At 61.4% G+C, this 56233-nt stretch carries 56 protein-coding genes and 3 pseudogenes (1 of these 59 cut by a window edge); 24 read left to right on the forward strand and 35 right to left on the reverse strand.

Going from position 1 to position 56233, the window contains the following annotated elements:
* The first annotated feature begins 10 nt into the window (after window positions 1-10).
* The 3 genes from FJ543_RS23930 to FJ543_RS23940 all read left to right on the forward strand — a co-directional run bounded on the left by FJ543_RS23930 (window position 11) and on the right by FJ543_RS23940 (window position 5783).
* On the forward strand, window positions 11-2668 hold the full coding sequence (locus FJ543_RS23930) for a VCBS domain-containing protein (protein WP_246678878.1): 2658 nt from the start codon (window positions 11-13) through the stop codon (window positions 2666-2668).
* 63 nt (window positions 2669-2731) lie between these two features.
* On the forward strand, window positions 2732-4426 hold the full coding sequence (locus tag FJ543_RS23935; RefSeq protein ID WP_015319211.1) for a type I secretion system permease/ATPase: 1695 nt from the start codon (window positions 2732-2734) through the stop codon (window positions 4424-4426).
* Between the two features lie 19 nt (window positions 4427-4445).
* Window positions 4446-5783 (forward strand): HlyD family type I secretion periplasmic adaptor subunit, encoded by a 1338-nt coding sequence (locus FJ543_RS23940; RefSeq protein WP_015319210.1) that lies wholly within the window; start codon window positions 4446-4448, stop codon window positions 5781-5783.
* A gap of 151 nt (window positions 5784-5934) precedes the next feature.
* On the opposite strand, the gene FJ543_RS23945 is transcribed toward FJ543_RS23940, so the two are convergent.
* The 7 genes and pseudogenes from FJ543_RS23945 to FJ543_RS23975 form a co-directional block, all read right to left on the reverse strand.
* Window positions 5935-6402: a metallophosphoesterase family protein gene (locus FJ543_RS23945; RefSeq protein ID WP_140877759.1), complete on the reverse strand. Its 468-nt coding sequence runs from the start codon at window positions 6400-6402 to the stop codon at window positions 5935-5937.
* A 10-nt stretch (window positions 6403-6412) separates the two neighbouring features.
* A complete protein-coding gene (locus FJ543_RS23950; protein WP_140877761.1) occupies window positions 6413-7321 on the reverse strand; it encodes a ribonuclease Z in 909 nt (302 codons plus the stop codon).
* Window positions 7322-7630: 309 nt separating this feature from the next.
* A complete protein-coding gene (locus FJ543_RS23955; protein ID WP_140877763.1) occupies window positions 7631-8263 on the reverse strand; it encodes a class I SAM-dependent methyltransferase in 633 nt (210 codons plus the stop codon).
* Window positions 8264-8367: 104 nt separating this feature from the next.
* Window positions 8368-8553, reverse strand: a pseudogene (locus tag FJ543_RS23960) (nuclear transport factor 2 family protein); the annotation flags it as partial.
* Between the two features lie 93 nt (window positions 8554-8646).
* Window positions 8647-9244, reverse strand: a pseudogene (locus FJ543_RS23965) (NADPH-dependent F420 reductase).
* Between the two features lie 31 nt (window positions 9245-9275).
* A pseudogene (locus FJ543_RS23970) lies at window positions 9276-9596 on the reverse strand (SDR family oxidoreductase); the annotation flags it as partial.
* 82 nt (window positions 9597-9678) lie between these two features.
* Window positions 9679-10413: an SDR family oxidoreductase gene (locus FJ543_RS23975; protein ID WP_140823524.1), complete on the reverse strand. Its 735-nt coding sequence runs from the start codon at window positions 10411-10413 to the stop codon at window positions 9679-9681.
* Window positions 10414-10641: 228 nt separating this feature from the next.
* Between FJ543_RS23975 and FJ543_RS23980 the strand changes: the two genes are divergently transcribed.
* Entirely contained in the window at window positions 10642-11538 is an 897-nt protein-coding gene (locus FJ543_RS23980) for a LysR family transcriptional regulator (protein WP_140617578.1), read from the forward strand.
* Window positions 11539-11601: 63 nt separating this feature from the next.
* Here FJ543_RS23980 and FJ543_RS23985 read toward each other — a convergent pair whose 3' ends face one another.
* The 6 genes from FJ543_RS23985 to FJ543_RS24010 all read right to left on the reverse strand — a co-directional run bounded on the left by FJ543_RS23985 (window position 11602) and on the right by FJ543_RS24010 (window position 18069).
* Window positions 11602-12342 carry a ribonuclease activity regulator RraA gene (locus tag FJ543_RS23985; RefSeq protein ID WP_140665598.1) on the reverse strand — a complete coding sequence of 247 codons (741 nt, stop codon included), beginning with the start codon at window positions 12340-12342 and terminating at the stop codon, window positions 11602-11604.
* 23 nt (window positions 12343-12365) lie between these two features.
* Entirely contained in the window at window positions 12366-13529 is a 1164-nt protein-coding gene (locus tag FJ543_RS23990) for a mandelate racemase/muconate lactonizing enzyme family protein (RefSeq protein ID WP_140790622.1), read from the reverse strand.
* 33 nt (window positions 13530-13562) lie between these two features.
* The gene (locus FJ543_RS23995) at window positions 13563-14660 is read right to left on the reverse strand and encodes an ABC transporter ATP-binding protein (RefSeq protein ID WP_140823523.1); all 1098 of its coding nucleotides are present in this window, start codon (window positions 14658-14660) and stop codon (window positions 13563-13565) included.
* A 10-nt stretch (window positions 14661-14670) separates the two neighbouring features.
* Complete coding sequence (locus FJ543_RS24000; protein WP_015319199.1) at window positions 14671-15561, reverse strand: carbohydrate ABC transporter permease; 891 nt, start codon at window positions 15559-15561, stop codon at window positions 14671-14673.
* A complete protein-coding gene (locus tag FJ543_RS24005; protein WP_140665607.1) occupies window positions 15558-16517 on the reverse strand; it encodes a sugar ABC transporter permease in 960 nt (319 codons plus the stop codon). The genes FJ543_RS24000 and FJ543_RS24005 overlap by 4 nt, the downstream gene beginning before the upstream one ends.
* Window positions 16518-16590: 73 nt before the next feature.
* Window positions 16591-18069, reverse strand: a complete 1479-nt coding sequence (locus tag FJ543_RS24010; RefSeq protein WP_015319197.1) for a sugar ABC transporter substrate-binding protein — start codon at window positions 18067-18069, stop codon at window positions 16591-16593.
* 184 nt (window positions 18070-18253) lie between these two features.
* Here FJ543_RS24010 and FJ543_RS24015 point away from each other — a divergent pair, with 184 nt between their 5' ends.
* The 5 genes from FJ543_RS24015 (at window position 18254) to FJ543_RS24035 (ending at window position 23242) form a co-directional block, all read left to right on the forward strand.
* A complete protein-coding gene (locus FJ543_RS24015; RefSeq protein ID WP_140665610.1) occupies window positions 18254-18964 on the forward strand; it encodes a GntR family transcriptional regulator in 711 nt (236 codons plus the stop codon).
* 56 nt (window positions 18965-19020) lie between these two features.
* On the forward strand, window positions 19021-20187 hold the full coding sequence (locus FJ543_RS24020) for a mandelate racemase/muconate lactonizing enzyme family protein (RefSeq protein ID WP_140877765.1): 1167 nt from the start codon (window positions 19021-19023) through the stop codon (window positions 20185-20187).
* Window positions 20188-20242: 55 nt separating this feature from the next.
* The gene (locus FJ543_RS24025) at window positions 20243-21601 is read left to right on the forward strand and encodes a mandelate racemase/muconate lactonizing enzyme family protein (RefSeq protein WP_140877767.1); all 1359 of its coding nucleotides are present in this window, start codon (window positions 20243-20245) and stop codon (window positions 21599-21601) included.
* 105 nt (window positions 21602-21706) lie between these two features.
* Complete coding sequence (locus tag FJ543_RS24030; protein WP_015319193.1) at window positions 21707-22033, forward strand: NIPSNAP family protein; 327 nt, start codon at window positions 21707-21709, stop codon at window positions 22031-22033.
* Window positions 22034-22042: 9 nt separating this feature from the next.
* A complete protein-coding gene (locus FJ543_RS24035; protein WP_140790632.1) occupies window positions 22043-23242 on the forward strand; it encodes a mandelate racemase/muconate lactonizing enzyme family protein in 1200 nt (399 codons plus the stop codon).
* Between the two features lie 112 nt (window positions 23243-23354).
* Here FJ543_RS24035 and FJ543_RS24040 read toward each other — a convergent pair whose 3' ends face one another.
* The 5 genes from FJ543_RS24040 to FJ543_RS24060 all read right to left on the reverse strand — a co-directional run bounded on the left by FJ543_RS24040 (window position 23355) and on the right by FJ543_RS24060 (window position 28314).
* The gene (locus tag FJ543_RS24040; protein WP_015319191.1) at window positions 23355-23948 is read right to left on the reverse strand and encodes a DJ-1/PfpI family protein; all 594 of its coding nucleotides are present in this window, start codon (window positions 23946-23948) and stop codon (window positions 23355-23357) included.
* 67 nt (window positions 23949-24015) lie between these two features.
* On the reverse strand, window positions 24016-24966 hold the full coding sequence (locus FJ543_RS24045; protein ID WP_140877769.1) for a substrate-binding domain-containing protein: 951 nt from the start codon (window positions 24964-24966) through the stop codon (window positions 24016-24018).
* A gap of 56 nt (window positions 24967-25022) precedes the next feature.
* Window positions 25023-26012 (reverse strand): ABC transporter permease, encoded by a 990-nt coding sequence (locus FJ543_RS24050; RefSeq protein ID WP_085986609.1) that lies wholly within the window; start codon window positions 26010-26012, stop codon window positions 25023-25025.
* Window positions 26009-27601, reverse strand: coding sequence for a sugar ABC transporter ATP-binding protein (locus FJ543_RS24055; RefSeq protein WP_140877771.1), 1593 nt, complete (start codon window positions 27599-27601; stop codon window positions 26009-26011). Before FJ543_RS24055 ends, FJ543_RS24050 begins: the two co-directional genes overlap by 4 nt.
* An 11-nt stretch (window positions 27602-27612) precedes the next feature.
* On the reverse strand, window positions 27613-28314 hold the full coding sequence (locus tag FJ543_RS24060; protein ID WP_140877774.1) for a GntR family transcriptional regulator: 702 nt from the start codon (window positions 28312-28314) through the stop codon (window positions 27613-27615).
* A gap of 154 nt (window positions 28315-28468) precedes the next feature.
* Between FJ543_RS24060 and FJ543_RS24065 the strand changes: the two genes are divergently transcribed.
* The 4 genes from FJ543_RS24065 (at window position 28469) to FJ543_RS24080 (ending at window position 32646) form a co-directional block, all read left to right on the forward strand.
* Window positions 28469-29695 carry an iron-containing alcohol dehydrogenase gene (locus FJ543_RS24065; RefSeq protein ID WP_140877776.1) on the forward strand — a complete coding sequence of 409 codons (1227 nt, stop codon included), beginning with the start codon at window positions 28469-28471 and terminating at the stop codon, window positions 29693-29695.
* 17 nt (window positions 29696-29712) lie between these two features.
* Entirely contained in the window at window positions 29713-31200 is a 1488-nt protein-coding gene (locus FJ543_RS24070; RefSeq protein ID WP_140877778.1) for an NAD-dependent succinate-semialdehyde dehydrogenase, read from the forward strand.
* 9 nt (window positions 31201-31209) lie between these two features.
* Window positions 31210-32025: an alpha/beta hydrolase gene (locus tag FJ543_RS24075; protein ID WP_140877780.1), complete on the forward strand. Its 816-nt coding sequence runs from the start codon at window positions 31210-31212 to the stop codon at window positions 32023-32025.
* A gap of 84 nt (window positions 32026-32109) precedes the next feature.
* Complete coding sequence (locus tag FJ543_RS24080) at window positions 32110-32646, forward strand: hypothetical protein (RefSeq protein ID WP_140877782.1); 537 nt, start codon at window positions 32110-32112, stop codon at window positions 32644-32646.
* A gap of 37 nt (window positions 32647-32683) precedes the next feature.
* On the opposite strand, the gene FJ543_RS24085 is transcribed toward FJ543_RS24080, so the two are convergent.
* From FJ543_RS24085 to FJ543_RS24135, 11 genes are all read right to left on the reverse strand, one after another.
* Window positions 32684-33247 (reverse strand): hypothetical protein, encoded by a 564-nt coding sequence (locus tag FJ543_RS24085; protein WP_140823513.1) that lies wholly within the window; start codon window positions 33245-33247, stop codon window positions 32684-32686.
* Complete coding sequence (locus tag FJ543_RS24090; protein ID WP_140877784.1) at window positions 33244-33816, reverse strand: L,D-transpeptidase; 573 nt, start codon at window positions 33814-33816, stop codon at window positions 33244-33246. Before FJ543_RS24090 ends, FJ543_RS24085 begins: the two co-directional genes overlap by 4 nt.
* Window positions 33803-34966 (reverse strand): AAA family ATPase, encoded by a 1164-nt coding sequence (locus FJ543_RS24095; RefSeq protein ID WP_015319180.1) that lies wholly within the window; start codon window positions 34964-34966, stop codon window positions 33803-33805. The genes FJ543_RS24090 and FJ543_RS24095 overlap by 14 nt, the downstream gene beginning before the upstream one ends.
* Window positions 34963-35598: a TadE/TadG family type IV pilus assembly protein gene (locus FJ543_RS24100; protein WP_140877786.1), complete on the reverse strand. Its 636-nt coding sequence runs from the start codon at window positions 35596-35598 to the stop codon at window positions 34963-34965. The genes FJ543_RS24095 and FJ543_RS24100 overlap by 4 nt, the downstream gene beginning before the upstream one ends.
* The gene (locus FJ543_RS24105; RefSeq protein WP_140877788.1) at window positions 35592-36089 is read right to left on the reverse strand and encodes a TadE/TadG family type IV pilus assembly protein; all 498 of its coding nucleotides are present in this window, start codon (window positions 36087-36089) and stop codon (window positions 35592-35594) included. Before FJ543_RS24105 ends, FJ543_RS24100 begins: the two co-directional genes overlap by 7 nt.
* An 82-nt stretch (window positions 36090-36171) precedes the next feature.
* Entirely contained in the window at window positions 36172-37674 is a 1503-nt protein-coding gene (locus tag FJ543_RS24110) for a TadE/TadG family type IV pilus assembly protein (protein WP_140877790.1), read from the reverse strand.
* Window positions 37675-37746: 72 nt separating this feature from the next.
* On the reverse strand, window positions 37747-38022 hold the full coding sequence (locus FJ543_RS24115) for a hypothetical protein (protein WP_224622764.1): 276 nt from the start codon (window positions 38020-38022) through the stop codon (window positions 37747-37749).
* Window positions 38023-38026: 4 nt separating this feature from the next.
* On the reverse strand, window positions 38027-39460 hold the full coding sequence (locus FJ543_RS24120; protein ID WP_140877794.1) for a type II and III secretion system protein family protein: 1434 nt from the start codon (window positions 39458-39460) through the stop codon (window positions 38027-38029).
* A 52-nt stretch (window positions 39461-39512) separates the two neighbouring features.
* A complete protein-coding gene (gene cpaB, locus FJ543_RS24125) occupies window positions 39513-40553 on the reverse strand; it encodes a Flp pilus assembly protein CpaB (RefSeq protein ID WP_140877796.1) in 1041 nt (346 codons plus the stop codon).
* Window positions 40554-40647: 94 nt separating this feature from the next.
* A complete protein-coding gene (locus FJ543_RS24130; RefSeq protein WP_140877798.1) occupies window positions 40648-40863 on the reverse strand; it encodes a Flp family type IVb pilin in 216 nt (71 codons plus the stop codon).
* A 43-nt stretch (window positions 40864-40906) separates the two neighbouring features.
* A complete protein-coding gene (locus FJ543_RS24135; protein WP_140877800.1) occupies window positions 40907-41134 on the reverse strand; it encodes a Flp family type IVb pilin in 228 nt (75 codons plus the stop codon).
* Window positions 41135-41676: 542 nt separating this feature from the next.
* Between FJ543_RS24135 and FJ543_RS24140 the strand changes: the two genes are divergently transcribed.
* The 10 genes from FJ543_RS24140 to FJ543_RS24180 all read left to right on the forward strand — a co-directional run bounded on the left by FJ543_RS24140 (window position 41677) and on the right by FJ543_RS24180 (window position 49540).
* On the forward strand, window positions 41677-43065 hold the full coding sequence (locus tag FJ543_RS24140; protein WP_140877802.1) for a CpaF family protein: 1389 nt from the start codon (window positions 41677-41679) through the stop codon (window positions 43063-43065).
* Window positions 43065-44036: a type II secretion system F family protein gene (locus tag FJ543_RS24145; protein WP_140877804.1), complete on the forward strand. Its 972-nt coding sequence runs from the start codon at window positions 43065-43067 to the stop codon at window positions 44034-44036. The genes FJ543_RS24140 and FJ543_RS24145 overlap by 1 nt, the downstream gene beginning before the upstream one ends.
* 18 nt (window positions 44037-44054) lie before the next feature.
* Window positions 44055-45005 (forward strand): type II secretion system F family protein, encoded by a 951-nt coding sequence (locus tag FJ543_RS24150; protein ID WP_140877806.1) that lies wholly within the window; start codon window positions 44055-44057, stop codon window positions 45003-45005.
* A 53-nt stretch (window positions 45006-45058) separates the two neighbouring features.
* Window positions 45059-45619 carry a tetratricopeptide repeat protein gene (locus tag FJ543_RS24155; RefSeq protein ID WP_181174074.1) on the forward strand — a complete coding sequence of 187 codons (561 nt, stop codon included), beginning with the start codon at window positions 45059-45061 and terminating at the stop codon, window positions 45617-45619.
* 1 nt (window position 45620) lies between these two features.
* Window positions 45621-46160, forward strand: a complete 540-nt coding sequence (locus FJ543_RS24160) for a prepilin peptidase (RefSeq protein ID WP_140877810.1) — start codon at window positions 45621-45623, stop codon at window positions 46158-46160.
* Between the two features lie 300 nt (window positions 46161-46460).
* Window positions 46461-47129: an isoprenylcysteine carboxylmethyltransferase family protein gene (locus FJ543_RS24165; protein WP_140878161.1), complete on the forward strand. Its 669-nt coding sequence runs from the start codon at window positions 46461-46463 to the stop codon at window positions 47127-47129.
* A gap of 13 nt (window positions 47130-47142) precedes the next feature.
* On the forward strand, window positions 47143-48171 hold the full coding sequence (locus tag FJ543_RS24170) for an acyltransferase (RefSeq protein WP_140877812.1): 1029 nt from the start codon (window positions 47143-47145) through the stop codon (window positions 48169-48171).
* Between the two features lie 201 nt (window positions 48172-48372).
* A complete protein-coding gene (locus FJ543_RS24175) occupies window positions 48373-48681 on the forward strand; it encodes a hypothetical protein (RefSeq protein WP_140617552.1) in 309 nt (102 codons plus the stop codon).
* A 175-nt stretch (window positions 48682-48856) separates the two neighbouring features.
* A complete protein-coding gene (locus FJ543_RS31570; protein ID WP_157163672.1) occupies window positions 48857-49030 on the forward strand; it encodes a hypothetical protein in 174 nt (57 codons plus the stop codon).
* Window positions 49031-49045: 15 nt separating this feature from the next.
* A complete protein-coding gene (locus FJ543_RS24180; RefSeq protein WP_140877814.1) occupies window positions 49046-49540 on the forward strand; it encodes a hypothetical protein in 495 nt (164 codons plus the stop codon).
* A gap of 68 nt (window positions 49541-49608) precedes the next feature.
* On the opposite strand, the gene FJ543_RS24185 is transcribed toward FJ543_RS24180, so the two are convergent.
* Window positions 49609-51720, reverse strand: coding sequence for a catalase (locus FJ543_RS24185; RefSeq protein ID WP_140877816.1), 2112 nt, complete (start codon window positions 51718-51720; stop codon window positions 49609-49611).
* 291 nt (window positions 51721-52011) lie between these two features.
* On the opposite strand from FJ543_RS24185, the gene FJ543_RS24190 reads away from it, so the two are divergent.
* Window positions 52012-52575 carry a sigma-70 family RNA polymerase sigma factor gene (locus tag FJ543_RS24190; RefSeq protein ID WP_015319164.1) on the forward strand — a complete coding sequence of 188 codons (564 nt, stop codon included), beginning with the start codon at window positions 52012-52014 and terminating at the stop codon, window positions 52573-52575.
* On the opposite strand, the gene FJ543_RS24195 is transcribed toward FJ543_RS24190, so the two are convergent.
* The 5 genes from FJ543_RS24195 to FJ543_RS24215 form a co-directional block, all read right to left on the reverse strand.
* Window positions 52576-52752, reverse strand: coding sequence for a hypothetical protein (locus FJ543_RS24195; protein WP_015319163.1), 177 nt, complete (start codon window positions 52750-52752; stop codon window positions 52576-52578). It lies immediately after the preceding gene.
* A 161-nt stretch (window positions 52753-52913) separates the two neighbouring features.
* On the reverse strand, window positions 52914-53969 hold the full coding sequence (locus FJ543_RS24200) for a class I SAM-dependent methyltransferase (RefSeq protein WP_224622759.1): 1056 nt from the start codon (window positions 53967-53969) through the stop codon (window positions 52914-52916).
* Between the two features lie 71 nt (window positions 53970-54040).
* A complete protein-coding gene (locus FJ543_RS24205; RefSeq protein ID WP_181174091.1) occupies window positions 54041-55021 on the reverse strand; it encodes a GNAT family N-acetyltransferase in 981 nt (326 codons plus the stop codon).
* 8 nt (window positions 55022-55029) lie between these two features.
* Window positions 55030-56094: a glycosyltransferase family 4 protein gene (locus FJ543_RS24210; RefSeq protein ID WP_140617547.1), complete on the reverse strand. Its 1065-nt coding sequence runs from the start codon at window positions 56092-56094 to the stop codon at window positions 55030-55032.
* Window positions 56095-56223: 129 nt separating this feature from the next.
* Window positions 56224-56233 carry the end of a beta-xylosidase gene (locus FJ543_RS24215; protein ID WP_140665703.1) on the reverse strand. Its footprint extends 923 nt past the window's final position, so the window shows 10 of its 933 coding nt (coding positions 924-933); its start codon lies off the right edge, out of view — the gene reads right to left on this strand; the stop codon is at window positions 56224-56226.

Here is a 56233-nt window from a genome sequence, read left to right on the forward strand (position 1 = left end):
CGCCCAGGTGGTGACGATCACCATCCACGGCACCAACGACGCGGCCGTCATCACCGGCACGGCGAACGGCGCAGTGATCGAGGCCAATGCGGCGCAGTCGACCGGCGGCACCCTGGTTGCCACTGATCCCGACAGCTCGAACGCCTTTGTCGTGCAGACCAACGTGGCCGGCAGCAACGGCTACGGCACGTTCTCGATCGACGCTACGGGTCACTGGACCTACGCCATGGGCAGCGCCCATAACGAGTTCGTGGGCGGCACCGACTACACCGACAGCATCACGGTGGCGACGGCTGACGGCACCTCGCAGGTCATCACCGTCACCATACACGGCACCAACGATGCACCTGTAGTAGATCTGAACGGCGCTTCAGCTGGATTCTCGACGACCTTGAACTATACAGCTGGATCTGCCGCCGCTGCCATCGCTCCTGCGGGAACAGTAACGGACATCGACTCCATCAACTTCGGCGGCGGCTCGCTCACTGTCGGGTTCACGGCAAACGGCGCGCTCACGGACCAGTTGACCATCCAGAATCAAGCCCCCGGCGCTGGCCAGATCACCGTCAGCGGCAACAGTGTGAGCTATGGTGGCACACTCATTGGTACCTTCACCGGCGGCACGAACGGGTCGAATCTGGTCGTGACCTTCAACGCCGCTGCTACGCAGGCGGCAGCGCAGGCCCTCGCCGATCATATCCTCTATGCCAACGCGACCAGCGCCACCATCGCCAAGACGGTGACCTACACGTTGGTGGATGGAGACGGTACGGCCAATGGAGGCGCGGATACCAGTAGCGTTACTGCGACGATCAGCGTTACGGGTAGCGACCTTACACCGCCGAACGTCTCGATAAGCCACCAGCTTTCGTCGAGCCAACAGGAGTCGACCTTCACTGTTCATGCGACGGATGCCAGCGGTATTCAGAGCGTTCAATTGTATGACAACGCTAGCGGTGCGCCCGTTCTCATCTATACGATGACCGCTGCGGAACTGGCTGCTGGGTCAGTGAGTGGAGACTACGTCCATACATTTATCGACGGCGCGCCTCCGTTCCCAGTCAGCAACTCTGTTCATCAAATAAGCGCGGTCGTCACCGACAACAGCTCGGCACACAATTCCAGTACGGCTGTGGACAGCGTGACATTCAAGACCAATGCTGGCGGTGGGAGCAGCTCCAAGTTCACGGCCCCCGCCGGCACCTCCGGCGAGCCTATCAACCTTGCTCTCACCGACCCATCACATGAGGGCGCGCTCATCACCGTCACGGTGAAGGATGTGCCTTCGGGCTGGACCATCGACGGCGCGACCCATAATGCCGACGGAAGCTGGACGACACAGACCAACGACCTGCACGGGCTGACCGTCACCACGCCGGTTAACTTTACCGGCGCCGCCGTTCTCGATGTCCAGATGACCTGGATCAATGCCGACGGCACCACGGGCACCGCATCGATCGCCGATAATGTCGAGGCCTACGCACCGGGTTCGCCGATCTTTGCCTGGTCCGGCGACGACGTGCTGACCGGCTCGCACGGCAACGATCTCTTCGTCTTCTCGCAACCGATCGGCGCCGACACGGTGCACAATTTCGATGCCGCGGCCGACCAGATCGATCTCATCGGCTATAACGGATTGGCGGACTTCGCCGACCTCCAGACGCATATCGCCGACGATGCCAACGGCAATGCGGTGATCGCACTCGGCGACGGACAGTCGATCACGCTGGACGGCGTGCATTCGGGCGCACTCACAGCCAGTAATTTCGTGTTCGACCAAACGCCTGTGGTCAACAATTCAGGCACCATGACGATCGGCGACGGTGCGTTGCTGCCGCTCAGCGGCATTGTCAACAACAGCGGCCTCATCTCGCTCGACTCGACCGGCAGCGATACGCTGCTGCAGGTCATCCAGCACGGCGTGACCTTGCAGGGGGGCGGGCAGATCCTGCTGTCCGACAGCGCCGCCAACATGATTTCCGGCACAGGGCCGGACGTCACTCTGGTCAACGTCGACAACACGATCTCGGGCGCCGGCCAGCTGGGCGGCGGCATGCTCAGCCTCGACAACCAGGGCACCATCATCGCCACCGGCTCGCACGCGCTGATCATCGATACCGGTGGCAGCGTCGTCACCAACTCCGGAACGCTCGAGGCAACGGGTTCGGGCGGCTTGACGGTCGCCGGCGGCCTGGCGAATTCAGGCATGCTCTGGGCCAATGGCGGCGACATCGTGATCCACGGCCAGGTTACCGGCGACGGCGATGCCACCATCGGCAATTTGTCGAAGCTGGAGTTCGGCGGCGCCTCGTCGACGGACGTCACCTTCGGACACGACGCTGCCGGCACGCTGCAACTCGACGATTCCTTCGACTACAGCGGACGGATCGGGGGCATCACCAATGATGACAGGCTGGACCTCGGCGATATCCTGTTCGGTGCGGGAACGACGGCCGTCTATCAGGCAAACCAGGATGGCAGCGGCGGAACGCTGACCGTTTCGGACGGCACCCACGGCGCCGCGCTGCATCTGGTCGGCAATTATGATGCGAACGCCTTCAAGCTTGCCGATGACGGCCAGGGTCATACCGTCGTTTCGTACAATCCGGCGGAATTCACGCTGACCGGCATCGGCAATGGAGCGATTTCAAGCGACTTCGTGGTGTGAGCGAAAAGGGCCGCCGGCTATGGCGGCTCCCTGACCTGACGTGTATCGAGTGGGGTTCTGGAAGTGGATAGCAAGTCTCGAATTGTGAAGGATGCGCTTCGGGCATGCCGCCGCTATTTCCTGGTTGCGGCGGCATTCAGCCTGGCGATCAACCTGCTCTACCTCGCTTCCCCCCTCTACATGCTGCAGATCTATGACCGGGTTGTCACCAGCGGCAGCGAAACCACGCTGGTGATGCTGACCCTGGTGTTGCTGGCAGCCTTCCTTTCGCTGGCGGGTCTCGACCTGGTCCGCGCCTGGATCCTGACGCGTGCCAGCGCCCGGCTCGACCGTCTGCTTTCGGCAAAAATCCTCGCCGCGTCCGTCGAGGCCCCATCGCCCGGTTCCTCGCCGAGCCAGCCGATCCGCGACTTCGATACGTTCAGGCAGGTCATCACCGGCAGCGGCATCCACGCTTTGTTCGATCTGCCATGGTCGCCCATCTACATCGGCATCATCTTCCTGCTGCATCCGTGGCTCGGCTTCTTCGCACTGGGCTGCTCGCTGCTCCTGATCGGCATGGCCGTGCTCAACGAGTATCTCGTGCGCTCGCCGCTGAAGCAGGCCAACGAGCTGGCGACGAACAACTATAACTTCACCGAGATGAGCCTCAGGAACTCCGAAGTCGTTCGCGCCATGGGGATGATCGACGGTCTCATCCGCCGCTGGGGGCGCGACCGCAACCTCGCGCTGCGGCGCCAGGCGGAGGCAAGCGACCGTGCCGCCTTGATGTCGGGCCTCATCCGGTTCCTGCGGCTCACCATGCAATCGCTGATCCTCGGCCTCGGCGCCTATCTGGTCATCGAACGGCAGATTACCGGCGGCACCATGTTCGCGGCGAGCCTCCTGCTGGGCAGGGGGTTGCAGCCTGTCGAGCAGATCGTTGGCCTCTGGCGCAGCCTGATCCTGGCGCGGGCAGCGTTGGCAAGGGTCGAGAGGCTGGTCGACGGGGGCGCGCGCAACGAAAGAGCGTTCAACCTGCCGAAGCCCAGCGGCATGATTTCCGTCGAGCAGGTAAGCTTTGCAATTCAAAGCCAGCAGAAAGTGCTTCTGCGCGACGTGTCGTTTCGGTTGGAAGCAGGCGAGGCGCTCGGAATCGTTGGCCCTTCCGGTGCCGGCAAGTCGACCCTGGCGCGCCACCTTGCCGGCGTCATGCAACCCAGTCGCGGCACAGTCAGGCTGGATGGCGCCGACCTGTCGCAATGGGGGCACGACGCATTAGGTGATCACATCGGCTACCTGCCGCAAGATATCGAACTCTTCTCCGATACCGTCGCCGCCAACATTGGGCGCTTCAAGACCAATGTCGACCAGGAGGTGATCGAGGCCGCGCGGCTCGCCGGCGTACACGAGATGATTATCCGACTGCCGCAGGGCTACGAGACGCAGATCGGGGAGGGCGGCGCCGTGCTGTCGGGAGGATATCGGCAACGGATTGCTCTTGCCCGGGCGGTGTTTGGAACGCCGAAACTGATCATTCTCGACGAGCCGAGTTCCAATCTCGACGCCGATGGCGATCGTGCGCTGAGCGACTGCGCGATCGAGCTCAAGCGCCGCGGCAGCACTGTTATCATTGTCTCGCACCGGCCCTCGACCTTGGCGAATGTCGACAAGATCCTGCTGTTGCGCGATGGCGCCGTCGAGGCGTTCGGCATGAGAAACGAGATCGTGGCGCTGCTCAACCAGCGCGCGGCTCCAATGGCGGTGGCGACCCAATGAGCTGTGGTCGGAGAGATCGATGAGCGACAGTGCCCTCACTTACCATAGCCTGCCTGGCGAGTCCGGCATCCTGGCTCCGGATTCCATCCGGGTGCCGGCCTATATTGGCCTGCTGATCATAATGGCCTTTTTCGGCATTTTCGGCGGCTGGGCGGCCTTTGCCCCTCTGAACGGTGCCGTGCTCGCCGATGCCATCGTCAAGGTGGAAGGCAATCGCAAGAGCGTCCAGCACTTCGACGGCGGTACGGTGAAGGAGATCCGCGTTAAGGATGGCGACGTCGTCAGGAAGGGCGACATAATGCTGAAGCTGGACGACACCAGGATTCGGTCCGAGTTCAATCTCTATGCCCAGCAATATGCACTGTTGCGCGCCACCGATGCCAGGATCCGCGCCGAATTGGACGGCAGCCAGGCGGTTGCCTTTCCCAAGGACATCCTCAAGGAGCACCAGGACTACCTCAAGGACGCAATGGCAAACCAGATCGCCGACCTGGAAAGCCAACGCGCCTCGATGGCCGGCGCAAGGCAGATCCTCGAACGGCGCATTGCCGAGCTCGAGGAGCAGATACGGGGCAAGCAGTCTCGGGTCGAATCCTACCGGGCCCAGCTCAAATCGACGATCGGCGAGAAGGCCAGCCTGTCGAAGCTGCTCAAGGCCGGTTTGACGACCCGCCCACGCGTCCTGGAACTGGAAAGGTCGGCCTCGGATTTGCAGGGCTTGATCGATGATAATCTCGGCGCCATCGGCGGCACCCAACAGAGCAAAGCTGAGCTCGAGAGCCAGATCGCACAATTGACCAATGAGCGCCGGACCAAATTGTCGGCCATGCTGATCGATACGCAATCGAACCTGTCCGACCTCATACCCAAGATGTTCGCCGCCCAGGCCGCCATGGACCGGGCCGAAGTGCGTGCACCCTATGATGGCCAAGTGATGGATCTCAGCGTTTTCTCGATCGGTGCGATCGTGGCGCCGGGCCAGACCATCCTTGACATCGTGCCGACCGAGAATTCACTGATCGTCCAGGCACAGGTTCGCGTCGAGGATATATCGAACCTGCGTCCCGACATGGCCGCCGAAGTTCGTTTCACATCATACAAGCAGCGTTCGATACCCATAATTCATGGACGCGTCGCCCGCATTTCGGCGGATCGCATTACCGACACCAAGACAGGCTTTCCCTATTATCTCGCGGACGTAGCGGTCGATCCCGTGGAATTGGCCGCAGCCCCACAGATCGCGCTTTATCCGGGCATGCCGGCGTCAGTCATGATCGTTACCGAGCAACGCACGGCGCTCGACTACATTCTAGGCCCGCTGGTTGTGTCGTTCCACTCAGCGTTTCGCCAGAAATGACGGATCAGTCCATCACCGCACGCGGCGAGAACTCCCGTTAAACAAGTCGCGAAGAATGCGTGTCTCCGCGTTACGGCGCGCCTGCCATCTTGTGAAAAATCGAGGAGACACTCGGATATAGGTGCGGGCGTGATGTGCGCGCTGAATTGGTTCAGCCGCTTGCGAAGCCCAATATAGAAGGCTCTATGCTGTCTCGAGTGATGTCGACCGTCGCAAGGGTGACAGGCAGCTTAAACCGTCGTGGGCCAGCGCTGCCCGGATTCAAATAAAGCACGCCATCCACTGTCTCCATCCCCGGCACATGCGAGTGACCGGACACGATCAAGTCGATGCCCTGGGCAACCGGGTCGATCTGCAGCGTCTTGAGATCATGAAGCACGTAGATTGCTCGCCCGGCAAGACGTACGAGCTCGGTTTCCGCGTATGGCAGCGCCCAGCCACCGGTGTCCACGTTTCCTCTGATCGCGGTAACCGGCGCGATAAAGCGAAGCGCCGTGATGATCTCAGGGCGACCGATGTCTCCTCCATGAATGATGTGGTCGACCCCGGCCAGGCAACGCGCCGCCTCCGGCCTCAGCAAGCCGTGCGTGTCCGAGATGACGCCAATTCTGAATGCCATGGCTCTGCCCCTAGACGGTGAAGGTGGTGAAATCCGTTGCGATAAGGCTGTTCGCAAACGCCTGAACGGCTTCCGCGAGAATTTCTTCGTCGGAGTACCGGCCGGAGATGTGCGTAAGAACGAGCTGCTTTACATCGCTGGTCGCTGCCAGCGACGCTGCCTCCGCGGCTGTCAGATGTCCGTAGTCGCGCGCCATCGCTGCATCTCGTTGCAGGAATGTGGCTTCGATGACAAGCAGGTCGGCGCCGCTCACCTTGTCGGCCAATCCATCAGTGGTTTCGGTGTCGCCTACAATGACCAGCTTCTTGCCAGCCTCGGGTGGTCCGAGGACTGCTTCGGGAGCAATCGTTCGGCCGTCGGGAAGAGAAATTGAGCGGCCTTCGGCCAAATCTTTCCGGATCGGACCGTCTGGCACACCGAGAGCTACCAAGCGGTCCGAACGGAGGTGACGACGCGCCGGCGTCTCGAAGACGAAGCCATAGCTGTCGGTGTCGCGATGGCGAACTTGAAAGCAATCGACGGTGAACTCATCCACCTCGAACACGCGTCCGGGGGCAAGCGGCACGAGTTGCAGCGGGATCGGCGCGCGTCCCTTACCCCAAAGGCCAGCGAGCATGCGGGCGACGACGTCAAGAGTGTCTGCGCTGCCATGAATGGTCACATGGTTCTTGCTCTGGCGGAGCCGAAGCGTCGAGAACAAGCCTGGAATCCCGAGCACGTGGTCGAAATGCGCGTGCGTGAGGAGCAGGCGATCAAGTCGCCTGAATCCGGCGCCGCTGCGCAGAAGCTGACGCTGGGTGCCTTCCCCGCAATCGACCAGCACCCGTTGACTGCCGGCTTCAACGAGCAGCGCCGGGTGATTGCGCCCGGCCGAGGGCACGCTGGCCGAGGTCCCGAGGAAGATAAGCCTGAAGGTCATGCGAGCAGTCTACCTCGCGGGCAACGAGACCTCAAAGCGGGCGAAAGAGCGGTCCTTGATAGACGTTCGCGTAGCCGGCTTGGAGCGACAAAAGAGTGAGCGTGAGCGCATTCGGCATCGCGTGTCGCGTATCGCGCCAGATTATAGGCAGTGAGATAGCTCACAATCTTCTCCGATCCCTCTTCAGTAGGGCTGCGTTACACCAGCACCTTTGCTCAAGAGAACGGACAGCCAAGGCCCCTCCGTGTGGAAACGGCAACGCTTTCACGCTTGCGGGAGCTGAGCCACTGTGCGGCGGATGACTCACTGTCAGGGCCTCAGGAACCGAAAGGCGAGACGATCGGTCTTGCCCTTGATCGAAGGATCGAACACCTTGCTCGAGTGCGGATCGTCCTTGTTCGCCAGCATGGTGCTTTCCGCGTCCAGGACGAAACCGGCCGCCTCCACCTCCTCGCGAACGGATGCAGGCTCGATCCGATGCAGCGACTGTGCCTCGCTCGTGCCGGCCCCGACGGCGGCGGCGTGGTCCACGATAACGTAGGAACCACCGGGCTTCAGCCGCTCGTAGACGGCTCGATTGAAGTCGGCTGCCGTCGCGCCCCTGGCCTGAATCAGAGCGGTGTGGAGATCGTGGTAGAACAGATGCAGCCATATAACATCCGCTGGCTGCGTGACCTCCGGCATCGCCACAAGGTCCGCCGAGACGGCTTCGATGTTCTCTCGGCCCGGCTCCTTCGCGAGCGTCCGCATGCGGCCGACCGGATCGTCCTTGAAGTGGGCGACTTCGGCCGGCACGAAGCTGTAGACACGTCCTTGGGGTCCCACGATGTCTGAGAAGACGCGGGTCCAGTCACCGTTGCCCGGGTAGACGTCGATGACGGTGAAGCCCGCATCTGCGCGTGCGAACCGGATCAACTCGGATAGCTTGGATTGGTCGTACATCGAGATCTCCTTTCGATTGAGCATTCGACGAGCGCCAGCGTGCGACGGGGCGATCCACGGCTGATCCGCCGTCTACCCCATTCGATGGCCGCAGACGGCAAGCGCTACGCCGATCCGGACGCGTCCATCTGCGAGGCGCGTGCCAGTGCTTGTGTGTCGACGTATTCCCGGATGTTGGTCAATCTGCCGTCCCGGACCGTGATGGCGAAGGTCCAGTCGTCCTCGAACGTCTTGTTCGTGGCCTTGATCCTTCCCCTCGCGGAGCCCCTCACGGTCTGGATGGTCTTCTCGATAGTCATGGGAATTTCCCTATTTCGCGCGGACCGGATCACGCTCGGTCCGGTCCGTGCATCGTGACCCTGCCGGTGGGCAGGTCGTGTTCATCAGTCGAACTTGACCAGGTCCTTGAAGATCAGATGACCCCAGCTATTTCCGCGTGCCTGAACGAGCAGCCCACCTTCCGAAAGCCCGCCAAGTTTGACGGCGAGAAGCCGAGATTTTCCGCGAGCGTACCAATCTCCGCTGCGGCAGTGTCATCGTCGCTCGCCAGGAACACGACTCTCCTGCCACCATGCACTGCTGGATCTTGGTCAAGGGTGGCAGCGCCCAAATGGTTGAATCCCTTGACCAGTCGTCCACCGGGGAAAGCCTGCGCGATGAACTTGGAAGAAGGCTGTCCTCCCAGCTTCTCAGGGGGCACGCCGTAGGCATTGGTCACATCGACGATGGTCTTCCCTTCCAGGTGGACAGCGCCTTCGCGACATCCGGATGCGACTCGAAACGGACTGCCAAAAAGATGATCTCCGCCTTGACCGCGTCCGCCAGCTTTTTGGGGATGATCGTAGGCCCGATCGCGGCCGCGCCCGCGGCAAAGCTTTCCGGGTCGCGCGTGGTTGCGACGGATACCTCGATGCCCTTGCGAGCAAATGCCTTGGCGAGGGCTCGGCCGATATTGCCGAAGCCGATAATTGCGTAGCTCATGATGTTTCTCCGATCTTGTGTGATGCCGAGGTCAGACCTGGGCCATGCCTCCATCGACGGCGAAATCTACGCCGGTGATGTAAGAGCTTTCGTCAGAAGCAAGGAACGTGACGGCAGCCGCGATTTCCTCTGGCTTGCCCCTGCGACCCATTGGGATCTGTGAAGCAAACTGGGCGGCCGCTTGCTCGGCTTGCTCGGGGGTAAGGCCCGTCGTTGTCGCCAATGCCGGGGTCTCGATTGGTCCGGGACTCATTGAATTCACGCGAATTTTGCGATCTTTCAGCTCCAGTGTCCAAGCGCGCGCGAAGTTTCGCACCGCCGCTTTACAAGCCGATCCCGCTGCTTCCGCCGGTGATGACGGCGACCTTATTTTCTAACTTTTTCATGATCTTCTATCCTTCGTTGTGTGAGCCAGGCGCGGGAACGCGCCAGCGTCAGAGTTGCGCCAGGCCGCCATCAACGGCGACCTCGCTGGCAGTCATGAAGCTGCTGTCCGACGACGCGAGAAAGGCAGCCACCGCCCCAATTTCCGCCGGATCGGCCATGCGCTGGAGCGGAGTCATCGAGGCGAAGACCTTCTGTCCTTCCTCGCCCAGCGCTTCCTTCGCGAGTTCGGTCGCCGTCGCCCCGGGCGACAGCACGTTTACGCGGATGCCGGTCCCCTTCAGGTCCTCCGCCCAGGTCCGCGCGAGGTTGCGCACTGCCGCCTTGCTCGCGCTGTAGGCAGTGAACCCCGGGGCGCCAGTGGTGCCGGCGCTCGATCCGGTCACGATGATCGAACCGCCCGGGCCCATCAGCGGCAGCGCCTTCTGGACCGTGAAGATCGTACCCTTCACATTGGTGTCGAAGGCTTCGTCAATGTGCTCGGCGGTGATCTGGCCGAGCGGAAGCGGGCCTCCAGCCCCGGCATTGGCGAAGACGATGTCGAGGCTTCCGCGTTCGGCCTTCACCGCTGCGTAGAGCCGGTCGAGGTCGGCCTCATCCGAGACCGAGCCTTTCACCGCGCGGGCATTGGGCCCGAGGTCCGCCACAGCGGCGTCGAGCGCTTGCTGCCGGCGGCCGAAGATGAAGACGAAGGCGCCTTCCTCGATGAAGCGCTTTGCAGCGGCGCGGCCGATGCCGGTAGCGCCGCCGGTGATCACGGCGGTCTTTCCATTCAGTCTGTTCATGTCGTGCGTCCTTCGTTTCGCCATCTCGGGTCTTTGGCTGTACGGTGGGTCAACCCGAGAGCCTGAACATGGGATCGCCGAAGTCGGGCGGTGAGTGCGGAATCGTGCACATCGGTGGTGCGAAAACGATCCAGTCAGACGATTGAACGCCGCAACAGTCGCGCACATTACAGCTCGGCGTGCTAGAATGGGTTTCGGAAGGCGCAGCTGGCGGCGCGGGAATGCACCATGATTGACTGGGATGACGTTCGCTACTTTCTTGCCGCCGCGCGCGGCGGCTCGGTGCGGGCTGCCGCCGAGCGCCTCGGCGTGTATCACTCGACCGTGCTGCGACGCATCGCTCAACTTGAGGAACGCCTCGGGGCGCAGATGTTCGAAAAGCTGCCTTCGGGCTACCGCCTGACGGCTGCGGGCGAGGAGGTCCTCGAGCTCGCGAACCAGATGGAAGCGTCGTCGCACCAGCTGGAGACGCGTGTCTTCGGTCGCGACCAGAGCGCGCGCGGGCTTTTGCGGGTGACAGTTCCACCGTTCCTCGCCACACACCTGCTCATGCCGGATCTCGCCGACTTCGCGCGTATGCATCCGGACATCGAGATGGAAATCTTGACCACTGGCGAGGTGGCGAATCTGACTAACCGAGAGGCCGACGTCGCGATCCGCATTGTCGCCGACCGCAAGACCCTGCCGCTCAATCTTCACGGCCTGAAGGGACCGGAGGTGTTCAGCGGCGTCTACATGTCTCGCGATCGACTACCCGCGTTGCGTGCGGGCACGCCTGATCCCCTCCGGTGGATCGCAATAGACAATCATGGAATTCCGGACTGGGCGCGCGAGGGAGAAGTTCACATCACGGGAGCTCCGTTCAGGACTCCGGATGCCGAGACGCAGATCATCGCGGCGCAGCAAGGGATCGGGATGACGAAACTGCCGTGCTTTGTCGGAGATGCCGACCCCCTGCTCGTGAGGGTGCCGGGCACCAACCCGCCCATGCATGGGACACTCTGGATTCTCACGCAGGGGGAGACACGCAAGACGAAGCGCGTTCGGCTTTTCACGGAGTTCGTATCCCGCAGGCTCGCCGCGTACGCTCCGCTTATCGCGGGACTGTCCGTAACGCGTGACTAACGCCCGTCTGGGACTTGGCGGTCGCCTGCCCTTCATGAGACATTTCGGGATCTCGATCGTCCATCAAAATTTTGGGTTGGTTGCCCGCCAAGCCTCGTACTCTTCGGTCGCACTTGGGTGCAGCGGATAATAGCGTTGCAACGACCCGCCCTCCATGAGCTTCATGCGTGAGAACTCCTCCCAGTCGTGATGTTTCTGGGATTCTTCGATCACCTTCGCGGCCATCGCAAGGGGTAGCACCACCACCCCATCATCGTCGGCGACGATGATGTCGCCGGGGATCACGGTGACACCGCCGCAGGCAATCGGAACGTTGACGGCATTGGGATAAATGCTGGTTTGCACATGGTAGTTGGGCGTCCAGCCGCGCAGCCATAGGGCCAGATCGAGCTTTTCGACATTGGGCCGGTCGCGCATGCAGCCGTCGATGACGATGCCCGCGCCGCCTCTGCCCTTGAAATACGTCGACATCATATCGCCGAAGACGCCCGAACTCATGTCGCCGCGCGCATCGACCACGACCACATCCCCTTCCTGTGCGTGGTACAGCACATGCCGGTGCAGCTGTGTTTCCGGATCGGCATATTCTCCCTCGTTGAAAAGATCGGGCCGCTGCGGCAGGAACTGCAGCGTCAGCGCCGGCCCGACGATCGATCTCCCGTGGTTCTGCGCCACCGGGCCGACCATATGCGGATTGCGGAAGCCCATATGGCCAAGCGTGCCGGCAACCGTCGCGGCGCCGATCTCCTTTAGCGCGTCGATCAGATCCTTCGGCGGCCGCGTGATGTCGGAAGTATGCGTCATTGTGGACTCCGATTGAAAGGGAACTACCAGTTCGTGACAGAACCATCGCGGCGCTTGAGGTGGGGCGCTTCCCAGAAACGGAAGCTCTGCGCCTGGACGGCCTCTTCGTTGACCTCGACGCCGAGCCCCGGCAGATCGCCCACCGGGTAGTCGGGGCCGTCGAGCCGTGGTTGCACCGGGAAAAATTCGGAATTGTCGAAGCCGAGCCTTGCTTCGGGGGCCCTGGTTTCGAGCCACGCGAAGTTGGGGACCGCGGCGGCCAGATGCACGGTCGCGGCCGTGCACACTGGACCAAGCGGATTGTGCGGCATCAGGTCCACATAGTGTGCCTCGCTCCAGCCAGCGATTTTCATTGCCTCGGTGAACCCGCCGGCATTGCAGATATCGAGCCGGTTGAACTGGTGGATGCCGCGCTCGATATAGGGCAGGAACTGCCACTTGCTGGCAAATTCCTCGCCAATGGCGAAGGGGATGTCGGTCATCGTGCGGAGGGATTCGTACGCTTCTGGCGTCTCGTCGCGTATCGGCTCCTCGAGAAAATCGAGCACGCCGCGGTCGAGCTTGTTGCAGAAGCTCGCCGCCTCCGCCACCGACAGCCGATGATGATAGTCGATGCCGAGGACGACATCGTTACCCAGCGCCCGGCGCGCCTTGTTCAGCATGGTCGCGGTAGCGCCGATCGACTCGCGTGGCTCGAAAACATCCCTGCTGTTTTGCCCGACGGGAAAGAAGCGGATCGCCTGCCAGCCTTGTGCGCGCAGTTCGCGGGCCCGCTCGATGGCAACATCGCCCTCGGCCTCGTCTCCGGTCGAGGCGAAGGTGGGGATCCGGTCGCGCTGCTTGCCGCCCAGCAATTCGTAGACCGGCACCCCCAGCGCCTTGCCCTTGATATCGTGGAGGGCGATATCGATGGCCGAAATAGCTGCCTGCAGAACCCGACCGCCTTCGAAATACTGGCTGCGATAAACCTCCTGCCAGATCCGCCCGATCTGCATGGGATCGCGGCCGATGAGAAACTCGCGATAGTGCTCGACCGCGCCGGCCACGGCCTTCTCGCGGCCGCTCAGGCCGCTCTCGCCCCAACCGAAAATGCCCTGGTCGGTCTCGACCTTGACCAGCATCTGATTGCGCGTTCCCACCCATGCCGGATAGGGTTTGATCGCCGTGATCTTAAGTTTCGTAGTCATCCACGCCCATGTCCCACACGCATCCGCCCTGTCTCAGTTGGCCTCGAGAGCCATCTCGGTTTCACCGTCGAACAGATGCATCCGCTCCTGGTCGAACTCGAGCCAGATCCGCTCGTCGGGCGCGACGGCAATGTTGGGCGGCACGCTGACGTTGACGATGGCACCGGACAGGAACGCCTGCACGAAGGTGACGTCTCCGGTTGGTTCCACCGTGTAGACCTTGGCCGGGATGCCGCCTTGCACGGCGCTCTTGTGCAGCTTGATCGTCGAGTGGCGTGCGCCGAGCACGATTTTCCTGGTCGTTGCCCCCGTGACCTTCTGGACGTTGCGCGGCGAGAGCCCGAGGCTCCAGCCCTCCGCGCTGGTCAGCACGGTGTTGCCGTTTGCCGTCGATGTCTCCAGAGGAATGAGGCTCATTGCCGGGCTGCCGATGAAGCTGGCGACGAACATGTTCACCGGATGGGCAAAGACCTGCGCCGGTGAATCGTATTGCTGCAGGAAGCCGCCATTCATCACCGCCATCTTGTCGGCCATGGTGACGGCTTCGAGCTGGTCGTGCGTCACATAGATGATCGTCGCCTTGAGGTCCTGGTGGAAGCGCTTGATCTCCGACCGCATCTGTACGCGCAGTTTCGCGTCGAGGTTGGAGAGCGGCTCGTCCATGAGAAACACCGCGGGATCGCGCACGAGCGCACGGCCCAGCGCCACACGCTGCTGCTGCCCGCCCGAAAGTTCGCGCGGCTTGCGCTCGAGCAGGTGCGTCATGTCGAGCACGCGCGCCGCTTCCTTAACCTTCTTGTCGATCTCGTCACTGGGCAGTTTGCGCATCTGTAGCGGGAACGCGAGGTTCATGTAGACCGACTTTTGCGGATAGAGCGCGTAGTTCTGGAACACCATTGCGATGTCCCGGTCCTTGGGGTCGAGATCGTTGACCACCTGGTCGCCAATGAGGATGTCGCCCGATGTGATCGGGGTCAGCCCGGCAACGAGATTGAGCGTGGTCGTCTTTCCGCAGCCTGAAGGGCCGACAAGCGCAACGAACTCGCCGTCGTTGACCGTCAGTGAAACGTCGTTGACGGCCTTGAAGCCGCCATAGGTCTTGACGAGATCTTTGAGGACCACATGGGCCATCGGCAACTCCCTAATGCTTGACCGCGCCTTCTGTCAGGGCGCGTACGAAGTATCGCTGCAGGACGAGGAACAGCACCACGACAGGCACGCTCATCATGAAGCTCGCCGCCATCAGTCCCGGAAAGTCCGTCGTGTTTTCCGAGAAGAAGCGCTGGATGCCGACCGGCAGGGTCAACTGTTCATTTTTGGAGAGGAACGTGTAGGCGTAGATGTACTCGTTCCACGCGCCGATGAAGGAATAGATCGCGGTGGCGATGATCCCCGGCGTCGAGAGCGGCATCACGATCATGATGAAGGCCTGGAACCGTGTTGCCCCATCGATACGCGCCGCCTGCTCGAGCTGCACCGGGATGTTGTCGTAAAAACCCTTAAGCAGCCAGATCGCCAGGGGCAGGCCGAAGGTGAGATAGGTCAGGATCAGCGAGCCATGCGTGTTCACCAGCCCGATCGCACGCATCAGGATGAAGAGCGGCACGAGAAAGATCACCGCCGGGAACATGTTGCGCAGCAGCACGGCGAAGAACAGGAAGTTCCGGCCGGGGAAGGTGAAGCGCGAAAACGCGTAGGCCGCGGGGACGGCAACGATCACCGAAAGGATTGTCGTGACGGTCGACACGAACAGGCTGTTCCAGAAGAAGCGCAGGAAGTCCTGGCCGACGCTGTTCTGCGGATCGAGCAGCTTCTTGTAGCTGGCAAGCGTAGGCTCGTTTGGCCACCATTGCGGCGGGAATTGCGTCGCCGCGAAGCCGGACTTGATCGAGGTGATCAGCATCCAGATCATCGGCACCGCGGTGTAAATCAGCATGAACAAGAGGAAGATGCGCCCGGCCCAGCGCCATCCGTCGACGCGCATGCGGCGATGGGGCCGGCCTCGGGAGGCTGTCTCTGCAAGCGTGCTCATGTGCTCCCCTCTTTCCGCTCGTTGCCGCTCAGCGCCCGGACGTAGAAATAGCCCAGCGTCATCAGGATGAGGAACAGGAGCACCGAATAAGCCGATGCCACGCCCCAGCGCTGGCGGCCGAAGGCGAGCTCATAGATGTGGGTTATCCAGATATGCGATGCGTTCGACGGCCCGCCTGCGGTCATGATCCAGGGGATGATGAAGGAATTGAAGTTGGCCACCGCGAGCAGCAGGATCGTCACCACCGAGACGTTGCGCAAGTGCGGGAAAGTGACGTGCCAGAAGCGCTGCCATGCATTGGCCCCGTCGACCTTGGCGGCCCGCAACAATTGCTCGGGGACTGTCTGCAGGCCGGCCATCATCATGATCATGGCAAACGGAAACTCGCGCCAGATATTGACGACGATCAGGGAGGGCAGCACCGTGCTGACGTTGTCGATGAAATTGGGTGGCCGGTCAGTCAATCCGAGGCCGACCAGCACCGCGCCGATGATGCCGAAATCCGAATGGTAGATCCACTTCCAGATATAGGAGGCGGCAACGGCGCTGATCACCCAGGGAATGATCAGGATGGCGCGCAGGACGCCGCGGCCGACAAAGTCTCGGTGCAGCGCCAGCGCCGTGGCAAACCCCAGGACAAAGGAGATGAAAGTGGATCCGAATGTCCAGATCAGGGTGTTCCAGGTTACTTTCCAGAACACATCGCTGGTGAGGATGGTGGTGTAATTGTCGAAGCCGATGAAGGTCTTGTCGCGGAGCTGCAGACCGGGCGGCGTCTTATAGAACGACAGCTCGATCGTGTAGTAGATCGGATAGGCGATGACGACGAGCATCACGGCGATCGCCGGGAGCACGTATGCGTAGTCGGCGCGATGGGCCCAGACGTTCCGCAATGCGCCTGACCCGCCGGGTTGCGATTTTCGGCGAGCCTCGGCCTTGCCGGTCACGATCGTCACTGTGGCGTGCCCTTGTTTTTCGAAAAGAACCGGCTGCGCTCTTGGCGCAGCCGGTTCGCAGGTCAGGTTGGGACTAGAGCCCGCCCATTAGGTCTTTCACCTTCTTGGCCGCATCGTCCGCTGCCTGGTCGACGGTCATCGCGCCGGTCAGCGCATTCTGCAGCATGTCCGGGACGATGATATTCATGATCTCGGGGGATTCCGGCAGCGCCGGGAAGGGGATGCCATAGGGCAGCATCGAAGTCGTGACATCGAGGAACTTGATATGGTCCAGACGTTCCTTCATCCATTTGGTCTTGAAGCCGTTAAGATTGCCCGGGTTCGAGCCGGCATAGGCCATCTTCAGCGACCATTCGGGGCTCGCCCACATGCAGATCATCGCCTTCGCGGCCGGCTCGTCCACCTTGCCACCCTCTACATACTCGGGCTTCAGGATGTGAATGTTCGAGCCGCCGAACACGACGGCGCGCTTGCCGTCAGGACCGGTCGGGATCAGGCCGTAGCGCATATTGTCGATGACGGTCTGCGCCTTGTCCTTGTCGGTCCCGGTCGCCTTGGCCTGCAGGTCGAGCATGACGTTGTAGTCGGACGGGTGGGAAACCATCATGCCCAACTGGCCGGCGACGAACAGAGGCTGGTTGTCGGCCTGCTGGTTGGTAAGTGCCGAAACCGGAACCGACTTGTCGCGGACATACATGTCGTATGAGGCTTGCAGCGCCGCCTTGCTCTGCGGGCTGTCGAGTTCCACCTCCTTGTAAGTCGGGTTCGCGGTGGCTTCGTCGAAGACGCCGCCGCCATAGGCCCACAGCTGTGGCATGAAGCGATAGGGCGTATTGCCGGCATTCTTGCGAGCCACGAGGCCGTAACCGGCAATGCCGAGCTTGTCGTGGATCTGCTTGGAATATTTGACGACGTCGTCCCAGGTTGCGGGAGCCTTGTCCGGATCGAGACCCGCACGCTTGAAGATGTCGGCATTCCAGATGAACGCCATCGTCTCGTTGTTCGTTGGAACGCCGTATGTGACCCCATCCCAGGTCACGGCCTTCATGGCGCCGGGCCAGAAATCCTCGGTCGAATAGCCCACATCCTCCGGTTTGAGCGGCTGTAGATAGCCTTTCGAGGCGAATTCGGTACCGCCCAGGATTTGCAGGCGCACCGCCATCGGCGCGGCATTGCCCAGGAGCGCGGTGCGGAACTTGTCGAGAAGGTCGTTATAGGTGAGGGCCTGTTCCTCGAGCTTGATGTTCGGATAGGTCTTGCGGAAAGTCTCGAAGAAATCCTTGTAGTACTGGCGCAGCAGGTCGGGATCGCCCTCGAACACGCCCTGATACCAGAAAGTCAGTCGCCCCTTGTAATCCAGCGGCGTGACCTTGGCGCAATCGCCGGCCGTGTCGAAATCCTGTGTTCCCGCGATGGAGCGCACATATTCGGGCGACCATTTGCTGAGGTCGACCGGTGGCGCACCCAACGCCGATGTGGACATAAGTGATGCCGTCAAAATACCGACGACAGTGCCGCGCAGGACCGCACTGCCGAGCATGATCCTCGTCATAGGTATCCTCCCTGGTTCTCCGCCCTGCGATCGCGAGGATGGTTATTGCAGTACGGTGTATCCTCTCGACCACTTGGTACGTTTTCAGAACATGGATTGCCTGTCAACGCACGAGATCGTACATTGTTTATGGGAACCGTGCGTGATATCGGACAGACTGTGTATTAATTTGGGGAGCCGGCCCTTGGCCGAAACAGACGATTTCAAAGCCAAGCCACCCCCGGGGATCGACGCCACCGGAGCCTCCAGCGAGGGTGCCTCGCTTTACGAACTGATCAGGGAAGACATCATCGAGGGACGGCTCGCCGCCAACGAACGGCTTGTTGTGACCGATCTCGCCCGCCGCCACGGCACGTCGACCAATCCCGTGCGCGAGGCCCTGCAACTGTTGCGGGGCGAGGGGTTCGTCATCTTTTCTCCCAACCGCGGGGCGCGTGTAAGGCCCATCGATCAGGATTTCGTCCGCGATATCTACGAGATCGGAGTTCTGATCGAGCCAGCCCTGACGCGATGGTTTGTAGGTATGGCCACCGGCGAGGACATCGCCGAACTCGAACGCATCCAAGGCCTGATCGAAGAGAACAATTTCGCCGACACGTTCAGGCACAGTGAACTGGATACCGCATTTCACACGGTGATGTACCAGCGGCACTATAACCGCCATGCCGCCGAGCTCTGGTGGAAGCATCGCGAAGTGCTGCGAGCGGTGAGCCGGCGTTTCAATTTCACGCTCGCGCGGCGTGCCGCGATCATTCGTGAGCATCGCGAACTCATTGCGCTCATCAAGGCCGGGGAGGCCGACAAGGCGGCCGAACTCATCTCCCGCCACGTCGAGGGTTCCGGCCGGCATGTTCTCGAACAGATGCGTGCACGCAACGCCGCTCGGGCCGGATAGGACGAGGGGTCAGGTCTGGAACAGCGTGGTTGACCACTAGTGAAAAGGCAGTTGAAATGAAAATCACGAGCGTTCGGCCGTGGCTGATCAAGTCTGGTGCTTCCTATTGGGGGGAATTCCTGTTCGTCGAGGTAACGACAGACGAGGGAGTGAGCGGCTGGGGAGAGATCACCACCACCACGAAGCTCGCCAACCGCGCCCTCTGCACGATCCTTCGACAGATCGGAGCCGCCGTGACAGGCGAAGATCCGGCGCGTATCGAATGCCTCTGGCACAAGATCTTCCGCGGCTTCACCTATATGGGTAGCCGTGGCGCCGCGGTCGAATGCGTGAGCGCGATCGACATAGCCCTCTGGGACATCAGGGGCAAAGTCCTCGGCAAGCCGATCTACGAGCTGTTGGGCGGGCCGGTCCGCGATGAGATCGCGCTCTACACCCATCCCAACCAGGCCAAATTCACCAGCAAGGACGCTGTGGTGCGCGAAATCCTGGACATCGTCGAGTCCGGACATACTGCTCTAAAGTTCGACCCCTTCCCCCACCAGGGTCGCGATGCCGACGGTGTGTCGCGCGAACAGCGGGACGGCTATCTCGACGGCGGCATGACCCGCAAGGACGAGCGCGAGGCTGCCGAACTCACGGCTCTGATCCGAGAAACGGCAGGCCCCGACATCGACATCCTCATCGATGCGCACGGCCGCTTCGATGTTCCGACCGCCATTCGCCTCTGTCGCAGCCTCGAGGAAGCCGGCCAGATCGACTGGTTCGAGGAGCCATGCCCGCCCGAGAGCCTTAACGCCCTCAAGCAGGTTCGCGAGAAGGTCAGTGCCGCTATCTCTTGGGGCGAGCGTGGCCACACAAAGTGGGATTTCGTGCCGGTTCTCGAGAACAAGCTCGCCGACTACATCATGCCTGACGTCACCTGGACCGGCGGAATTACCGAACTCAAGAAGATTTCCGCCCTGTGCGAAGCCTACTACATCCCAGTCTCGCCGCATGACGCCGCGGGACCGATCAACGTGGTTGCGGGAGCGCAGGTGATGATGACCGTTCCGAACTTCTACAAGCTCGAAACGTCGGAGTGGAATTTGGGCAAGTACGATCATCTTATCGACGAGCCGCTCGATGTTTCGAACGGTAGCCTCAAGCTCTCGTTGAGGCCGGGTCTCGGCATCGAGATGAACCGCGATTACCTGCAAGCCCATGAGATCGAACTGGGCTAGCAACGCAATCGGCAGCATGCGGGCGACAACCCGCAAATCAGAACGGGGATAAGTCATGCCAAAGACGGATGGAGCCGACGAGGCCCTCAACCGGGTCAACACCAACTCGAAGCCGTCCGAGCTTCGCATCACCGACATGCGGGTGGCCGAGATCGTCGGTGCACCGTTCACCTCGGCGCTGCTCAAGATCTATACCAATCAAGGCATCGTCGGGCTTGGCGAGGTGCGCGACGGCGCCAGCGCCACCTACGCACTGATGCTGAAGAGCCGGCTGCTTGGCGAGAACCCCTGCGACATCGATCGCCTGTTTCGCCGCATCAAGCAATTCGGCGGGCACGGTCGGCAGGGCGGCGGCGTCTCGGCGGTCGAGATCGCGCTCTGGGATCTCGCCGGCAAGGCCTATGGCGTTCCCATCTACCAGATGCTCGGCGGCAAGTTCCGCGATCAGGTGCGCGTCTATTGCGATACCGATGCCGAGAAACCAAGCGGCACCGAAACCGGAAAGCGCCTCAAGCAGCGCATGGACCGTGGTTTCACCTTCCTCAAGATGGACCTGGGCTTGATGCAGATCGCCCATGTCCCGGGCGCCGTATCCGCGCCCGCCGGCGCGCTCGAAGGGTTTCATGCCAATCCGCGCGGCCGTGGCGGCACGCTTGAGGAGCGCAAGGCCCGCAATCTTGCCTACGACGCGCAGAACGTGCAGCACCCGTTCACCGGCCTGCATTTCACCGAGAAGGGGATCGACCTGCTCGAGCAGTACATCCACGAGGTTCGCGAGGTGATCGGATACGAGATCCCGCTCGCCATCGACCATGTCGGCCACATCTCGCTGCAGGACGGCATACGCCTGTCGCGTCGCATCGAGAAATACGCCCCGGCCTGGCTGGAGGATGTGATCCCCTGGCAACACACCGAGCAGTACCGACAATTGCAGGGGGCCACCACGGTGCCGATGTGCACCGGCGAAGACATCTACCTCAAGGAAGGCTTCGAGCCGCTGCTCAAGAGCGGCGGCCTCTCCGTCATCCACCCGGACCTGCTCACCAGTGGGGGTATTCTCGAGACCAAGAAGATCGGCGACATGGCGCAGGATCACGGTGTCGCCATGGCCATCCATATGGCCGAAAGCCCGATCGCCGCGATGGCCGCCGCGCATGTCGCGACCGCTACCGAAAATTTCATGGCGCTCGAATACCACTCTGCCGATGTCGACTGGTGGGACGATATCGTCACAGGCCTTCCCAAGCCTCTGGTGAAGGACGGCTTCATCACCGTGCCCGACAAGCCGGGGCTGGGCATAGACGATGTGATCGACGAGGTGATCAGCCAGCATCTGCAGCCCGGTGTCACCGGGATATGGCAATCCACCGAGCATTGGGACAATGAATATAGCTGGGACCGGACCTGGAGTTAGCCCAGACTCCTGCCCTCACTCTCCCCTGGCTCATAGGGCCGACGACTGACTATTCGTGTCGACCTCTCTCCCAAGGGAGAGGCGAAGAAAGAAACGGACGAAACCATGATCTACGAACTGCGTATCTATGACTGCCTGCCGGGCAGGCTGCCGGCGTTGCTCAAGCGCTTTTCCGAGCAGACGCTGGCCATCTGGGAGAGGCATGGCATCCGCCAGGCCGGGTTTTTCACTACGGTGATCGGCGAAAACAGCAATCGCCTCACCTATTTCCTAGCCTGGGAATCACTGGCCGAGCGTGAGGCGAAATGGACGGCTTTCGTCACCGATCCGGCATGGCACAGGGCCCGGGACGAGTCCGAGCGCGACGGGCAGATCGTTGCCAATATCAGCAGCCAGCTGCTCACGCCGACAGCTTTCTCGTCCGTGAGATAGGACTGCGGCATGAAAATCACCGATCTCCGCTGTGCCGTCATCGGGCGGCATCCCATCGTTCGCGTCGTCACTGACGAGGGCCTCTACGGTCTGAGCGAAGTCGAGTTCACCAAGACCTATCTCAAGCCCTTTGTGCTGCACTTCCGCGAGGCGCTGATCGGCGAGGATCCGACCGATGTCGAGCGGGTCATGTTGAAGATTCGCCAACGCGGTTCTTTCAAACCTTATGGCGCGGCGGTCAGCGCTATCGAACATGCGCTTTGGGACATTGCCGGCAAGGCCGCGGGCGTGCCGGCCTACAAGCTGCTCGGCGGCAAGGTGCGCGACAAGGTACGCGTCTATAACGGCTCGATACGCCAGAAGCGCACAGGCGACCGGCCGGAGGACTACGCCGCAGACGTCAAATGGATGATGGAGCAGCCGCAGAATTTCTTCATGGTCAAGCAAGGAATCTCGTTCCATTCCAACATGAAGGACACCATCGAGGACTTCCATTACGGCGTGACGCAGAAGAAGGCCGGCTATCACGGTGCCATGGATCAGGGCGTGATCAGCGAACGCGGTTTCAACCACATGCTCGACTGCGTGATCGCGATGAAGGAAGTGCTGGGCGATAAGGTCAGCCTGGCACTCGACTGCGGCCCGGGCTGGATGCTGCCCGATGCGATCAAGTTCGCCCGCGCGGTCGAGAAGTACAATCTGATGTGGCTGGAGGACATGCTGACCGGCGACTATGTGCCGTGGGTCAATCCGCAGGCCTACCGGGAACTGACCACCTCCACTTCGACGCCGATCCATACCGGCGAGCAGATTTACCTCAGGCACAATTTCAAGGAGCTGATCGAGACGCAGGCGGTGCGCGTCATCGGCCCCGATCCTGCCGACATCGGCGGCATTGCCGAGCTCAAATGGGTCGCCGAGCACGCTTATATGCACTCGATCCTGATGGCGCCGCATGGCACGGCGAATGGCCTGCTGGGCCTCGGGGCGCTGATCAACGTCTGCGCCACCTTGCCCGCCAATTACGTGGCGTTCGAATATCCCAGTGCCTCGGACCCCTGGTGGAACGACATCGTCATTGGCCTGCCCAAGCAGATCGTGAAGGACAGCATGGTGGATCTGCTGGAAGCACCAGGGCTAGGCCTCGATATCGACGCCGAAGGCGCCAGGAAGTATTTGCTGGCGGAGGATGCCGGCTTCTTCGATTGACCGGCGACGGTGGCCCTCGATCTCATCGACCGAGGGCCCGCTTCAAAGACTCGTGGATGCACATCCCATCACAAACAGAAGCCGGCGCATTGTTGACGCGCGCCGACCTTGTTTAATTATGGCGAATCTCGGTCCCGAGCACCTTCAGGCATTCGCGGATGAAGGCAGCGAGGGCTGTCCATCCCTTGGCCGACACCATGGTTCCGTCGACATACGCCTCCGTCGGCGACAGGTCGATGTAGGTGCCGCCGGCCAGCGTCACTTCCGGTTCGCAAGCGGCGAGCGCGCCGACCTTCTTGCCGCGCACGACACCGTCCACGGCAATCAGAATCTGGACCCCATGGCAGATCGTGAAGATCGGCTTCTGGGTATCGTGGAAGTGGCGCACCATGGCTTGCACCCGTTTGTCGGTGCGGATGTATTCCGGGCCGCGGCCGCCGGCGCAATATACGGCATGGTATTGATCGAGCTGCTTTTCCGCTTCGGCAAACGTTTTGTTGATCACCTGAAAATGGCCGAGCTTTTCGGTGTAGGTCTGGTCGCCCTCGAAGTCGTGCAGGGAGGTCTTGATGAGGTCTCCGGCCTTCTTGTCCGGGCAGACCACGTGGACGGTGTGACCGACGGCTTCCATTGCTTGCTGGTAGACGAAGATCTCGTACTCCTCGGTGAACTCGCCGGTGAGCATCAATATTTTCTTGCCTGACATGATCATGTCCTCTGTCGTGTGAAAGGGGCGGGGCGAGTCATGCTGCGCCCCGCATTGATTGCGTTCTTCAGAACGGAGAGTCGGGGAAGAAGTATTCCTTGGCGTTGTCCTTGGTGATCAGCGGCGCGTCCAGCTTGACGGCGCCGCGAACCGGGGCCTGGCCAACCAAATTGGCCATGGTCATGTATATGGCCGTCTTGATCATGGACGGCGGGTAGGGAGTCTCGACGGGGGTCATGGTGTCGCCGTCGATGACCTTCTTGACGATGTCCTTCATGCCGTTGCCGCCAAGCGCCAGCTTGATATCGGTGCGGCCCGACTGCTTGACCGCCTCGAGCACCCCCAGCAGCATGTCGTCATCGTTCGCCCACACCGCGTCGATATGCGGATATTTGGCGAGGTAGTCCTGCATCAGCTTGAAGGCTTCGTCGCTGTTCCAATGAGCGTACTGAATGTCGAGAACCTTGAGGCCGGTCCCGGCGATGGCGTCCTGAAAGCCCTTGATGCGCTCGTCGTCGATCACCGTTGGGATGCCGCGCAGGACAACCAGGTCGCCCCTGCCGCCAAGCTTGTCGATCATGTATTTCGCGGTGTTGCGCCCGACGGCGATGTTGTCGCCGGCGACGTAGAGGCCCTGGACGGTCGGGTCGGTCAGGCCACGGTCGACGACGGTGATGAAGGTGCCCTTCTCCTTGATGGCCTTGACCGGTTCGGTCAATTCTTCCGAGGAGTAAGGCAGGATCACCAGCGCATCGATCTTGCGTGAGGCGGAGAGATCCTCGATCGCCGACACCTGATCGGCCGCCGACGGCGACGTCTTTACGATGACCTCGACGCCGGGGAAAGCCGCGTTGATTTCCTTGGCGGCCGTCTGCGCGTGATAGACGACGCCGGCGGTCCAGCCGTGGTCGGCGGCCGGTATCGAAACGGCGATGACTTTCTTGTCCTCGGCCATGGCATGGCCAGTCAGCAGCAGCGTGCCGAGCGCGGCCGCAGCCATCCATTTTTTACTGAACATTTTCTTCTCCCAGATTGGACCTGCAAAGACCGCACCCGTGTGGTCCGGACACGGGGCTATTTCGAATTCGAGAGCCTCTGAATGAGCATCGCGATGATGATGATGACGCCCTGAACCGCGGCAACCAGGTACTCGGAGACGAAGTCCGACAGCACCATGAGATTGGCGATCAGCTCCAGAATGACGGCGCCGGCGACGGTTCCCCAGACATGACCCTTGCCGCCACGCAGCGCCGTGCCGCCGATCACCACGGCGGTGATCACCTGCAGTTCCCAGAGCTGCCCGGTGGTCGGCGTTGCGGCACCTAGTCGCGGTACGTAGCAGATCGCGGCGATGGCTACGCAGACGCCTTGGACGATGTAAGCAATGGTGCGCGTCTTGATGACGGAGATGCCGGAATAGCGCGCGACGTCCTCGTTTGCGCCCACCGCCGCACATTTGCGCCCATACTTCATCTTGTAGAGGACGAACGATGCGACCGCGGCGACGGCGACGGATATCAGGATCGGGATCGGGACACCGCCGACGGTGCCGAAATAGACCGGCCGATACGCTTCGCGCAGCGACCGGTCTATCGGTATCGTGCCGCCGTCGGTCAGATAGGTGATCAACGCGCGGAAAATGCCCATTGTGCCGAGCGTCGCAATGAACGGTTCGATCCGGCCTATGGTGACGATCAGGCCGTTGGCGAGGCCACACATAAGACCGACCAGGGTCGCCACGAGCATTCCAGCCGGTATCGCCCACAGGCCGGCGTGCGGCGCCACCGCGTTCATGAACATGATGGTGATGCCGGTGACGAAGGCGGCCATCGAGCCGACGGAAAGATCGAGCCCTCCCGACGAGATAACGAACGTCGCGCCGACAGCGATGATGGCGATGAAGGCGCTGCGGGTGATGACGTTGGCAAGGTTGGTCGCGGAGAGGAAGTCTGGATTGATGAGGAAGCCGACCACCAGCAGGGCGGCCAATGCCAGGAAGGGACCCACGTCGGTCCAGGTGATGTTCAAATCACCGACGCGATGTGTGGATGGGGATCCGGTCATGACAGCCATTCTGTTCCTCCCTCGGCCTTCGGCCTCGGTTTCGGGCCGCTTGTCGCCAGCAGCGCCACATTGCTTTCGGTCATCTCGGCGCCTTGGACCTCGCCCGTCAGGCGGCCTTCCCGCATGACGAGGATGCGGTCGCAGATGCCGATCAGCTCCTGCATTTCCGACGAGATGACGATGCAGGCTTTGCCGCTGCCGACGATGGCGTGGATGAAGGCGTAGATCTGAGCCTTGTTGGCGATGTCGATGCCACGGGTCGGTTCATCGATGACGACCACAGAGGGGTTGGTGAGCAGCACCTTGGCGAGCAGCAGCTTCTGCTGATTGCCGCCGGAAAGCTGTCCCGCCTTCACGCCAGGGCTCTTGAGCCGGATATCGTAGCTCCGGACGGCCTCTGTCAGCGCGGCCGACTCGCGGCGTCTGCTCAGAGCCAATGCGGGATGGAACCGTTCAAGTGCGGAAAGCGTGAGGTTGGGCGCCAGCCGTTCCTCGAGGAGCAGGCCCTTGCTCTTTCGGTCCTCGGTCAGGTAACCGATGCCTGCGTCGATCGCTTCGCGTTGCGAGCGGATCCGGACGGGCCGTCCCTCGAGTTCGATCACGGCGTGGGCCGGACGCAGGCCCACCAGCCCTTCGAACAATTCCGTGCGGCCCGCGCCGATCATGCCGGCAAAGCCAAGAATTTCGCCCCTGTGAACGGTGAAAGAGACGTCTTCGGCGTAGCCCGGGACGGTGGCGCTTTTCACGCTCAGCATCGGCTCATCGGACGGTGCACTCTTCTGCGGGTAGAGCGTTGCAAGCTCGCGGCCGACCATCAGGCGTGCCATGTCCATCTGCGTCAGGGCCGTGCCCGGATAGGTGCCGATCATCCTGCCGTCGCGCAGCACGGTCACCTTGTCGGCAAGCTGCCGCACCTCATCCAGCCGATGGCTGATATAGAGGACGGCCGTGCCGTGGGCCTTTAGCTGCCGGACGATTTCGAGGAGCCGATCCACTTCCTCGCCGGTCAGCACGGCGGTCGGCTCGTCGAAGATCACGACCTTGTAGTCGTCGAGCAGCGCGCGGGCGATCTGGACCAACTGGCGGTCGGCCAGCGAGATGTCGCGCACCAGCGCGGTCGGCGAGACCGAGCAGCCGATCCGTGCCAGCTTTTCGGCTGCCAGGCGCCGCATGGCGCGGTCGTCCATCACATGGCGGCGCGAAAGCTCGCGGCCGAGAAATAGATTGTCCGTCACCGTAAGCGCTTCGGCGAGCAGGATCTCCTGGTGGACGAGGGCGATACCGGCTTTCTGGGCCTGGTCGGGCTTGGCGAACGTCACCGGCCGACCGGCCATGGACAAGGTGCCGCGGGTTGGCTCGGCATAGCCGGACAGCAGCCGCATCAAAGTGGATTTTCCGGCACCGTTCTCGCCGATGATGGCGTGGATTTCGCCCGGCAGGATGTCGAGCGTGACGTCGGAGAGCACGGTCACCGGCCCATATTGCTTCGAGAGACCCTGAGAGCGCAGCACCGGCTCCACGGCCCCAGGCGCATTGCCGCCGGGCAGCGCACTTCCTCCCTCTCCGGCAATATTGGCGGTAACGGACATTCGTTCAGGCCTCAATCGAAGGCCGGCAGCAGGCGATCGCGCGAGTGCTCGATGTGGGCGCGCATTGCTTTCGCGGCGGCATCCGGATCGGCAGAGCCGAACGCGGCGAGGATCGCCTCATGCTCGTCCAGCGCCTCCTCGGTCACGCGGGAATGGTACATCAGGCGGAAAATGTGGAAGTGGGTGTGTTGAAAACCCAGCGTCTCGCGGATGAGCTCGTTTTCGGCGTATTCCATGATCTTGTCGTGGAAGATCGCGTCCTGCCTGGCGAAGTTCGAATAGCGCAGGCGCTCGTCCTTGCCCTCGCGGCGCGACATCACGCCTGCGGCCTTCAGCAGCGTGCCGAGTTTGGCCTCGTCCATCGTGGCAGCGGCTTTCGCCGCGCCGTGCGGTTCGAGCAGGAGACGCATTTCGTACAATTCGTCGAAACGACGCCGCGTGATCTGCGGCGCGGCGCGATATCCGATCAGGTGCGTCTTCAGAACCAGTCCTTCGCCTTCGAGACGCCCCAGCGCCTCGCGGATCGGCGTATGGGAAACGTCGAACTCCTTGACCAGATTGTCGACGGTGATGCGCGAACCGGGCGCGATCTTCAGCGACATCAGCTGGGCGAAGATGGCCTCGTAGACGTCCTCGGCCAGGCTGCCGGCCCGCTGAATGCGGCCCGCTCCCGTGGGCGTTTCACCATTATTGCTCAAACTGACAGGTTGCATTTTTCGCCTCTCGACAGGACAGACTGCTAACACGAGGGTTTGACCGATGCAATACTATATCCTATACGATTTGTTGGCGCCGCTCAGTTGAGGATTTTTCGGTGCGGATTTTTGCAATGCGTTTCTCCGAAACTCGCCAAGGATGCAGCCTGTCATGAGCCTTCTCACAGCCCTCCGGCTCCCACGCGAAATTCTGTTCGGGAAGGGACAGCGTCATGCGCTGCCGACCGTGGCCGGCCGCCACGGCCGCCGCGCCCTGGTCTGCACCGACGAACGTTTCGCCGGCACCGGCGTGTTCGCCGAAATGATGGAATCCCTGTGGTCGGCGTCGATCGACGTGCTGGTTCACGACGGTGTCCTTCCGGACGTGCCGCGCGATTCGGTGGCGGTCTGCGTCGAGGAAGCGAGGGGCTTCCGGCCAGATATGGTGATCGGCATCGGCGGCGGCAGCTGTCTCGATTTCGCCAAATGTGCCGCCTTGCTGATCAGCCATGGCGGCGAGCTGCGGGACTACTACGGCGAGTTCAAGGTCCCGGGGCCGATGCTGCCGCTGATCGCCGTGCCGACCACGGCTGGCACAGGATCGGAGGTGACGCCCGTTGCAGTGATATCGGATCCGGACCGGACGCTCAAAGTCGGCATATCGAGCCCCTATCTCATTGCTGCCGTTGCCGTCTGCGACCCCGAACTGACAATGACTTGTCCGCCGGGCCTGACCGCGGTTGCCGGTGCCGACGCGCTCACGCATGCGATCGAGGCCTTTACGGCCATGCGCCGGGACGGGGACTTCAGCCTGCCGCAGCGCCACGTGTTCATCGGCAAGACGCCGCTGACCGACCATTTCGCGCTGCTGGCCGTCAAACTTCTCGGCCGCAGCCTGGAGAAGGCGTGCATTGACGGCGGCGACGCCGAGGCGCGCTCCGACGTGATGATGGGAGCGCTGGCTGCGGGTTGCGCGTTCGGCACCGCCGGCACGGCGGCAGCGCACGCGGTGCAATACCCGGCCGGCGCGCTCACACATACGCCGCATGGGCTGGGAGTGGCGACAATGATGCCTTACGTCATGAGCTACAACAGCCGCGTGGCCGCGGCTGAGATCGCCGAGATAGGGATTGCTCTTGGCCTCGAGCCGAACGGTCGTGGCGTCGACGAAATGGCGGACGCGACCATCGAGGAGATCAGGCGCTTGTTTGCGGCGATCGGCATCACCCCGACGCTGGCCGGTCTGGGGCTCCCGGCCGACAAGCTCGACTGGACCGCCGAGCAGGCGCTCGGCATCGATCGCCTGATCAAGAACAACCCGCGCCCATTCGACCTCGCCGCCATGCGCCGCCTTGTCCAGGCGGCCTATGACGGCGATCTCACCGCCTGCGCCATGTGAACGTCAGGAACAAGACGATGAACCTTCCCTACAATGCCTTCCCTCTCGATCAGGACCCGTACGACGTTCGGGGCTTTCCGCACCGGCTCTATATTGGCGGACAATGGCTGCCGTCGTCCGACGGCGGGCTCATCGAGGTCACCGATCCATCCTCCGGCGCGGTGATCGCGGCGGTCCCCGATGCGACCCTGGAGGATGCCGCCGCCGCGGTCGAGGCAGCGGCCAAGGCCGCCAAGGGGTGGCGCGAGACAGCGCCGCGCAAGCGCTCGGAGATTCTCAGGCGCTGTTTCGAGCTGATGGTCGAGCGGTCGGAGACGCTTGCCATGCTGATCTCGCTGGAGAACGGCAAGGCCCTGCGCGACGCGCGCGGCGAGGTCGCCTATGCAGCTGAATTCTTCCGCTGGAACGCCGAGGAAGCGGTTCGTATCACCGGCGAGTTCGGCACCGCTCCATCCGGGACCAACCGCATCGTCGTCGACTACCAGCCGATCGGCATCTGCGTCCTCATCACGCCGTGGAATTTCCCCGCCGCGATGGCGACGCGCAAGATCGCACCGGCACTGGCGGCAGGCTGCACGGTCATTCTGAAACCGGCCAGCGAGACGCCGCTGACCGCCTATGCGCTGGCCGCGCTCTACAGCGAAGCCGGCGTACCGGACGGTGTCGTGAACGTGCTGACGACGTCGACACCCGGCCCCCTGACGTCGGCCATGCTGGCCGATCCGCGCGTCAGGAAGCTCTCCTTCACCGGTTCGACCGGGATCGGCCGGGCCTTGCTCGCCGAGGCCGCCAAGCATGTGATTTCCTGTTCCATGGAGCTTGGCGGCAATGCACCCTTCATCGTCTTCGACGATGCCGATCTCGACGCGGCCCTCGACGGCGCCATGATCGCCAAAATGCGCAATGCCGGCGAAGCCTGTACGGCTGCCAATCGCATCTACGTCCAGTCCGGCATCCACGATGCGTTCGCCGACGGTCTTGCGCGGCGCATGGCTGCGCTCAAGATCGGCGCCGGCACCAAGGCGGACACCGAATGTGGACCCATGATCACCAAGAAGGCGGTCGACAAGATCGACCGGCTGGTCAAGGACGCGGTCAGCCGGGGGGCCAAGGTACTGTGCGGCGGCTCGGTGCCTGAAGGGGATGGCTTTTTCTATCCGCCGACCGTCTTGTCCGAAGTCTCGCCGGACGCCGACATGGCGCATGAGGAGATCTTCGGCCCGGTAGCGCCCATCACCCGCTTCGAGAGCGAGGCGCAGGCCATCCTCCACGCCAACAACACCGAATACGGCCTCGCCGCCTATCTCTACACCCGCGATGTGGCACGCGGCATGCGGGTGGCCGCCGAGATCGAGGCCGGCATGATCGGCCTCAACCGCGGCCTGATGTCGGATCCCGCCGCGCCCTTCGGCGGAGTCAAGCAGAGCGGCCTCGGGCGGGAAGGGGGCCAGCATCACGGCATCGCCGAGTTCATGGAGGCCAAATACATCGCTGTAACCTTCTGAGCGGACACCATGTCGAAGGACCCTTTTCGCACCCGCGACCACGTTGCCGATTTCGATGACATCGTGGCCGACATCGTCGCCCGCAGCACCGCGACGCGGGCTTCGCTGCCGATGCTTGCGGACATCGCCTATGGTCCGCACGAGGCCGAACGCCTCGACCTGTTCTTTCCGGAGGGACCGCGCAGGGACCTCCCGGTGCACATCTTCATCCATGGCGGTTATTGGCGCATGTTCGCCAAGAGCGACTATTCCTACATTGCCGAAACGGCGACGAGCGCAGGGGCAATCGCGGTCGTGATCGACTACGCGCTGATGCCCGCCGTCAGGATGGCGGCAATCGTCGACCAGGTCCGGCGCGCGAGGCAATGGGTGCTGGATAATATTGCCAGCCATGGCGGCGATGCCGGTCGGCTAAGCGTCAGCGGTCATTCCGCCGGGGCGCATCTGGCGACTTTTTTGTTCGACGAGGGGTCGGCACATCCGCCGTCGGCGGCACTCCTGCTCGGCGGGCTCTACGATTTGAAGCCCCTCCAGCAATCCTTCCTTGAGCCCTTGATAGGCCTGACCGACACGGAAGTCGGGGCGTATTCGCCGATGAGCAAATCCCACTCGTCGCGGACAAAGGTCACGCTGCTGGTCGGCGAGCGGGAAACCGAACCGTTTCACCTGCAGGCCAAATTGTTTGCCGATCGCCTGACGGAGCAGCGCCTGACGGCCTCGATCGGCATCGTCGAGGGGCGCAATCACATGGACAGCGTCCGGGATTTGGGTGTCAGACATACAAAAGCGGGCACTTGGCTGTACGACCTGATCCGAGCCGCTTGATCGATCCTGTCTCAGCCGAACCTTTCCCCGTTAAGCCTTGCGCAACCTACGGCGCGTAATCTGCCTGCCAGATTGCGAGGCACCATGAAGCGCCAACCACTATTGCTTTTCGCCTTTCCTGCCTGTGTCCTGCTGATCCTGGCGGCGGAGCGAATGGCCACGCTCCTGCTCGGAACCTACCCCGCAAGCCCCGACATGTGGAAGATCTGGCTCGCCTTGCATCCCTCGTCGGGCATGGTCTGGCAGCAGGTCGATGTCTATCTGGGAGGGTCGATGGTCCTGGATTTCGCTCTGCTGGGCGCGGCGCTGGGGATCTGCTGGATGGCAAGCCGGGCCAGAAGGTCGGCCGCATTCTTTCTTGCCAACCACGGCATCTTGATCCTCGCGGCGTCGATGATCTTCATCGGTGGCCGTTCGCAGACCGCCAGCACCATCGCCGCGTTCACGGCGCCGAGCGGCTTTCGGTTCTCGCTGATGATGGACTTCACCTGGCTGAACTGCCTGCTGGCGGTCATCGGGGTCACCGCCTGCGCCTATTGCCACCTTGCCTATATCCGTGAACTCGGCATGCGCGTTGAATCGCGGCGCGTCCGGATCATGGCACTGCAGCGGGATTTCTAGACCAGCGCAGCGCTACGGGCCGCGCGCAGGTCCCGTCCTAGTTTATCTTGTGATAGGTGACCTTGCCTTCCGGCGATACGCTCCGCTGGTAGTTGGAGCTCGGCGCGGGAGGCGCTGCCGGTGCCGACCGCCTTCGCGTTACCCGCGGCATATCCCCGATGGCAGGCTCCGCGTCGGCGGCGCTGGCGACCGCCGCCATGTCTTCGGCGGGCGAGGGGAGTTCGACCACGCGCGGCTCCTCGCCACCGTGATTTCCCGACATCTCCGGTGGCTGCCGGGCGATGTTGGCGTTGACCTCGCCGAAGCTCGCCCGCAGCCGGTCGTCCAGCGCCTCGAACCGGCTTTGAAATCCATTGTTGACGGTGTCGAGCCGCGCGCTCATGCGCTGCTCGAACTGGCCGAGGTCCTCCAGTCGCGCCTCGATCGCGCGCAGATCGTTAATGCCGCGGTAGAGATAGACGGCCGCGGTGGCGTTCAGCAGGGCAAACAGCGCCAGGCCGACAGAGACGGCAAAAGCGAGCCTGGACCGGCTCTTCTCCCTGTCGAGCAATAGCGGTTCGACCGCTATCACAAGGTCGTCGGGATCGCTGATCGTCGTCATTGGACCACCACCTTGGTGCCGACAGGCACGCGCCTGAAAAGATCGATGACATCGGTATTGGTCAGGCGAAAACAGCCCGACGTGCCGTCGAAACCCACGCCCGAAGGGTCGTTGGTGCCATGGATGCGATAGAGCGTGTCGCGGCCGTCCCGAAGCAGATAGAGCGCCCTTGCGCCGAGCGGATTGTACGGCCCCGAGGGCACCATGTCAGGCAGTTCCGGCTGGCGGGCGCGCATTTCCCTGGGCGGCCGCCACGCCGGCCACTCGGTCTTGGCTCCCACCTGGACCGTACCCGTCCAGCCAAATCCATCGCGTCCGACACTGATCCGGTAGCGCAGGGCCTCGCCCTTGCCGGTCACCAGATAGAGCGCTTTTTCCTGCTTGCGGATGATGATGGTCCCGGTCTTCTCCCGGGTGGAAAACGCCACCGTCTTGCGCAGGCTGGGACCCATGGCCGGCAGAGGCGGGCGGCTGTCCGCCAACGCGGTCTGCCCGGCCGCGGGCGCCAGCGCCAGGCCAAGCAGGCAGGCGGCTGTCAGCCGCAAGCGATGGCCGCTAGCGGGCCGCATCGTCGAGCCGCTCGCGGAACATCTTCTTCAGGTCCTTGTTGAAGCGCGCCCGCCCATCCACTTCGGACGGCAGCATGGCGCGGTTCAGCGCGTCGGCCAGCAGGGCGTTGTCGAGGCCGACCGACTTGATGTGCGGCGCCTTGAAGATCTTCTCCAGCTCGCTGCGCGAGAAGTGGTTGCCGAACCATTTGCGCTTGTGCTTGTTGGCGACCAGCGTGATTGAGACGGCATTGCCGCGCAGCTCGCGGATCTTCTTGTAGAGCCGTTTGCCTTGCCGCAGCGAGGCGACATTGAGCTCGAAGACGATGAAGATCTCGTCGCTCGTCGACAGCACGGAATTGTGCCAGGGCGTCTCGATGTTCGGCAGGTCGATGACGATGTCGTCGAAACGGTAGGCGACGAGGTCGAGCAGCCGGAAGACGAAGTCGGCGCCCTGCGGCTCGAACGGCAGCTGCGGCCGCTCGAAGGCGTAGAGCGTCAGGCCGGAAGGCCGCGACAGCTTGATGACATCCATCAGTTCGACATCGAGCCGTTCCGGCTGGCCGATAATGCCGGCAAGGTCGAACTGGTTGAACAGGTTGAGATAGGCGCCGCAATTGGCGCTCTGGAAGTCGAGGTCGACCAGGCAGGTCGAGGCCGCGCGCTCGGTCGATTTCGAAGCCAGGAACTCGGCCGCCGACAGCGCCAGCGTCGTGGCGCCGGCGCCGCCGCTGGCGCTGATGAAGGTGATGATGCGGCTCTTGGCGCCCTGGTTGCCGCTGTCGTGGAAGGTGACGGCATTGAGCAGTTCCTTGCCGTCGAGCGGCTTGTGCAGCCAGTCCGAGGCATTCATGCGCACCAGGACGCGTGTCTGCTCCGACGTCAGCTCGTCGGAAACCGCGATCAGCGGCACACCAGCCCACAGCGCGCGCGCCTCGACGATGCCTGGATTGCCGAGCAATTCGCCATTGCCGAGATCGAGGATGACGATGCCCGGGCGCGTGTCGGCCGGCGGCCCCTTGAGAAAATCACCCGTCTCGGCTACCCGCACATCATAGATCGCCAGCGCATCGAGCCGCGTCGCCACATCGCGCTTGAAATTCGGATCCGAGGAAAACAGAGCCACCTGCTTGCGCTTGGTCGGGGTAACTTTGGTGCTGATGGCGTTCATGGGTAGGTGCTCTTCATGTCTTCGCCCGTGACCGTGCTCAGCATGGAGGGCATGGTGATGGTTCCGAATCCAAGAAACCCCGCCAGAAAGAAGAACTGGAAGGGATGTTTGACAATGCTAACGGTAATCGTCGGCACCGGGCCGCTTGGGCGTGTCCAGTAGCCGAGGCCTGAAGCCTGATATTGGATCTGGACCTCGGATTTCAGAAGGGTTGGCAGGAATGTCAGCATTCCCGGCCGGGTGCTGCTGCCGCTAAAAATAAAGTCGAAAGCGGCTTGGCTCACATTGAGGTTCTGGCATGTGGCGCCTGTTCCACATGTGCAAGATACAGCTCCGGCGGCACTGGCCGTACAGATGTAGCTGTAAGTGTTGGCTGGAACTGCCTTTCCCACATCCAGCGAGTTGCTGGGTATATTTGCCTCGAGCAGAAGTCCACTGGCGATCGGAGCGGAAATCTGCGCCAGCCTGGCCCCGGCCTGCACCGCTTTGTTGCCGGCGTTCCATTGATAGAAGGCGTAGCCGAAGTCGACGAACCCGAGCAGCAGAGTGAGCAGCATGGGCATTGCGATGGCCATCTCGACCATTGTCGCGCCGGAGTGATCTCTCCAGAACGTGCTGTGCGAAATCACCATCCGAAGACACGCTCCTGATGGAGCACGGAGAGCGTAAGGTTGCCAAAACCAAGATAAGACCAGAGGCCCAGAGTAGGGTACGGATATGCGGTGCTGACTTCCACGACAATGACCGTACCGGTGCTGCTGAGATAGAGCTGGGTACCGGTCGTAGCATCGATCGCCTGGATCGTTTGTGCCTTGCGGATGTCGACTTGACCCGTGGTCCACCCGGTAATCCTCGCGCTACCATTCGTGATGGCCCCGTTCACGGCAAGATTTTTTGCCAATCCCGAACAAGTGTCCCAGTCACTGCTGCAGCGGGCCATGTAGCGAGAGGCGTCCTCGACACCGGCTTCGAGAAGCAGACGCGTGTTGAAGATGTTGGAGAACTCGTAAACACCGGCCGACAGCAGCAACACGAATGGCGTGACGATCGCCACCTCGACCAGGGCTGCGCCTTGTTCGTCTTTGTGGAACCTCCGGAGGAACTGCTTCAGTGTGATGAGCATGGCGCTACCGATACAATTGCGCTTCGTTGCGCTGCAACTTTTTCAGCGTTTTCCGGCCGCATGACGAAGAGGACGGCGAGTTTCATCGGTAAAGCTGGGCCTCGTTTCGGAATGCTTTGTCGACAAGGGTGTTGTTGGCGAACCCACCATCGACATCGACGATCTCTAGGCTGATCGGCTTCTCTCCGGCTGAGGTGTCTTCGGGATCCTTGGTGTTGTCCTGCTTTTGGACCGGGGTGTTGACGAACACGCTTACATAGCCGTCAGGCTTGAGCGCTACGTGACCGTTCAGTTTGTCATCGTTGGCGATGCAGTTGACCATGGCCATGTTCAGCAACCGGCGTTCTGGGTCTACGGTTGGCGCGTCGCCCTTGTAACAGGACGGGTCGCCCGTTTCCTTGGTCGGTGCCAATGACTTGTCACCGACGAGACCGTGAGAAATCTCATATTTGTAGACGTCATATCGGGATGCTGGCGCGGTCGTGGTGCCGGTCGGGTTGGTAGCGCTGGGGACATTCGGATATGCCGTCCCGTGGTTGATCGTCCAGTAACTGCTCCAAAAACCCTGAGACGCGATCGGGTCGGACATTCCCTTGGCGTCAACGTAGTTAGCGCCTGGAGGCAAGGGCAGCGCGGTGTTGTCAGCCACCGGATCGTATTTGCTGCAGCCGGTCTTCTGGCCTTTGCGAACATTGGTGGCCGGCCTGTAGTTAAAGTCCTTGTTGTTCTTGTTCAGGGAGCCGCTATAGAGATCGAACCGGACATTGAGGCCTGTATTGACCTGGCCGAGGGTGACGCCGGTCTTGGTGGTCAGGGAATCTCGGCTATAGCAGGTGCCGGAAGTGCCGATCGCAATGGCGTCGCGCAAAGAGCTCAGGTTGTTATCGATCAGTCCGAAATTGCCCGGCCCCGGGTTGGAATCGACCTTGAGGACGCGAAACTCCCGGCCGTAGGTATCCCCCGAAGCGAAAGCCTGCTGGATCGTCTTGCTGGTCGACGGGTCTGTCGTTTCGAACGGGTTGCACATGAACAGAGGGACCGTTTCGCAGATAGATTGAACGAAGCCGGCAACCGCTTGTGGTTGAATGTCCATCGTATCCTTGCTGCCGACGAGACTTGCGGGGAAGATCGTCGCGAAGGAACCTGCGCCGGCTGCGTTGACAGTGACTTCAGCAAAGGACACTGCTTTGGGATCAATGCTTGCCCAGCTAACGCCATTGGCATCGACGCCTGCCGCACTGAGAGCCGTGTCGTCGCTGGCTGGTATCCCGGTCAGATAGGTCACGGTCACATCGGCCAAGACGATCGCATGAGAGCCAGACGTCGAAAACAAAGTACCATTCGAGACAAGGCTGGCAACGGCGTTATTGGCTCTGGTGATGCTGTCTGTTCTGCCGTCCAGTTCGCCGGCGGCCGCCAGCGCTAGGCCATCAATACCTTTCTGAAGGTCATTGTGGAGGCTGTTGACCCGGCTCACGTCTATCGCCAGCACCGAGAAGCCGATAAGCACCGGGATCATGATGGCGACGAGGATCATCGCTATGCCGCGTTGATCGTTCCAGAAGGCACGAATGGTCCCCAACATGACCTTACTCTCTGCTTTCTCGCGTCAGGGCCCCTCGCACGCCCGGCGCCCTCCGCATCCCTTCCGTTCAGTTCACGGCGTCGTCACACCCGACCCGCCGACATTGACCGTGATGGCCGGCGGTGGCGGAGGTGGCGGCGGAAATCTGTAGTTATGCGCAACAAGTGCGGCGCGCGTGCCGTCCCCTTCGATATGCGTATTCCTCGAAGCCGGATTGAGCGGGTCGACCGTCTGCAGCAGCGAATTGTATTTTTGCGTGTCGCCGGCGGCCAACGTCACCGTGTCGTAGTGGTTCAGATAGTCCGCGGCACAGCCCGAAAGCGACCCGGCACACAGAATGAGGATCAAGGCGCTATTTCTTGACATAGAGCATCTTGTCCTTCGATTTGAAGTCCAGCATGTGGCCATAGGGGCCGGTGACGCCGTCGCCTGTTTCATATTTGCGGATCATGTCCTTGTTCACTTCGAGCTGCCCCAGCACGAAGAATTCCGGATCGTTCGCCGGCCGCGTCTTGTCGAACGGCGTCGCCAGCTGCTCGCCGGGCTTCACCGGGCGCACAATGTGCGGCGTGACGATGACGACCAGCTCGGTCTCTTCCTTCTGGTTGCTTGAATTCCGGAACAGCGTACCGATGACAGGCACCTGGCCGAGCCAGGGCACCTGGTTCTGAAGCTTGGTGGTCTTGCTCGACAGCAGCCCGCCGACGGCGAAGCTCTGGCCGTCGCGCAATTCGACGACGGTATCCAATTTGCGATTGGTGAAGATCGGGTCGCCGGCTGAGGTGAAGCCGGTCAGGTCGCTGACCTCCGGCGCAAGCTTCATATGGATCTTGTCGTCGGCGAGCACCACCGGGGTGAACTGCAGATTCACGCCGAACTGCTTGTATTCGATCTGGACCTGGCCATTGGCGTCGACGCTGCGGATCGGGACCTGGCCACCGGCATTGAAGCTGGCCGGTTCTCCGGAAAGGGTGGTGAGGTTTGGCTCGGCAAGCGTGCGCACCACGCCCTTGGCCTCCAGCGCCTCGATGATCAAATCGACCTTGATGTTATTGTCGATGACACGGGTGATCAGCGCTGCGAATGGATTGCTGTTTGACAGCAGCCCGCTGACAAGGTCGCCCGCACCGAGCTCCGCCCCGTCCTTGTCCACGGTGGCAACGCCAGTTCCGACCCGAGTCGTGCCGCGGCTGTTCGTGCTCTTGATCGACACGCCGAGATCGCGGCCGGCATTGCGCTTGGCCTCCAGCACGCGCACTTCGAGATTGACCTGCTGGCTATCGTCGACCGTGACGGAATTGATGATGGCGTCGGGTCCATATTGCTGCGCCACTTCCATGATGGCCGCCAGCGTCGCGCCGTCCTTGACATGGCCGCCAAGCCTAACCCTGCCATTCACCGAGCCGACTTCGATGCGCGCCCTTGGCGCCACCTGCCGGATTGCCGCCGCCATGTCGCTGACATCGACGCCGACCTCGATCTGGATGACGCCGAGCGAGCGTTTGTCGGGTGAGAACAGGTTGACCGTGGTTGTGCCTGCGCCCTTCCCGATGACATAGAGCGTGCGGTCGGTCATTGGCTGCGCATCGGCGATTTTCTCGTCACCGACGACGATATCGCCGAGATTGGCATTCACCTGGAGTGTCACCGATTGCGACATCGGCAGGAAAACACGATGGACGCTGGGGTTCGACACGTCGATGAAGCGGTCGGCGGCATCGGCCGCAACGCTCGACAGCAACGCCGCCAACGCGGCCGTCGCCATTCTCAACCAAAACCCCTGCATCCCCGTCTCCCCAATTGCCGCCTGTGGCGGCCAGTCATTCGCCGCGACGGTGTTATGGTTGTCGCGGCACGTCATACGTCTCGAGCTTCACGCCCCGAAACACGCCTACCGACACATTTTTCGGCGGCTCGGGCTGCACATACTTGACCACTTCCTTGACGACTTCCCGCACTTCAGGCGCCGATACCACCGCCGGAGCGGGCTTGGCTTTGCCCAACTCGTCAAGCCGGCTTCCGACGCGCTCCACGGCCTGGGCCAGCCCTGCGATCTTGTCCTCGGCACGTTTGCGCTCGGCTTCCGCCAATGCGTCCGCGGCCGCTTTCTTGTCGAGTTCGGCCTGTCGCTTAGCGACGTCTTCGGGCGTTTCGCCAGTCAGGTCCGAAAGCGTTACACGCTCCGTCGTTTCGCCCTTGCTGGCCGCGGCCTGGCGCAGCGCCAGCGACAACTGCCCGGCGCCGGCCGCCAGAGTGAGCTTTTGTGCATCTTTCGTGCTGGCTTCCAGCGTCACCGATTTGACGACGGTCGGGCTATCCTTGCTCACATCGGCAACCTGATCGACTGCGAGCACCTTCATGCTTTGCAGCAGCACGTCGACAAAACTCTTGTCGGCCCCGTCGTCGCCACGAGTCGTGCGCGTCAGCAGCACGTCGACGCGGTCGCCGGGGAAAACAAATCCAGCCACCCCAAGCACATCGTTGACCCTGATGGAAACGGCTTTCATGCCTTCGCCAAGCACCGCCGAGAGCGTGGCGCGCTGGCCGGGGCCGGTGATCTTGGTGGCGAGAACAGGCTCATTGGTACCGATCGCCTGCAGCGCCTGCTTTACGCCTTCGCCAGCCAGCATTTCTTTCGTCGTCTTGAAAGCGCCGGTCGGAACCGCGCCCGCCGGCCAGGCGATTTCGCGCAACTTGTCCTCGGTCAGCGTGTCACCGAATTTCAAAGGTACCGCCGCCACAACCACAGTATCGCGCGGGACGTCATCCGTTCGCGCCATGGCATTGCGCTGGCTGGCCAGCCAGATATTGGCGAGCACCACCGCCAGCACGCCGAACACGCCGGCGAGGACAATCATGATAAGCGTATTGGCGCGCATCTTCCCACCCCACCATCGCCCGCCGGGCGAATGTCAACCCCTTCAAAGTGCAGGATCCTGGGCCGAAATCGAGCGATTCCGGCCCAGGACGTTTTCAGCAAGTGCCACCGGCACCGCCGGTGGTGGATACACCTTTGTTATTCAGGTTCGCGCAAAGGCCGGTGAATTGACTGCCGACCCATCCGCCGATGGCAATAATCGCAACGATCGATGCCGCGGCAACGATGCCGATGAGGATCGAGTATTCCACCATGGCAGCGCCGTTCTCGTCGGAGTGGAACTGCCTGGCTATCTCGATAAGCCGCTTCATGCCTATCACTCCTTTTTGGCCGATCCGGCCAGAGCGTTTCTGATCAAGCGGCCGGGACGCAAGCGCCAGTGCCGGTGCCAGCAGCGTTGAGACCCTTCCCGTCCAGCTTCGCGCAAAGGCCTGTGAACTGGCTGCCGACCCATCCGCCGATAGCGATGACCGCAACGATGGTTGCCGCGGCGATGATGCCGATCAGGATAGAGTATTCGACCATGGCAGCGCCGTTTTCGTCGTCGCGGAACTGCCGGGTCATCGTCATGAGCTTCTTCATGTCAATTTCTCCCTTTGGAGGTTTGAACCCGACGAGACAGAGCCAAGGATGAACTCCATACCCAAGCATCCCCCGTCATCTCGATCCTAGGTCCCGAGAAATTGCGGAGTCAAACGGGATTAACGGTTCCTTAACTTCCCAATACATGAACTTTGGAGTTGAGCGCGGCTTTAAATTTCAGCAAGAGCTTGATTCGTCTAATTTTTCAAGCGTCCTTAACCATTCGTTCACAATTATGCATATGTCCTAATGAAGCGATAAGTAGTTTAGCAACATGGCATAATCCTTTATATCTAAGGGGTTATAGCCAGATATGGAGTGGATTGCGCTGTTGGAGCACCCAAGCACCAAAGGGCGCTCTGGACCGCTTATTCACTCAGTCATGGTTGGCAGCGCGGGGCCCATAATAAAAACGATATTTTTTCGGTGCGCTCCTTAACTATGTTGAAAGTATTGGCGTCGCGTGAGGCGCGCTGGCGCTTGTGCGTCGCTTGGTTAACGTTTAGTTTCCGCTAATATGCGCTGGAGGGGTATAAGGGATTATGCTGGGGCGGTTTATCAAGGGACCAAGCGAGCAGCAGGCCACGACAAAGGCCGAGCCGCTGACTGTACTGCCCATCGTTTCGGCGGTTTCTCCGGTTGCCGATATTGAACCCCATGGCGAGGACTTCCTGACGCTGAAAGTCGAACTGCATCGTCATTTGATAGACCGGTTCAATCTCTCCGCGCTCGAAACCGCGTCCAAGGATGAGATCCTGAACGAGATCCGCCCAATCGTGCGCGAGTTCGTGCGCAGCCACAGCGTACCGCTGAACGCGCGCGAGCTTGATCAAATCACCAGCGAGACCGCCGACGAGATGCTGGGACTCGGACCGATCGAACCGCTGCTCAAGGATGATACGATCACCGATATCCTGATCAACACCCACAAACGGGTCTTCATCGAGCGGCGTGGCCTGGTCGAAGAGACGGCGATCCGGTTTCGTGACGAAGCGCATCTGCTGCGGGTCATCAACAAGATCGTTTCAGCCATTGGCCGGCGCGTCGATGAATCGGCGCCGATGGTCGATGCCCGGCTGGAGGATGGCTCCCGCGTCAACATCGCGGTGCGGCCGATCTCGGTCGACGGACCGCTGGTGTCGATCCGGAAGTTCTCCAAGAACCCCTATTCGCTCGAGCGCCTGGTGGCGCTCAACTCGATCCGTCCGCCAATGGTCGAACTGTTGCGGATTGCCGTGCAGGCGCGCAAATCGATCCTCGTTTCGGGAGGGACAGGCAGCGGCAAGACGACCTTGCTTAATGCGCTGTCGAGCTACATCCCGTCCAGGGAGCGTCTGATCACCATCGAAGATGCGGCGGAACTGCAGCTGCAGCAGCCGCATGTCGGCCGGCTGGAGACACGTCCACCCAGTGTCGAAGGAAAAGGAGAGGTTCGCCAGCGCGAACTGGTCAAGAACGCGCTGCGCATGCGTCCAGACCGTATCATCGTCGGCGAAGTTCGCGGCGAGGAAGCCTTCGACATGCTGCAGGCCATGAACACCGGCCATGAAGGCTCGATGACCACCATCCATGCCAACACGCCGCGTGATGCGATATCGCGTCTGGAGCAGATGGTCGGCATGGCGGGAATGCCGATGACGCACGAGTCCATCAGAGCGCAGATAACTTCCGCCATCGACGTCATCGTGCAGACGCAGCGCCTCTCCGACGGCGGCCGGCGCGTGACATCGATATCGGAGATTACCGGTATGGAGGGAAACGTCGTCCAGATGCAGGAAATCTACACCTTCGTGCGTCGCGAGGTGACGGCTGACGGTCAGATCGTCGGGGAATTTCGCGCCACCGGCGTTCGCCCACGTTTTGCCCCGGAAGCGGCGACGCTCGGGCACCATTTCGCCAAGGACGCCTTCAATCCCCAGGTTGCGCTCTGATGCCCACCGGCCAGACCTTGCTCTACTTCATTTACACGCTCGCGGCGGCGGCAGTCATTCTCGCCGGCGAGGCGCTATATCTTTCCTTCGCCGATCGCCGATCCCGCGCCGGCATGATCAACCGGCGGCTGAAGCGATTGTCCGATGAAGTTCCGGCCGAAAAGACCTTGCAAGGACTGCTGCGCGAGCGCGGCCTGACGGATACGGGTGACTTTCTTTTCGGCATGGTCGGCCTGAACAGGCTCTACACCCAATCCGGCATTACCGGAAACCCGCTGACTTTCGCCGCGATGTTCCTGCTTTCAGCCCTGGCAATTGCGCTGCTGTTCTCGTTCCTTCTGCGTTTTTCCGTATTGCCTTCCACCCTGATTTTTCTGGTGACCGGATTTGCCTTGCCACTTCTCCTTTTGCGTCGTGCGCGCGGGAAACGGATCCAGAAATTCGCAAAACAGCTCCCCAACGCACTCGACATGATCGTGCGTTCGCTGCGAGCGGGGCACCCGGCAACGGTGGCCATAGGTCTGGTCGCGCGCGAAATGCCCGATCCGCTCGGCACCGAATTCGGCATCGTGTCCGACGAAATCACCTTTGGACTGAGTATCGAACAGGCGGTGCGGAAGCTTTCCCAGCGCGTGGGTTTCGAAGGCCTCCACCTGCTGTCGGTGTCGCTGTCGATCCAATCGAAAACGGGCGGCAACCTGACCGAGATCCTGGCCAATCTTTCGTCGGTTCTGCGCGAACGTCAGAAACTCAAGATGAAGATCAGGGCGCTTTCATCAGAGGGCCGGGTGTCCGCATGGATCATCTCGCTCTTTCCGTTGGTAATGTTCCTGATCCTCCAGCTCGCCGCTCCGGCATATTACGGCCAGATATGGCACGATCCCCTGATCATGCCGGTGTTCCTGACCTTCGGAATATGGGCGCTGCTGGGTGACTTCATCATGTATCGCATGGTCAATTTCGATTTCTGACAGGAGCGAGCCATAAACCTGTTATCGAACATTCAGGGACTGAGTTTCCTGGTTTCCACCGCGGTATTCGTGACGGCTGTATCGCTGTTCCTATTCGGCGCGCTTGTCTTCTTGCCGGCGTTGCAGACACGCAAGCTGGTTGCCCAGAGCCTCACGTCGGAAGGCATCGTCGACCACCGCTCGCTCGCGGGTCAGGAACAATTGCTCAAAATCTCGGCGCAGCGTCCGGTTGATGCCTACTTTCGATCGATGGAGAAGGAACGCAATGAGCCGAATGCGCTCGAGGCGAAGCTTTTTCGCGCCGGGTTCTATCAACCAAGTGCTCCTCTCATCTACACCTTGTCGCGACTGGGCGCGGTCTGTATCGGCTTTTTGGCTGCCTACGCGCTCCTTGTACGAGTACTCCCGCCCCAACTCCCCGCCATCATGGCCTTTGCCGGTTCCGCTCTGTTCGGGCTCGCCTGCATTGTGGTTCCAGCCATTCTGCTTGATCGCTTCGAGAATGCCCAAAAACAGATCTATCGTCGCGGATTTCCCGATTTCATGGACATGATGATCACCTGTGCCGACGCCGGCATGAGTCTGGAAGCGGCGGTCGAGCGTGTCGGCGCCGAACTGGCCGGCACCCACAAATGGCTTGGCATCCAGCTTGCGATCATGAACCTGCAATTGCGCGCCGGCAAACCGCTGCGGGAGGGGCTGCGCGAACTCGCGGACCGCATTGGGCTGGAAGAGGCGCGCTCGCTTGCCGTGCTGTTCCGGCAGTCGGAAGAGCTCGGCACCAGTCTGACGGATGCGCTGCGCGTCTACAGCGACGAGATGCGCGGACAAAGAATTCTGAGCGCTGAGGAGAAGGCCAATGCCCTGCCGGTCAAAATGATGATCCCGTTGGGATTATGCATCTTCCCCGTCGTCATGATGGTGATCATGTTGCCGGTGATCATCCGCATGAGGGGCATTTTCTTCTGAATAAGTATATGCTTTGATTCTAAAATAGAGTCGCAGGACTCTCGGGGGATAAAATGACAGGGCCAATGCGCCTCGCAACCGTCGTCGCCGCCAGTCTGTTGATGGCAGCCCTAGCCGGCTGCCAGACAAACGGCGTGGACGCCACTGGCGGTGTCGTGCGCACCAACGAACCCTCGAAAGGCGACGTGACGTCCTTTGGCGACGCCTTTGACGGATTGAAGACCGTCAGCGACGTCGAATATTACGCGTCGGACCAGGCCGTGGCCGAAGCCAAGAATCAGTTCCGCGCGGAAAACTACGGCAACTCCGGCGCGTTGTTCTTCAAGGCGACGCAGTTGGCCCCAAACGACGGCGGAGCCTGGATGGGTTTGGCCGCTTCATGCGACCGCATCCACCGCTTCGACCTTGCAGACCGCGCCTATGGCCGCGCGTTCAAGCTGATGGGACCGTCGCCCGAATATTACAACAATGTCGGCTATTCCGATCTGCTGCGCGGCAAACTGCAGGACGCGCGCGGCAATTTCCTCAAGGCCTATGAACTGGCACCCAACGATCCGACGGTCGCCAACAATCTGAAGCTTTTGTCGTCAAGCGTGCAGAATATCGAGCGCTAGCATGCTGCTTGTCGAAGCACTGCTGTTGAAGGCCCTCGCCATCCCCCTGCTCGCCAGGATTGGGTGGCTCGACTTCACAACGCAGAGGATCGCCAATCGCGATGTGCTGCTGCTGCTCTGCCTGGGAATGGGATCGCTGTTGTTGCTGGTGCTCCGATCCGGATCCTGGTGGGACATGGGCTTGAGCGCGTCTGCCGGCCTCGTGCTGTTTCTTGCGTTGTTCCCGTTCTGGGTCTTGCGCAAGATCGGCGCAGGCGATGTCAAGCTGATGGCGGTCGTCCCCTTTCTGACCGGCGGCGAAAACCTCGCCGTTTTTTCCATGCTGCTCCTGGTCTTCGCCCTCATCACTGCGGCAGCCATGAAAAATCCATTCCTGCTGCCCGCCGGCGCCTTCCGCATCTACGTTCAGCATCTCGACCGCAAAGGCGTTGTGCCGTTCGGCGTGCCAATTTCGGTCGCGGCGATCTGCACGACAGCCCTCGGGATCTATGAAAGTTTGGTCTTGGCGAGCAGCTCTGGAATCTTGAATCAGCTTAACTGAACGGGGGAAGCCCGCTCTGCTGTAGGACGCGCGGGCCATCCAGCCGCATTCACAGGCAACGCCAACCAAAACGCAAAAGTTGCACTGTGTGGATTGAGCGCGATCATCGCAATTGCTGAAATTAGAATCGAGATCGGCGCCAGGAAACGAAGCACGGAAAGAAGGTTCGGCATTTGGCCATGATAGGCCGAACAGATTAACCAAAAGTGGATACGGCATAGCCGTTAACGCTTTGGAAACTATCTTCTTGTCGGGGCGCGGAAGCGATGTTCCAATGACTGCTTGGAGCAGGGGGTGAAAATGTTGAACGAGGATTTTCTTGGCCGAATTGCCATCATCTTTGCCATGGCGGTTTTGGCGACGTCCGGTGCGATGCCTCTGTTTCTCTATTTCCGTCAGGATACCTCAGCAAGTTCGCTCGCCATCGTTACTCAACTGGCGTCCACCGTGTTTCTGTTGTTGCAGCTTGTGATGACAGTCGCCCGCCTTCCGCCTAAGGGAACTGCGCAAGGAATCGAACCAAGAATAACCTCGGTAGCTGGAACATTTATGATCCTGCTCGCATTGAACCTGACACCGGCATTGCAAAATGAAGCGGCTCAATTCACGGCTCTTTGCCTAGTCTTCGTCGGTACGGCCAGTTCGATTTTCTGTCTTTATTGGCTGGGCCGTTCCTTCTCACTCATGGCGACAGCTCGTCGCCTGGTTACCACGGGGCCCTATTCGGTTGTCCGACATCCGCTTTACATCTGTGAGGGAGTATTCGTTCTCGGGATGATCCTCTCACATTTTTCAATGCTTATGGTGGCACTCGGTGCGGTTCAGTTTCTTTTGCAGTATAGACGCGCGAAAAATGAAGAGTCTATCCTTCAGAAAACCTTCCCAGAGTACGACGATTACGCTCGGCGCGTCCCAATGATCTTGCCGAGATTCCTTGGTGGGGCCATACCAGACCCTGGCGGCCGATAGTCAGGATTCGCCCTTGATCTGGTCCTTGCAAGTACTTCGCTTCGTCGCCGCGCTGATGGTCGTATATGTCCACGCGGCCCAGACAGCTGTTAAGGCCACCGGATCCAATGGCCTGTTACCTCCCGAGTTGCAGGTGGTCGGCTTCGCAGGCGTAGACATCTTTTTTGTCATATCAGGGGTGATTATTGCCAAGACGGCACCTGGCCTGACTTGGCGATCCTTCGCTTGGAGACGGTTCCGGCGCATCGTTCCGCTCTACCTGCTGATCAGCATCCCCTATGCGATCGTCGCCTACAAAACCGCCTTCGGCTGGCGGGAGGGGGTGGCGACACTTTTGCTGTGGCCCGCTACGGATCAAATGACTGCGCCGGCACTGCCCGCGGCATGGACGCTGTGCTTCGAAATGCTCTTCTACGCCGCCGCAACCATCGTTCTCGTCGACCGGCGAATGCTATTGGCTCTCATCGGAATCTTCGGCCTCGCAATGATCTTTCGCTCGGCTGGTCCGGCGCTGCAGTTTCTTGGCAACCCGCTGATCATCGAGTTCGGCTTTGGCGTCGCTCTTGCCTATGCACCTAAGTGGAAACCGGCAGTGTGGTGCCTGCCGATCGGAGCCGGGGCGATGATAGCTGTCGGATTCATTGGGATGGCGCCGCAAGGAGGGACGATGGAGTTTCTCGCCGGCGATAACGGGTTTCAGCGCGTGCTGGTCTACGGTTTCCCGGCGGCGCTGATCGTCTTCGGCACGATGCAGATCGACGCACAGCCGAGCGCATGGACGGTTCTCGGTGATGCCTCTTACATGCTTTATCTGATCCACACTCTGCCGATAACGCTGCTTCTGATGGTGTGGACCGCATTTCCGATTCCTCCGGACCTCATCATCGTGATTGGCACAGCCATATCGGTTCTTTTCGCTTGGCGGATGTACATTCGGTTCGAGCTGCCGCTCCGCAAATTCCTGCGCCGGTATGATCCACATCTGAAGACTGATGGTCACGCCGATCACTTGGTGGTGCCAGACGCTGCGGGACGAGGGTGATCCCGTCCGAACGGACTCTGCCGTTCCTGTCAACTGACAGGCCCACCGCCGCCCCCTGCAAGCAAACCCAGGCGTGCCGAAAGCGTTCGCATCGGCACAAGAACCCATCCATGAGAATTTGGCTGAAGAGCGTTTCACTCGGAACATATCCGGGAAAGACAGGTTTGGTGGAAGCAGTACCCAACCAAAGGAGATGCTCCGATGATCACCAAACTTCTCTCCGCAACCGTGCTTACGGTCGCTCTGGCCACGTCGGCCATGGCACAGTCGAACGGCACCGGATCCGGTTCGACGTCCGGCGCCACCAGTGGCGGCAATGGGACCACGACCGGCACTGGCGTCGGCACAGGCTCCGGTGCGACGACCACGCCCGCCGACCCGAGCACGACAAATTCGACAACCAAGTCGAACGGCATGACCGACCGCTGCAAGGATGCCGCGGGCAACGACATCGACAACAACACCGCCAGCGGCAACACGACGTCGAACATGCAGAACTGCAACAAATGAGCCACAGGCTCGGAGCGCCGCCCGAAGTCGTTCTTCTCCCTGGGGCGACTGATCGGGCGGTGTTCTTGCTGCAGGGACGCCGCTGAGCCGCGATGGCGTCAGGCAACGCCGTCCGCTCGATCGGGTTGGCAGGCGCGTGCCGGACCTGCATTCCTTCATCACAAGAAATCGTGACATGCTGGAAAACGCCCGCCGTCGCCGTGCGGGAGAACCGGCTCATCATGACCAGTCACGCAAGATCATGGACGGTTCCGGAGGCCGGCAAGCTGGTTCCGGTAGGTCGCTGGACATGAAGTATGTTCAGGCGTGGTGGAACATCGGCGATCAACTGTCGTTGACACGCTCGTGAGAGAAAGGACCGTCCATGTCAAAATTCCAGGCTGCCACTCCGGATCGTCTGCGGCAACTCAGGCTTGAAGCGTCGGCTTACTTCACCCCGATGATGCTGCACGAGGCATTGCTCCGCCTTTCCCATGCCTGCGGCGGTGAAAGCCTTGAGCGGTTCGAGAAGGCCATGGTCGATCAGATAGAGGCGACGAAGGACGATCGGCCCGATTTCGAAACGATCAAGGAATTCGCGATCGAGCAGCTTTATGCCTTGATCCGCGAAGCCAATGAGTCACCAAAGAAGAAACAGTCGCTGGAGAAGATGGATACGCGCAGGACGCCTGGCCGCTCCGAAGAACCGCAGACGCTCGAGGATCAACTGCAGGCCGGGTTGGAGGACTCTTTTCCGGCAAGCGACCCACCCGCGGTGGTGTCCACGGCAATTCCAGGCGGAGCAAAGAAGCTGGTCGGGACCGACGAGGTCCTGAAACAGCAGCGAGAACAGGCCGCCAGAGAAGCCCGCCAACCATAGGGCCCAGGCATGGCTGCATACCGGGCCTTGCAGCCATGCGCCGGTGTGACAGCGCATGGCTCTCCGCATCAAAGCTTGACAGCGGTTTCCCGTGCCCACAGCCGTAGTTTGCGGCAAGCCTCTATAAACGTCTTCACGGAACCTGCGGTATCAAGCCCGATCAGCCCCTCATCGGCATCGGGCGCCACGCCCGCCTTGGCCAGGAGAGGTTGGGCCGCCGCTGTGAAGCCGATGAATTTGCAATGCGCGAACGCATCTGACACGAAGTCCTTCGCGGCCGCCTCGTCGAGCAGCATCTCGGCACCCTCCTCGGAGAGGAGCAGCACCACGGCGTCGAACAACACAGACGGGCCGCCGTCGATCATGTGTCGGGCCTCGATGTGAGTGCCGTCAGCCGCGTCGACGCCGCCCACCTTGGGCGCGATGACCTCCATCACCGCGCCTTCCGTTTCGATGGCGGAACGGAGCTCTTCGAACAGCGCGGTGTCGGTTCCATTGCTAAGCAGGACGCCGACCTTGCGGCCCTTGAAACTGTCAGGCCCGTTCTCGATGATGCTGAGCGCCGGCGAAGGCGGCAGGTCGTCGCGCGTCGGAACGGCTGCCTCCGCGGGGTCGGGCATATTCCGAATGCCAAGCTTGTCGGCGACGGTGGTCGCCAGGGTTTCGTCGATGTTCAGCAGATGCGAAACCATGCGTTCGCGGATCGCCGGTGCCTGGACCTTGCTCAATTCGAAGGTCAGCGCCATGGCGATGTGGCGCTGCTCCGGCGGTGTCTGGCTGTTGAAGAATTGCCGGGCCTGGCTGTAGTGATCGGCGAAGCTTTCCGCGCGCAGACGCACCTTCTGCCCGTCCTCGGCATCGGCGAAGGAACGGAAGCCGCGTTGCGGATCCTCGCGCGGTCCCAGCCCCCATGAATTCGGTTCATAGTTGGCGCGACCGACCGGATTGCGCATAGCCATGTGTCCGTCCTGTTGGAAATGGGCGAACGGGCACTTCGGCGCATTGATCGGAAGATGGGTAAAGTTCGGGCTGCCCAGCCGTTTCAACTGGGTATCGAGATAGGAGAAGTTGCGGCCCTGCAGAAGCGGATCGTTGGAGAAGTCAATTCCGGGCGGCACATTCTGCGTCATGAAGGCAACCTGCTCGGTCTCCGCGAAGAAATTATCCGGCATCCGGTCAAGCACCAGCCGCCCGACCGGGATTGGTTCGAGCACCTCTTCAGGAATGATCTTGGTTGCGTCCAGAATGTCGAAGTCGAAGCTGTCGGCAAACGCCTGATCGAACAATTGCACCGTCAACTCCCATTCCGGGAAATTGCCGGACTGGATGGCGTCCCATAGATCGCGACGGTGAAAGTCCGGATCGGCGCCATTGATCTTGACAGCCTCATTCCAGACCACCGATTGCATGCCGAGCTTTGGCTTCCAGATGAATTTGACGAAGGTGGATTCGTCTTTGGCGTTGACCAGGCGGAACGTGTGGACGCCAAAGCCCTGCATGAAGCGGAAGGAGCGCGGGATCGCGCGATCCGACATGATCCACATCACCATGTGCATCGATTCCGGCATCAGGCTGATGAAGTCCCAGAAATTATCGTGAGCGGTCTGGGCTTGAGGAAAGGCCCGGTCCGGCTCCTGTTTGGCGGCATGGATCAGATCGGGAAACTTGATCGCGTCCTGGATGAAGAAAACCGGGATATTGTTGCCGACCAGATCCCAGTTGCCTTCCCTGGTGTAGAGCTTGACCGCGAAGCCGCGGACGTCGCGGGCGAGATCGAACGAGCCCTTGTTGCCGGCAACCGTCGAGAAGCGCACGAAGGCCGGTGTCTTTTCGCCGGCCCTCTGGAAAATATCGGCACGTGTGTATTTGGCCAGAGACTCGTAGGTTTCGAAGTAACCATGCGCGCCGTAGCCGCGGGCATGGACGACCCTTTCAGGAATGCGTTCGTGGTCGAAGTGGAAAATCTTCTCCCGAAAATGAGAGTCCTCGATCAGCGCTGGTCCGCGTTCGCCGATCCGCAATGTGTTTTGATCGTCGGAGACGGGTGTTCCGAGCGCCGTGGTCAGAGTGGGCGTCTCACCCCCGGCGATCTGGTGCAATTCCCCGCCGTTTCCGCGCGCGCTATCCGGTTCCTGTCCACTTGCCGATTGGCGAGCGGAGCGACGGGCGGATTTGGCCATGACATACCTCGTTTTGATGCCGGAGGGGGGTGGAAGTACTCAGGAGGTCAAACTGCCGGTGCGCGGCTTTGTTCCCGTGAAAGAACCGCTGCGCGCGCGTGCATCGCCCAAGGCGACATCCCTATCGCGGCGACGGCATGGGCCGATTGGGTAAGATGCCCCCGCTGCGCGGAATTTCTGAAGAGTTGTCTTCAGCGCGAGGAACGAACCAAACTTCCATGCATTTAGCAGGGGCTGCGTTCATACACTCTTCTTCTGGGAGCTGGACCATTGTCATCCGGAGGCTACATTTTGGCCGACCAAGAAACCAATGAAGTTTCCATCGTTGAGCTCATACCCGCCATGCGGGCTTTCGCGCGTACCTTCTGCCGCGTCCCCGACGATGCCGACGATCTGGTACAGGAGACACTGACCAAGGGTCTCGCCAACATCGACAAGTTCGAACCCGGCACACGCATGAAGTCGTGGCTCTTCACCATCATGCGCAACACGTACTACACCCGGGTCAAGATCGCTGCCCGGGAAGCGCCAGGCCTGCTCGACTGCGCATCGTCCCGACCGATTTCGGAAGCCACCCAGGAATGGAGCGTTCAAAGCAAGGAAGTCCACGCCGCCATACAAAAGTTACCGGAACACCAACGCGAGGTTCTGATGCTGATTGGCGTTCTGGGGGTGAGTTATGAAGAAACGGCCGAGATATGCGGCTGCGCGGTGGGGACGGTAAAAAGTCGGCTGAACCGTGCCCGCGCCAATATTCTCGAGTTGCTTGGGGAGAGTTCGTTGCAGACACTAATCGAAAGACGAAATCATCTATCGGATGGTCAACTCGATATGGAGGGTGACAGCCGCAGATAATCAGTTCTGCACGTCACGTCGACGTTTCTCAACCAGCGCGTTTTGCAACTCCATGGCCAGCCTGGTTAGCCGGTCTGGAATTTTTTCCTGCTCTATGGCGTCCAGGAGAGAAGTGATCTCCTGATCCATGGCCAGACCGAATTGCGGGTCCGCGGTATCGTCGCTCGAATGAGACATCCATATTCTCTTGATAACCAGCAGTCCCTGACTTTAGTGTGGTGACAAACGCCGGACATTACAAGGCAATGTCCGCCGCCGGCAGGGTTGCCGGCAATCCTTGCACAGCTTTATTTCCTTGGCCCTACGTGCTGCAGGCAAAGGACGTGGAGCGCCCGCGTTCAGTCGTTCGGCGCCTGGTCCGCGGCATGATCCTGATATCGATCGGACTTGATGCGATCGCCGTCCAGCCCGCGCTCATCGCCGTGCTGCTTCCCGCAGCCGATCTTTCTTGCCGCGGGTGCCATGATTTCCTCCTTCGGGTCGGTGCCGACCTTCGGCGCCTCTGGTTCGACGTCCGAACTGGCGGCGCGCAGTAATGTTCCGCCGCCTCGAGCAAGTAGGAAAGCCTCGCCATCCCATGACCGAAACGGCTTCTCGCCATTGATGACGACCCGCATTTGGTGAGCTTCCGCCAGGCGGCCGATGTCGGCGCGGTCCCACGAAAGCGATCCGCGATAGGAATAGTTCAGCAAGGCGAGCCAGCCAGGCCGTTTCAGAACGCGTGCGATCTCATCGAAATGCCCCTCGGCCATGCCGGCCAGAACCAGATAAGGAAAGCTGTCAACCGCCAGCACGCAATCGAAACTGCCGTCGTCGAATTCGCTCAAATCGAGACCGGAGGTTTGCCGCAACTCGACATTGCCCAGCGCAGCGCACCGCTCGGAGGCGATGGAGATCATCCGCGATGATATGTCGATGCCGACCATGCGGTTGAAGGAGTTGGAAAGCGCATACTCGAAACGGCCGATGCCACAACCAATGTCCAGAATATCCCGGCGGGTTCCGGAGAAGTCCTGCTGCTTGAGCCAGGCGACGACTTCGTCGGTCGTGGCCGAGAGCCTTTCCTCATCCCCTAGGGATGCGAGCTGGACACTTGCTGTCTCCGAAATCGCTGCCGCCGCATCGAAGCTCGAGGCCAGCCGCGTGACGACGGCGGCACCGGTCTCCCCTTCGTCGCGTGTGTGCCGAACGGCCGCTCCCGTCGCTCGCAATGTGGCAAAGATATCTGGCTTGCGGCGAAGCAACCCGGCTACCTCTTGCAGCCTTTCCGCGTCTCGCGCATTCGACGGAACGATATCCAGCACGATCTTTGCCAGTTCCGCCGCCCTGATCCCCGTCTGCAGGTGAAGCGCCAGCCTGGCGACGACTGCTTCGGCGCAAACACCGTCCGCCATGCAGTCTTCAACAGCCGATCTGATCGTAGTGCGGCGCGGAGCGGATTTTGGCTTGGTTGCAGGCATGGTAATCAACTCCGCGTCCAGACCCTGCGCATCGTCCACCTGTCGATGGCGCCCCAGCCATATTTGTAGGCTTCCTGGCCGCGCAGGAAATCGAACTCGCGCGCACCTTCGCGGATCGATTCCGCGATCGCGTGGCCGATCAGGATCGCCCCTGGGCTCTCTTCGGCATAGGCGGGGTCGAAGCCCCCGAGATAGGCATAGGCACGACCGCGATGGTGGAAGCCGTAATAGGCCCCGACCGTCCTGCCGTCGATTGCCAAAAGCCAGCATCGGACCAGGCCGCGAGCGTCGAGCAAGGGAAGTGAGCGCCTGTGGAATTCCTCTGCAGCCGCGTCGGCCAACACGCCACCTCCGTGTCCGGCCCAGCGCGCGTCGTGCAGGCGGATCAACTGATCGAGGAAGGTTTGAGGATCGCCTCGTGCCGACGACAACGCTATCCGGCCGCGTCTGGATGCGGCCTGCCGCGCCCGTCGCAACTGGCGCCGGCGCCGGGAGGGTACACAGCCTGCAAGGGTATCGTCTCCGGCGATGGCGAGCACGGGGCAAGCACCATGAGTGGCTCGCTGCCCCGCCTTCAGATCGGGATGCGCAATCGCAAGACCGGCGCCGCCTTCCGGCAAATCCGACAGGATCCACTGCGACCAGCCGACCGAGAGGATCTTTTCGGCAACAATGGCCGCGACCTGGTTTTCGACGCCGGGAACACACAGGACATCCAGATAGTCGCTGAGCGAAATGCCGACCGGAAGAAGTTTCGAGCCGGCGGTCCCGTGCTCTAGATAAAGCGGCGCTAGCCCTATCAGTTCGCTTCCGCGCCAGACCGCGACCGTCGCCAGGTCGCCGGGCCCGAATGTGCGCCACCATGGCACCAGCCACGCAGGAGATTGAAACGGCGTCGCCGAGGAACTCTGCTCCCACAGTCCCCACCAATCCGCCGCAAGCGCATCGAATTGCGCCGGATCATCGATGATCTGACCGCGCAACACAGGCTCGCTCACGGCGTGACGGCGAGGCGCCCGGCATCGGTGCCAAGTCGCGCCAGCGCCTGATAGGCATCCATGTAAGACGAGATCATTCGCTCCAGCGAGAACCGCCGTCGCGCCTCGGCGCGGCATGTCTCGGCGTCCAGGCTTGACGCCGCAACGATGGCTTGTGCCATCTCGTCGATCGTATTGACGAGAAAACCGGTCTTGCCGTGCTCGATCACGTCCGGAAGCGCACCATTCGGAAAGGCGATCACCGGTGTGCCGCAGGCCAGCGCCTCCATGGCGACAAGGGAGCTGGTCTCGGCGGCAAGGCTCGGGATGACCAGACAGCGTGCTGCGTTGAGAAAGCGCCGCTTGGCGGTGAAACCGAGCGGACCAAGAAAGCGGCGGCGGCCATCGAGGCGAGGTTGGACCTCGTCGTGAAAGTAACGCGTGTGCGTTTCATAGGGATAGACCTTACCGCCGACAACCAGGGGTACACCTGCCTGCTTGGCCGCGTCCAGCGCCAGGTGGATGCCCTTTTCCGGGCAGATGCGGCTCAGGACCAGTGCGAAGTCGCGCTTCGGCTGCAGCAGGCTGAGCGCCTCTATGTCTACTCCATTCGGAATTGGCGGGGCCAGTTTGGCGCCGGGTGGCACGGTTTTCTGCTGGGCGGCCGAGACTGCATGAAGCCACAGGTCGTCGCGCGTCGGCTGCAAGGCCCCGGCCGGATACCAGTCCAGCGGCAGGTGAAGGGTCACCAAGGTGGGGCCATCGTCGGGCAGATAGGCATCGAAATCGATGCCATGCAGATGAACCACATCGATCGGCCATCTGGCGCGGACAGCCGCGATCGCGGTTCGATGAGCCTGCTGCGCGCGGCTCTTCGCCGCCTCGTCGAGCACGCCGCCTTCCGCCGGTGTTTCCACAAGCGTGCCGCTCGCGCTGGAGCCCCGGCAGCCGACGACAATAGACCGATGACCCGCGCCAACCAGCGCGCGATCGAGCATCGACAGGACCTGTTCGGCACCCCCGACCGCATCCGGTCCGACAGGCGCGAGGGGATAGGCGACATTGAGGACGGTGAGCGTCATGGCCGACCGAGCCATGGTGCGGGATGGGCGAGGGCGGTTGCGCACGACCTGGTGCCGATCTCGAAGGGGCCGAGAGCCTTGACCTCGGTCAGTGCATCCAATGATCGCGGACCGGGTCGCATGAGAGCTTCACGCAGCC

It is taken from the genome of Mesorhizobium sp. B2-5-7, assembly GCF_006440875.1.
GTDB classification, from domain to species: Bacteria; Pseudomonadota; Alphaproteobacteria; order Rhizobiales; family Rhizobiaceae; genus Mesorhizobium; species Mesorhizobium australicum.

What these genes read in the sequence shown, in the direction of transcription:
- FJ543_RS23940 (WP_015319210.1), top strand. Translation starts at nt 4,446, where the DNA reads ATGAGCGACAGTGCCCTCACTTACCATAGCCTGCCTGGCGAGTCCGGC.
- FJ543_RS23945 (WP_140877759.1), bottom strand. Translation starts at nt 6,402, where the DNA reads ATGGCATTCAGAATTGGCGTCATCTCGGACACGCACGGCTTGCTGAGG.
- FJ543_RS23950 (WP_140877761.1), bottom strand. Translation starts at nt 7,321, where the DNA reads ATGACCTTCAGGCTTATCTTCCTCGGGACCTCGGCCAGCGTGCCCTCG.
- FJ543_RS23955 (WP_140877763.1), bottom strand. Translation starts at nt 8,263, where the DNA reads ATGTACGACCAATCCAAGCTATCCGAGTTGATCCGGTTCGCACGCGCA.
- FJ543_RS23975 (WP_140823524.1), bottom strand. Translation starts at nt 10,413, where the DNA reads ATGAACAGACTGAATGGAAAGACCGCCGTGATCACCGGCGGCGCTACC.
- FJ543_RS23980 (WP_140617578.1), top strand. Translation starts at nt 10,642, where the DNA reads ATGATTGACTGGGATGACGTTCGCTACTTTCTTGCCGCCGCGCGCGGC.
- FJ543_RS23985 (WP_140665598.1), bottom strand. Translation starts at nt 12,342, where the DNA reads ATGACGCATACTTCCGACATCACGCGGCCGCCGAAGGATCTGATCGAC.
- FJ543_RS23990 (WP_140790622.1), bottom strand. Translation starts at nt 13,529, where the DNA reads ATGACTACGAAACTTAAGATCACGGCGATCAAACCCTATCCGGCATGG.
- FJ543_RS23995 (WP_140823523.1), bottom strand. Translation starts at nt 14,660, where the DNA reads ATGGCCCATGTGGTCCTCAAAGATCTCGTCAAGACCTATGGCGGCTTC.
- FJ543_RS24000 (WP_015319199.1), bottom strand. Translation starts at nt 15,561, where the DNA reads ATGAGCACGCTTGCAGAGACAGCCTCCCGAGGCCGGCCCCATCGCCGC.
- FJ543_RS24010 (WP_015319197.1), bottom strand. Translation starts at nt 18,069, where the DNA reads ATGACGAGGATCATGCTCGGCAGTGCGGTCCTGCGCGGCACTGTCGTC.
- FJ543_RS24020 (WP_140877765.1), top strand. Translation starts at nt 19,021, where the DNA reads ATGAAAATCACGAGCGTTCGGCCGTGGCTGATCAAGTCTGGTGCTTCC.
- FJ543_RS24025 (WP_140877767.1), top strand. Translation starts at nt 20,243, where the DNA reads ATGCCAAAGACGGATGGAGCCGACGAGGCCCTCAACCGGGTCAACACC.
- FJ543_RS24030 (WP_015319193.1), top strand. Translation starts at nt 21,707, where the DNA reads ATGATCTACGAACTGCGTATCTATGACTGCCTGCCGGGCAGGCTGCCG.
- FJ543_RS24035 (WP_140790632.1), top strand. Translation starts at nt 22,043, where the DNA reads ATGAAAATCACCGATCTCCGCTGTGCCGTCATCGGGCGGCATCCCATC.
- FJ543_RS24040 (WP_015319191.1), bottom strand. Translation starts at nt 23,948, where the DNA reads ATGTCAGGCAAGAAAATATTGATGCTCACCGGCGAGTTCACCGAGGAG.
- FJ543_RS24045 (WP_140877769.1), bottom strand. Translation starts at nt 24,966, where the DNA reads ATGTTCAGTAAAAAATGGATGGCTGCGGCCGCGCTCGGCACGCTGCTG.
- FJ543_RS24050 (WP_085986609.1), bottom strand. Translation starts at nt 26,012, where the DNA reads ATGACCGGATCCCCATCCACACATCGCGTCGGTGATTTGAACATCACC.
- FJ543_RS24055 (WP_140877771.1), bottom strand. Translation starts at nt 27,601, where the DNA reads ATGTCCGTTACCGCCAATATTGCCGGAGAGGGAGGAAGTGCGCTGCCC.
- FJ543_RS24060 (WP_140877774.1), bottom strand. Translation starts at nt 28,314, where the DNA reads ATGCAACCTGTCAGTTTGAGCAATAATGGTGAAACGCCCACGGGAGCG.
- FJ543_RS24065 (WP_140877776.1), top strand. Translation starts at nt 28,469, where the DNA reads ATGAGCCTTCTCACAGCCCTCCGGCTCCCACGCGAAATTCTGTTCGGG.
- FJ543_RS24070 (WP_140877778.1), top strand. Translation starts at nt 29,713, where the DNA reads ATGAACCTTCCCTACAATGCCTTCCCTCTCGATCAGGACCCGTACGAC.
- FJ543_RS24075 (WP_140877780.1), top strand. Translation starts at nt 31,210, where the DNA reads ATGTCGAAGGACCCTTTTCGCACCCGCGACCACGTTGCCGATTTCGAT.
- FJ543_RS24080 (WP_140877782.1), top strand. Translation starts at nt 32,110, where the DNA reads ATGAAGCGCCAACCACTATTGCTTTTCGCCTTTCCTGCCTGTGTCCTG.
- FJ543_RS24085 (WP_140823513.1), bottom strand. Translation starts at nt 33,247, where the DNA reads ATGACGACGATCAGCGATCCCGACGACCTTGTGATAGCGGTCGAACCG.
- FJ543_RS24090 (WP_140877784.1), bottom strand. Translation starts at nt 33,816, where the DNA reads ATGCGGCCCGCTAGCGGCCATCGCTTGCGGCTGACAGCCGCCTGCCTG.
- FJ543_RS24095 (WP_015319180.1), bottom strand. Translation starts at nt 34,966, where the DNA reads ATGAACGCCATCAGCACCAAAGTTACCCCGACCAAGCGCAAGCAGGTG.
- FJ543_RS24100 (WP_140877786.1), bottom strand. Translation starts at nt 35,598, where the DNA reads ATGGTGATTTCGCACAGCACGTTCTGGAGAGATCACTCCGGCGCGACA.
- FJ543_RS24105 (WP_140877788.1), bottom strand. Translation starts at nt 36,089, where the DNA reads ATGCTCATCACACTGAAGCAGTTCCTCCGGAGGTTCCACAAAGACGAA.
- FJ543_RS24110 (WP_140877790.1), bottom strand. Translation starts at nt 37,674, where the DNA reads ATGTTGGGGACCATTCGTGCCTTCTGGAACGATCAACGCGGCATAGCG.
- FJ543_RS24120 (WP_140877794.1), bottom strand. Translation starts at nt 39,460, where the DNA reads ATGCAGGGGTTTTGGTTGAGAATGGCGACGGCCGCGTTGGCGGCGTTG.
- cpaB (WP_140877796.1), bottom strand. Translation starts at nt 40,553, where the DNA reads ATGCGCGCCAATACGCTTATCATGATTGTCCTCGCCGGCGTGTTCGGC.
- FJ543_RS24130 (WP_140877798.1), bottom strand. Translation starts at nt 40,863, where the DNA reads ATGAAGCGGCTTATCGAGATAGCCAGGCAGTTCCACTCCGACGAGAAC.
- FJ543_RS24135 (WP_140877800.1), bottom strand. Translation starts at nt 41,134, where the DNA reads ATGAAGAAGCTCATGACGATGACCCGGCAGTTCCGCGACGACGAAAAC.
- FJ543_RS24140 (WP_140877802.1), top strand. Translation starts at nt 41,677, where the DNA reads ATGCTGGGGCGGTTTATCAAGGGACCAAGCGAGCAGCAGGCCACGACA.
- FJ543_RS24145 (WP_140877804.1), top strand. Translation starts at nt 43,065, where the DNA reads ATGCCCACCGGCCAGACCTTGCTCTACTTCATTTACACGCTCGCGGCG.
- FJ543_RS24155 (WP_181174074.1), top strand. Translation starts at nt 45,059, where the DNA reads ATGACAGGGCCAATGCGCCTCGCAACCGTCGTCGCCGCCAGTCTGTTG.
- FJ543_RS24160 (WP_140877810.1), top strand. Translation starts at nt 45,621, where the DNA reads ATGCTGCTTGTCGAAGCACTGCTGTTGAAGGCCCTCGCCATCCCCCTG.
- FJ543_RS24165 (WP_140878161.1), top strand. Translation starts at nt 46,461, where the DNA reads ATGTTGAACGAGGATTTTCTTGGCCGAATTGCCATCATCTTTGCCATG.
- FJ543_RS24175 (WP_140617552.1), top strand. Translation starts at nt 48,373, where the DNA reads ATGATCACCAAACTTCTCTCCGCAACCGTGCTTACGGTCGCTCTGGCC.
- FJ543_RS31570 (WP_157163672.1), top strand. Translation starts at nt 48,857, where the DNA reads ATGCTGGAAAACGCCCGCCGTCGCCGTGCGGGAGAACCGGCTCATCAT.
- FJ543_RS24180 (WP_140877814.1), top strand. Translation starts at nt 49,046, where the DNA reads ATGTCAAAATTCCAGGCTGCCACTCCGGATCGTCTGCGGCAACTCAGG.
- FJ543_RS24185 (WP_140877816.1), bottom strand. Translation starts at nt 51,720, where the DNA reads ATGGCCAAATCCGCCCGTCGCTCCGCTCGCCAATCGGCAAGTGGACAG.
- FJ543_RS24195 (WP_015319163.1), bottom strand. Translation starts at nt 52,752, where the DNA reads ATGTCTCATTCGAGCGACGATACCGCGGACCCGCAATTCGGTCTGGCC.
- FJ543_RS24200 (WP_224622759.1), bottom strand. Translation starts at nt 53,969, where the DNA reads ATGGCGGACGGTGTTTGCGCCGAAGCAGTCGTCGCCAGGCTGGCGCTT.
- FJ543_RS24210 (WP_140617547.1), bottom strand. Translation starts at nt 56,094, where the DNA reads ATGACGCTCACCGTCCTCAATGTCGCCTATCCCCTCGCGCCTGTCGGA.